The organism is Cysteiniphilum sp. 19S12-1, assembly GCF_052030685.1.
Taxonomy (GTDB): Bacteria; Pseudomonadota; Gammaproteobacteria; order Francisellales; family Francisellaceae; genus Caedibacter.
The window spans coordinates 1-57,671 of record NZ_JBQAJM010000008.1 but is presented as its reverse complement, the minus strand read 5'-3'; the positions used below and the strand labels follow the sequence as shown (position 1 = coordinate 57,671).

The following is a 57,671-nucleotide window of genomic DNA, read 5'->3' as shown; positions in this document are numbered from 1 at the left end:
AAGCAACTTCTTCAAGACTCGAAAAACCTTCCTCGATCAATACTTCAGCAATATCTTGATCGATATCCAAAGCTTCCATAAACAGCTGAATGTTTTTCTCTTCTTCTTCTTGCTGCGCTTTTTCAGCAACAGAGCTTGAGATAACATTGATATGCCAGCCGGTTAAAGCAGTTGCCAAACGCACGTTTTGACCACTTTTACCTATCGCTTGTGATAATTGATCTTCTTGCACAGCAACCTGCATTGCTTGCCTGTCTTCATCTTGGACAATAGAAGTCACTTCAGCCGGAGCTAGCGCATTCATTACAAACTGTGCTGGATTATCATCCCACAATACGATATCAACACGCTCACCTTGTAACTCATTAGTGATCGCTTGAATTCGTGAACCTCGCATTCCAACGCATGCCCCAACAGGATCAATACGCTTGTCATTTGATTTTACAGCCACTTTAGCACGTGAACCTGGATCACGCGCAATGCTGACGATATCCATTAACTCCTCAGCCACTTCAGGTACTTCAAGAATCAATAAGGCATGTAACATTTTTTTATTAGCGCGTGACAAAATAATTTGCGGCCCCTTACCATCATCATCAATACGCAAAACGCACGCACGCAGCTTATCATTTAAACGATAATTCTCTTTAGGCAACAGCTCTTTTCTAGGCAGGACACCTTCAGCATTTTCACCCAGATCAATAATTAAAAAATCACGCGTGGTACGCTTAACTTCACCATAAACAATCTTGCCAACTTTATCACGAAACTTTGCCACCATTAAGCGGCGTTCTTCATCACGGACTTTTTGCATAATGATTTGCTTAGCAGTCATCGCCGCAATGCGTCCAAACTCAACCGAGTCAACAGGCTCCATCAGCACATCACCAACGACTACGTTATGCCCTTTCTCTTGAGCAACATCAACATATAGCTCTGCTGCATAATTCTCAATCTCATGATCTTCATCAACGATTTGCCATTGACGATATGTCTCATAGTCACCGGTTTTACGATCAATCTTAACGATAATTTCAGCATCCTCTTCAAAACGCTTTTTAGTTGCCATCGCCAAGGCTTCTTCCATGGCTGAAAAAAGTAAATCTCTTGAGACTTCCTTCTCATTAGCAACGGTTTCAATAACCAGTAGTAACTCTTTACTCATAACTTTCACCTATATCCACATTATTAAAGGTTAAAACTTTGGCACAACGCGCATTTTATCAACATTGTGAAAATCAAAACGAATTTCTTCGTCTTCTTCTGTTTTAACTAGCACCTCATCATTAGCTACTGAGATAATCACACCTTTAAAGCGGCGGCGATTGTTCTCCGTTGCTTGACGCAACTGTACTTTAACTTCAAACCCCTCCAGTGCCTTTGCCTGCAATGCATTAAACACGCGACGATTCACCCCTGGAGAAGAGACTTCCAACGAATAAGCACCACTGATTGGGTCTTCAACGTCTAAAATTGCACCCACAGCACGACTGACTTCTTGACAGTCATCAATTGAAATACCTTCTTCATGATCGATAAAAATACGCAAGGTCATACTGCCAGTATCTGCAGAATATGCATCCATTTCAATCCCCCATAAAATAAATCCAAGGCTCTCTACTTCTGGCGCAATAAGCGCTTTTAACTGATCAATCAACATTCCAACACACTCCTTGGGATATAAAAAAAGGACTACTATGAGTCCTTTTTATCTACAAAACAAAAAGGCCCATAAGGGCCCGAAATTTTTCAAAATCTTTTTAGGTTGGTAGCGGGGGCTGGATTCGAACCAACGACCTTCGGGTTATGAGCCCGACGAGCTACCAGGCTGCTCCACCCCGCGTCAACTGTGGGACATATTAGCAAATTTTTTTTAAATTGCAAGACTTAAGTTTGAAATTTTCTTAATCACTGAGATAACATTGAAAATGTTCAGCGACATGGGCAACCGTCGAGGATGATTTGCTTAATGACAGCGCTTGTACTCTCTAAGGACAGAGTTAATTTTTGTTTGGTAGCCTTTACCCATTGATTTAAAATAATCAATAACATCGCTATCTAGACGAATTGTTATAGATTTTTTCTTATGGGCTAAAGGCTCAAATTGAGCCCAATCAGCATCACCCATATCAACGCTATCAGAATAATCAATCTCGCTATCTTTCATCTGCTTAATAGCGCTTAATTGCTGCTTGATATTTGGTTTTTTCTCTTTCATTTGCTTTCCTCATTGATATGATTCTAATATTACCACTTCGCTTCGCGTATACAATATTAAACAAAGAGCCATCATACATTGAATAAGCTATATACCTGGTTTCGCCGTAGTCAACTCTGTTATCAATTGCAACAAGCATCAAGTCATTAAAAAGATATTCAGCAAGCTCAAATGACACTTTGTGCTTTTCCAAATTTAATAGACTTTTTGCTTCATCCCATTCAAATTTCATATTTATCGCAACTGATATCACCTAAATAAAGCGTACATACAAAAGTAATTACTGTCAATATGTGTTAATGATTCTGGGATAGAAATAGAGAATGACTTGTTTAATAGCCCAACCACACCACATAACTTTGTGTAAAAAAAAATGATAATTACACAAACCATTCGATTGAACTAGAATATAATTGATATTTTTGCGACCTTGTGAAAATAACTACTGTTTTTACTTTGATTTTCAAACAGATTGAAACCCTTGCAGTAAAAGGCTTTGAAGATGGTGGTCGCTACTGGACTCGAACCAGTGACCCCTACCATGTCAAGGTAGTACTCTAACCAGACTGAGCTAAGCGACCAATGAGCGGAGATTATAATTCGTTTATAGAAAATCACAAGCCCATTTCGTGATTTTCTGCCAACTTTAACAATTAAGCGTTAACAGGCTCTTTTGCTAGGTTATTAATAACCTGATTAAGTGTCGCACTTGGGCGCATTATTTTTTCAATTTTTTGCGCATTCGGATGATAATAACCATCAATATCGACGGCAACACCTTGAGCGTCATTAAGTTCAGCGACAATTTTAGCTTCATTATCTTTAAGCACTTGTGCTACTGGCTTAAATACATGAGCTAATTGCGCATCTTGCGTCTGCTTAGCTAAACTTTCCGCCCAGTACATTGCCAAATAAAAATGACTACCACGATTATCAAGCTCACCTACTTTGCGTGATGGTGATTTATTATTATCTAAGAACTTAGCATTTGCCTGATCTAATGCATCGGCTAATACGCGCACTTTGCTATCATTTGTTTTATTGGCTAAATCATCTAAAGAAGCGGCTAATGCTAAAAACTCCCCTAATGAATCCCAACGCAAATGATTCTCGGCGACTAGTTGCTGTACGTGCTTAGGGGCCGAACCACCTGCTCCTGTTTCATACAATCCACCACCGGCTAGTAGTGGCACGATCGATAGCATCTTAGCACTTGTGCCTAGTTCCAATATCGGGAATAGATCTGTTAGATAATCACGCAATACATTACCTGTTGCTGAGATCACGTCTTTACCGGCTTTGATCGCTTTAAGTGAAAAGCGCGTTGCTTCAACCGGTGACATAATATGTATCTCAAGACCACTGGTGTCATGAGTTTTAAGATAGGTTTTTACCTTAGCAATCAAATTCGCATCATGCGCGCGCTTGTCATCTAACCAGAACACAACAGGTGTATTGGTAATACGCGCACGTGACACAGCTAACTTCACCCAATCTTCAATCGCAACATCTTTGGTTTGACACATACGCCAGATATCACCCTTTTCGACATCATGTGATAACAGTGTATTACCATCAGCATCAATAACACTGATTTTACCGTCAGCCGTGATTTCAAACGTCTTATCATGTGAGCCATATTCTTCTGCTTTTTTTGCCATTAAGCCGACATTAGCCACACTACCCATCGTCGTTGGATCAAACGCCCCATGCACTTTACAAAAATCAATTGTTTCTTGGTAAACACCAGCATATGAGCGATCAGGAATCATCGCCTTTGTATCCTGTAACTGACCATCACGCCCCCACATCTTACCAGAAGAGCGGATCATCGCAGGCATAGATGCATCAACAATAACATCATTTGGCACGTGCAAGTTGGTAATTCCTTTATCAGAATCAACCATCGCAAGTTCAACGCGCGTCTTATAAACATTCTCAAGGTCTTGTTTAATTGCCGCTTGCTCAGCTTCTGGCAAGCTCTTAATCTTGGTATATACATCACCAATACCATTATTGGGATTAACACCAAGCTTGGCAAAAACATCTGCATATTTGTTAAAGACATCCTGATAATAAATACTCACTGCATGTCCAAAGATAATTGGATCAGACACTTTCATCATTGTTGCTTTCATATGTAGTGATAGCAACACATCATCTTTTTGCGCTAGATCAATTTGCTCAGCAAAGAATGCTCTTAACGCCTTAACCGACATTTTAGAGGCATCAATAACTTCACCCTTTAATAATGGAAATTCTGACTTAAGTGTCTCACTTAAGCCCGCCTTATCGGTAAATACTATTTTCACCTTGGTATCATTAGCGATAACCGTTGATACTTCACTACCATAAAAGTCATCACCTGACATGTGAGCCACATGTGATTTAGAGCCTTTATCCCATGCGCCCATTGAGTGCGGATGTTTTTTTGCATACTCTTTTACCGCTTTAGCCACACGACGATCTGAATTCCCTTCACGCAACACTGGGTTAACAGCACTGCCAAGCACCTTCGCGTAACGCGCTTTTGTTTCTTTTTCTTCAGCCGTTTTCGCATCAACTGGGTAATCAGGAATCGGATATCCTTGTGATTGCAACTCAGCAATTGCCGCTTGCAATTGTGGGATTGATGCGCTGATATTTGGCAGCTTGATGATATTTGCATTTGGTGTTTTAGCGAGTTCACCTAAAATAGCTAACTCATCTTCGTGACGTTGTTCCTTGGTTAATGACTCCGGAAAATGAGCAAGTATTCTTGCTGCAAGTGAGATATCTTTTGTTTCAACATCTATACCACAAGGCTTAGTAAACGCCTCAATAATCGGCAGTAATGAATAAGTTGCCAACATTGGCGCTTCATCTGTATGGGTATAAATTAGCTTTGTTGAGCTCATGCTTATGTCCTCTTATCTTTTGAATATATATACCGCTCATAAACCATTTCACAATATTTCTGCCATTGAATTTTCCACCCTTTTGACTGACTGAATTTTGGCAACAGTCCTAGCTATTACCTGCAACCCAATCTCCCAAAAACATCAAAAATTTCTTCGGCACTGAACACCGCAAAATGATCTACAAGCGGCATCAATCAGTGATTGCTACATTAAATTCGCGCCTTATCATAACAAAATATATGCTTGACGCCTATCTTATGTTTGACGCAATTGAATATCTTGCTATAATCGCCATGGATTGTAGATATAAACTTATAGATATAAAATCTCTTTAAACTTTCGTTAAATCAATTACTCGATTAAGGATATAACAAACCATGGCTCGTCCAGGCATTTCTTACGAAGATATACTCGAAGCGATTACTAAGCTAGAAGCACAAGGCGTTACTCCTAGCATAAATAATGTTCGTGATACAGTTGGTCGCGGCAGTCCAACGACTATCAGCAAGTTTTTAAAACAGTGGCGTGAAGAACGTGCAACTGATCAAACAGCCGCACAACCAACGACGACTAATAAAAACACAGAAGATACTATGCAACCTGCTACAGAACACACCGCTACTGCAAAAATAAAAGCAGCAAAAACTTATGACGAAAATCCTCAAGCAAGAGTGGCAGTTAGCGACAAATCGTCAACAGCAACTAGCACAATGAAAGCACAAGACCCAATGATTCAAGCACTTCTTACGAGTTCTCAGGCATTAAGTAGTGATATTCTTAGCAGCATGTCTGATGAGTGGAGCATGATTTTAAACGAAAGCAATCCTGAGCTTAAAGTACGCAAGCTATATGCCGCTTTAGTCAAAGAGCAGACACGTCGCGAATCTGCCGAGCAAGTTGCTAAAGAAGCGCGTATTTATGCAGAAACACTAAAAGAGCAAACAACACAACGCATTTCAGACTTGCGTGATGCTTTAGAAGGTCAAATTGCTTTTTTAAATGGTCAAATTCGTCAACTGAAGCGTGAATCCGAGCAAACACTTGAGTACTATCGCAAACAGCTTGAAAAATCAAATAACGCACTCGCTGAGAAAAAGCGTTCATAAACTAACTTACGATCTCAATAAGCGTTTATCAAATCTAAAATCCGTTACCTTAATTTCTCTAACCTTGGCAAAGTCTTGATGCAAGGGATTGATAAGATAATTATATTCATCAAACGGCGTAATAATTGACGGAATCTTCAGCACACAACTTGTTTTTTGTCTAAGCCAGTTATCACCAAGAGCGCGTAGATCATATACATGCATGCCGCGAATGTCGTTATTATCTAAACCAATGTCTGCTGCGGTTAATAAAGACGCCTCAGCAATATCAGCTGAGATAATCACCTGATCAATCGGCACATTGGTCGGATCATAATGCACTAACGACTCTAAAATGGCCAAGGATTGTGACTCAGCCATATAGATAATCTGCTGACCACGGCTATGCCAACGACCTGAAGCAAAGAGCCCACCTAAACCATTCAAAGGCGGATCTGCAAGTCGCTTCTGCGTAATACGCCAAGCAAGCATCAGCTGTATATCCCATAGGAAATACGATAGAGCAAATTATCAATAATCTGACAACCCAAAGAGTTTTTTAGAAGCTCAAGCGGCGTTCTTTCGCCTAACGCAAGGTTTTTTGTTGCAAGCCAATTATTAACCTTTTCCTTAGTACCAAATACTTCAAGCGCATGTGCATATACTTTTGCGATCAATATCAAACGATCAGACTCTTTTGCATCAAGCATACCCATTTCTTTTCTACGCAAATAGGTTTTACGATTAATCGGAATAAGTGATGACACGATTTCTTCTGTTAAACCACTTGATTTGGCAAATCGCAAAATAGCTGCAGACTTAATACCTTGATTGATTTCTTCATATAAATCAGACTCTACGTGTATATGTTTATTTTTAAAATTAGCGCGACCCAATAAATTATCTACTAGCTGCATAATTCAACTCCACAATGGAAACTTGTCCAAAATTTTAGGACAATTTACCGAAAAAATCCAATCAAATATTCAAGGACATTGGGTATATATCATAGTAGAATGCGACTTTTATAAAAATCAACTTCTTATACTTATGTTATTACAACGCGTTAATCGCTTTTTAATGCCCAATCAAGATGGCAAACACATGACCGACTTTTTATCCGGTGTCACTGTCGCTCTAGCGCTTATTCCTGAAGCTGTGGCCTTTGCCTTAGTGGCGGGGGTCAACCCCACCGTTGGCTTATATGCAGCCTTTATTATGTGCTTTATGACAGCTGTCTTTGGCGGCAGACCTGGCATGATTTCAGGTGCCACCGGCTCAATGGCAGTGGTTATGGTTTCAATTATGCTGCTGTTTCCAAATGACCCGATTACAGGCATGAATTACTTATTTGCTACGATCATTCTCACGGGAATCATCCAAATCGTTATTGGACTATTGGGATTTGGTAAATTTATTCGCATGCTACCTAAGTCGGTCATGGTTGGCTTTGTTAATGGTCTTGCTATTGTGATTTTCTTATCACAATTACAGCAGTTCAAATACACGCCAACTGGATTAGATCATAAAGTTTGGTTACAAGGCATTGATTTATATGTCATGATTGGACTTGTCGTACTCGCCATGCTCATCACACATTTCTTACCCAAATTCACCAAAGCGATCCCTTCCGCATTAACGGCTATTATTGTTGTCACCGTCATTGCCCTATTTATCCCATTACCAGGTAACCATATTTTAAATGTTGGTGATATGATTGGCACCGGTAAAGATATTGTGAGCCACGCCTTTAGCATTCCACATATTCCATTTACTTGGCATGCACTGACGATTATTGTGCCTTATGCATTGATTTTGGCTATTATTGGACTGTCTGAATCTTTAATGACATTAACCTTGATTGATGAAATCACTAAAACGCGCGGTCGCGGCAACAAAGAATGTATTGCTCAGGGCGCTGGCAATATTATCTCTGGCTTTTTCAAATCCATGGGCGGGTGCGCGATGATCGGTCAAAGCATGATCAATATCAGTTCTGGCGGGCGCGGACGCTTATCTGGCATTACTGCTGCTGTATTTTTATTGTTTTTTATCGTCGTCGCCATGCCATTGATTAAAATCATTCCACTAGCTGCCCTTGTCGGGGTGATGTTTATGGTCGTGATTGAAACCTTTGAATGGGCAAGCTTCAAATTCATTCGCAAGATTCCTTTACACGATGCATTTATCATTATCGTCGTAACCGTTGTTACTGTAATGACCGATCTTGCGATTGCTGTTATTGTTGGCGTGATCTTAGCATCACTGGTCTTTGCGTGGCAAACTGCAAAAAATATCTATGCAGAAACCAAAACCAACACTGATGGCAGTAAAGAGTATATTCTGCATGGTCCTTTATTTTTCAGCTCAAGCACGCGCTTTAAAAGTCTGTTCGCCCCAGCGGATGACCCTGATGAGGTAATTATCGATTTCAAATACTCACGTGTCAGTGATCATTCAGCAATTGACGCCATTGCTTATGTTGCCGAATGTTATAGCAACCTTGGCAAAAATTTACATTTAAGACACTTAAGTTTGGAGTGTAAGGCGCTATTAGGCAAAGCTGGGAATCTTGTTGAAATCAATGTACTTGAAGATCCGGATTATCACGTTGCCACCGATAAACTCAGTTAGTTGCAGTTAATCATTATTCACCGTCATTTTCTTTGCTTTATTCTGATATAATTAGTAACAATTATTGCGTTAAACTACCGAGCCCATGCAAGCTACCGAAAAAAAACGTATTGTTATTGTCGACGACGATCTGATTATTCGCCAAGAATTAAAATACATTCTTGAGCGTGAACAATACGACGTACAGCACGCTGCCAACCCACCTGAAGCTGATGAAATACTCAAGTATTTTGCTGCTGATTTGATGATTCTTGATTTAAATATGCCTGGATTTGAAAATGGCAAATACTATTGTCGCAGAATTTGCGAGTCGCTTAATATTCCGATCATTATCATTACCGCTTCTGATGATGAGATTGATGAGATTCTATCTTATGAACTTGGGGCTTTGCACTTTATGCATAAACCGTTTAATACCCGATTATTGATTGCCAAGATTCGTAACATCCTCTCGATTGCCTATAAACCTAAGACGCATACTGAGAAAAGTATCTGGCGCATTGACAGTAAGACATTCACACTCTCTCGCCTCGATACTGAGGAAAGTATTAGTATTAATAAAAATGAATATCTCTTATTAAGTTATCTCAATGACAATCATAGTGAAGCAAAATCTCAACACGATATCGCACAAGTGATTTATAACCGCCCAATTGCTGCCGATGATCGAATTATCTCAACCTTAATTTCTCGCTTGCGCCAAAAGCTTGAAAGCATTGCCAGTGATGATCTGATCGTTTCCATTCGTGGGATCGGTTATAGTTTAAAAAGCAACATCACGATCGATTAACAAATGATGAAACTTCAAAGAAACTCACCAAATTTAAAGTCTAGATTACGCTTTAATTTACTTTTATTCATTGCTTTTATTATCAACATCGTACTAATCAGTTATTTCTACACCAACACGTATATTGATCACAATGCAGATCAGCGTATTGAAGCAATTAATTTAATAAATTTAATTACTGAAATTGATCACTTAAAACTATCCACTAAAGAAGAGAGATATCTAAAAAGCATTATTCCACGCTTTAGTAATAATCGTGTTATGGTTACCATTGCGGATAAGCCACAAATCAGCTCTGAGTATATCTATAGTCATGATTTACAAATTAGCTCACAACAAGTGCGTCATGCATTAAACAATATTCGTTTCTGGCGCAATAATATCATCTCGATCTACTCAAATGAACTTAAAGAGTGGATTGTTATCTATTTACCAGCCATTAATTTTCCGTGGTTTGCCACTGCATTTGTATTGCTACAATTACTGGTAATGCTTTATTTACTTATTTATCTGATTAATGGGCGAAAGCTCCTTCTAGCAATGAATAGGCTGTTTGAACTTGAACAAAAACATCAACTGAACTTACCTGCCATTCGTGGTAATTTTTTCACACAATCAAGCTTACATCTCTTGCATAAATCCGCACAATATATCGATAGCTTAATTGCTAAGATCCAGACATTAAATGAAGTCAAAATGAAAACCATGGCAACTTTAGCGCATGATATCAGAACGCCACTGACACGCATTGATCTTATGTTATATCAAATCGAGGATGCCGGATTAAGAGAGCGAATTTTTGAGCAGATTGATGATATCGATCTTATCTTAAAAAATACGATTGATTATGCAAAACAAAAACATCTTGCGCACCCTAAAAGCACGATTGATTTATGCCAGATTGTCACTCAAATCGTTCAAGATTATCAATCACACAATCCTGAGCGCATTCAAATTTCTGCCATTTATGATCGTTACCTTATCCATGGCTCACAAGTGGAGATTGAGCGAGCTCTTACAAATATCATTAATAATGCACTAAAGTATGGCACCAAGGTGCGTGTACGACTCACGCAATATAAAGATACCCTCACTATTGAAATTACCGATGATGGACCTGGCGTGCCATCTGCGCAATTAGGTGATATTTTTCTGCCCTTTCAACAAGGTGATAATTCCTCCTCTAAAGGCAATGGTCTTGGGCTGTCTATCGCCAAAGATATTATTGAAAGCCACGGTGGACGAATTGAAGCTAAAAACAACCAACCTTCTGGATTATCAATTACAATTACTATTTAGCATTGCCTAAATTCAAGTCATAAGTGCATAAGTTGCGTCAGCTAGTACCTCTTCTCTTGTGGGAGAGGTCGTGCAGCTTAAGCTGCGCGGGTGAGGGGTGTAATGGAAGCTCAATTTGTTTTTGCATTATTACTTTAATTATAATACGTTGACTGAGTGTCAGTCGAAGTCATATGCTCCCTTCGACTTCGCTCAGGGGACGAGGGATATTGCTTTAATCATAATACGTTGGCTGAGCGTCAGTCGAAGCCACGCACCCCCCTTCGACTTCGCTCAGGGAACGGGTGGGCATATCATTTAACTGTCTTTTAACGTTTTAATCGCTATTTGATAGTGATAAACAAAGTTCTCAAGCTTTACATCTGCATATAAATCTTGCTGATTTTGATAGTTAATCTGCATAACTAACTGACCATTCAAATAAAACTGCCGCTGATTCTTGTGTGATTGCATCTTAATATCGGTCGTTTGTAGCACACTGTTAATTACCTTTGTTGGCGCATAGGTGAAAATAAAGTCAACTAAACTTTGCTTAACGCCCATATCAGCATGCGGCATTGGCAAGCTGCTACTATCAATGGAAGTCCCATCATAAACGAGTGAGAAGATCGAACCACCCCAACCCGCAGCGGCAACAATGACGATCTTTTGTTTTGATGCTTCCACTTCAACCTGTGCAACATACGATTCTTTTTTGCCCTTTATGCTATATTGTGAGCTTAAAATTTGGGTCACATCAAAGTCCAGGGCAAGCTCAGTAGGCGTTGGCAATCTTAGACTTTGAGTTTTAAAAACCTCAATTTCTGGCGTGTTTACTGCACGAGTTTGTAATAATGCACATGAAGATAACAACATAGCAAAGAATACCATGATGGCAAGATTCTTAATGTAGTGCAACTTCATCAATATACTGCCTTTTCGCCTTGTGGGCGCGACTTATAGCGTCGATGCTGCCATAGATATTGATCTGGGAAGTCAATAATCGCTTTCTCTAAAATATGGTGATATCTTAACGCATCTTGATAGTCATCGCCTGAAGGGAAATTATCAAGTGCTGGTAATACATAGATATCATACCCCGACAAGTCCGCCTTACGCGCATAATAGCACGGCACAACTTGCGCGCTTGTTTTCTCTGCCAACCATGAAGTTGCCACTAACGTCGCGCACTCTTTGCCAAAAAATGGCACAAAGATACTGCGCTCTGCACCGAAATCCTGATCTGGTGCGTACCAAACCGAACCACCTTTTTTAAGTGACTTAACAATGGATACGACATTTTTACGTTGCAAACATTGTGTTACATAGTTCTCACGTGAAGCAGTCATCACCTGTTCAAATAGCGGATTTTTATGTTTTTGATAAACCAAATAAAAGGGATTGTAATGCTCACCAATAAAACGCCCAATGACTTCCATGCAAGTGAAATGCGCCCCCAACATTAATGCGCCTTGTGATGAATTTCGATGCGCATCTTCAAAGTGCTGCATGCCATGTGTATCAAACTTGATTTTATTAAAGCGCTTTTTTGGCATAAACCAGGCAATCGCGGTTTCAACACCTGAGATAGCAATGGATTCAAAGCATTTTTTGCACAACTGCTCTAGTTCTTGTTCACTTTTATACGGAAAAGCAATCTTAAGATTCGTTAAGGCAATCTGTTTACGTCGTTTTAAAAAAGGATAACTCATGCGCCCAAGTATTACGCCTATTTTCATCTGCCAACGAAAGGGCAGATAGACAAACGCACGCAAAAAAAGAAAGGCAAGCTGCAATCCCCAGTATTTCGGGGTATAAAAACGTGATTTTTCTGTCATTGATTACCTATATAATGATTAGCTAAAAAAAGCATGATTAATCAAAAGATGCGTGGCAATACTAGCAAAGTATCCCAATAAAATCACTAAACTCCACTTCAAATGCCCTAAAAAAGTATACTGACCATGCGCTTTACCCATGACTGCAACGCCTGCGGCAGAACCAATTGATAATAAGCTACCACCAATACCTGTGGTCAAAGTCACCAATAGCCACTGACCTTCGGTTAATGGTGGATGCATTGTCAATACGCCAAACATTACGGGAATATTGTCAACAATTGCTGACAGAAGTCCGATTAAAATATTGGCTTGCGTGATATGGTCAAAAACGTGCGGCAAGGCACTAGGTACATCGTGATATAGGAAATTAGATAGCAATTCTAAGTAACCCAATGTCGCCAAACCTTGCACTGCAAGTAAGATGCCAAAGAAAAATAGTAAGGTATCCCATTCAATCATCTGAATCTTTTGAAATACATCAAAATGCTCACGTGCTTTTTTCTTTAGAAAGAAACCTAAAAACATCAAATAACCTAAGCCTGTCATCATCCCTAGTGCAGGTGGCAGATCTAACAAGTTCTGAAAAAGTACGGCTGTAATAACCGTTAGTACGAACATCACAATAACAACAATCGCACCGGACTTAAGCTTAATCTCTAGCAAATCATGGCTATGATCATCGCCTTTGGGCAGGAAAAAACTCATAATAATTGCCGGAATCAAGAAACTGACCAATGCCGGAATAAATAAGGCAAAGAAATGCGTGAATGGCACCACCCCATCCTGCCATACCATCAAGGTGGTAATATCACCAAATGGGCTAAACGCACCACCGGCATTGGCTGCCACTACGATATTAATACAGGACATACATACAAATTTTATCTCGCCTTTACCAACGGATAATATGACGGCACTTAGGATTAAGGCAGTTGTTAAGTTATCAGCAAACGGCGAGATAAAGAATGCCAACAATCCCGTTAACCAAAAGATACCTTTAAAGCGCAAGCCCATTTTAAGAAGGAGTGCCTTGAGCTTCTCAAAGACATTGCGCTCTTCCAGCACATGAATATAAGTCATTGCTACTAATAAGAACAACAGCAGCTCGCCATATTCCAATAAGCCTTTATTTAAGCTTTGCTCAACAATCGCGCTTTGACCATTGATCTTACCAATGATTGCCGTGAGCACCCAGATAATGCCAGCTGCTAAAATCACTGGTTTTGATTTCGCCAAATGAATTACATCCTCAAGCATCACCAAGATATAAGCAATAACAAAAACAGCTAATGCAATCAGTGCATAGGGGCTTAGTATTGCCTGCATTACTGTTGTTGATACTTCATTTGCATATAAAGCGCATGGCAGCATCAATATAAATAAATATAAACTTCTAATCATCTCTCCCCCACCCTTAAAACAAAAAAGGCCGCAATTGCGACCTTTAAAGTATAACTAATCAATCAGATTAGAAGTAAACTGTAGCATCCAACATCAATGTGTTGTATTTACCAATGCTAGTACCTGAGGATTTGCCAGACATGTAGTTGTAAGAACCACCGATCCAAACAGTATCAACCACATTGTAGCGTGTACCCACTTCAAACTGATATAAGTTGTTATCAGAGTTTTGCGCTACTTGGCTGTATGATACATAAGGCACCATATCTTTGCCTGCCACTGGCATAGTGTAAGAAGAGTCTAAGCTCCATGCTTTAACTGTTGAGCCAGAACCTTTACCCGTTACAGGATCGTAACCAAAGGCAACTAGATTAGGTAACCCATTAAAGCCAAAAGCAGTTAGTCCTGCAGTATCAGGATGCGAAGCATTTCCAAGATACGACCCTGAGGTCTTCGCATTAGCTGCATTTGCAAGAACAGAAGTTTGATTCATGCCTTTAACACCAGAGGTTGTTACCAAGAACTCACCATTAACCGCAAGACCTTGAATAGTGATACCAGCATTAAAGTCAAGTGCACCAACCATTTTATTAACATTTTTCACTGAAGTAGCACCTGCAATGGTAGTATTATTAGCCGAAAAACCAGTTGCATTAACATAACCCGCACCTGCATAGTAACCTAGGTTACCCGCTTTGCCATTATAAGATGCATTTAAGGCAAAGTTATTAATCTGCTGTGCATTAGATGCTTGTGAATTCATCAACGCCTCACCCTTGCCGTTCATTAGCGTTGCAGTAACATCCAAACCATTCATGCTAAACCCAGCACCAACTTGACCACCATAAGGCATAAAGTATGCACGTGTTAACGTTGGCATAAAGTTAGTCACTGAATCAAATTTACCAAACTCAACCACTTTCTTACCACCAAACGCATAGAAAGGTGATTTAGCCAAATTACCAACAATAAAATAAGCACTTGGCAATGTTACATTGCTAGAAGCTGCATTGTTAACTTGGACATCAGCAAAACCAGTAACCCAATCACCAATCGTTGAAGTAAATGCTAAATCAGCATAAGGCATCTTAACTTCGCTAGAGCTGTTATTGTTTGATGCAGGAACACTTGAAGTGTTTCTGTATTGAGCATAAATCTCACCTTTACCACCAATATAGATAGCATTAGGTGCTAGATCGCCAGACTTACGCGCATTGAGGATATCTAAAACAGAGCCAGTCACTTGCTGGTTGTTTAGCATCTGTTGTGAATAATTTGCATCTGTACGCACGTTAACGATACCGCCACCGTTTTGTACTTGATCATTCATTGAACCTGCTGCGAAAGCTGAAGCGCTTGCAGTTGCAGCAACCGCTGCTACGATCATCTTAAGTTTCATAGTTTCTCCTCAACTGTTTTAAAACTTACATTTTTATTAAAAAATGATTCCTTTTTTGTCGGCTTCTTTGCCGTCGAAAGACTACACACCGACAAAGGTATCACTTTATTTTAAATTTTCAAGCAAATCATAGATTTTTTTATAAAAAATTACAAAGATTCAGCATTTTCTGCTAAATATGCAGCAACACCTTGCGGTGACGCTTTCATACCTTTGTCGCCTTCTTGCCAACCCGCTGGGCATACTTCACCATGTTGCTCGAAGAATTGTAATGCTTGAACCATACGCACCAATTCGTCCATATTGCGACCTAATGGCAGATCATTAACCACCTGATGTCTCACAACACCGTCTTTGTCGATTAAGAATGTACCACGGAAAGCGACACCCGCCTCAGGATGCTCAACACCATAGGCTTTAACAATACTGTGATTGATATCAGCAACCATTGTGTATTTCACAGCACCAATACCGCCATCATTGACTGGCGTATTGCGCCATGCGTTATGCGTGAAGTGTGAATCAATTGATACGGCAAAGACTTCAACACCTAGCTTTTTAAGCTCATCAACACGCTTATCAAGTGCGATTAGCTCAGATGGGCAAACAAAAGTAAAATCAAGCGGGTAGAAAACAACCGCTGCATACTTACCATCGCGTGCTTTTTCAAAGCTTAATGCATCTACAATTTCACCATTTGCTAGCACCGCGGGCGCTGTGAATTCAGGCGCTTTGCGTCCTACTAATACCGTCATGATTATCTCCTTAGGGTTTGTAATTTCATAAATTGACAACAATTTAGTGCGCAAAAGTTTGCTAAAGCCTGCTAATTATGTCAATAATGACACAGCAGAATTTAACAAATTTTGGAAATAATTTTATGATCTACATTCACCCGAAAACCCAAGCCTTAATTTTTGATTGTGATGGCACCATCGCTGATACGATGATTATTCACAATGAAGCATGGCATACCATCGCCAAACGCTATCGTTTCAATTTAAGTCCTGACGAGCTTGCGCATTACAATGGCATCCCCACTTTACAAATATTACAAATGTTAACCACGAGTGAAGATAAGAAGCGTTTTGATCTACACAAAATGGTACATGAGAAAGAACATCTTGCTGAGGAAAAGATAGATCGCGTTATTGCCATTCAACCAGTGCTTGATCTTATTAACCGTTATCACCGGAAACTGCCGATGGTTGTGATCTCTGGCGGCATGCGCCGAAATGTGGTCAAAACACTTGAAGCACTTGATGTTGCCAATCACTTTGAATTTATCATCACCGCTGATGATAACCACCCCACCAAGGACACTCCCGAGGCGTTCACTTTAATCGCTGATAAACTCGGTGTTGATCATGATAAATGTCATGTCTTTGAAGATGGCAAACCTGGGCTTATCAATGCCGTTAAAGCCAATATGATGGTGACTGATATTAGAACAATTTACCCTTAACAATAAAAGATAAGTTTCGCTATTTTCACCTCGCCCCTTTCGGGATTGCTCGTGCGGCTTATGTTGCACGGGTGAGGGGAAAAACTAAGACTTTAACTTAATTATTATTGACGACTTAGCCACACTAATAAATGCAGCTAAAGCAATAATGCACACATAAATGACAACATAAGCAATATTTGCCAAATCGATCGCTAAGAATTGCGCAACCAACGGTGCCGTACCACCAAATATGGCAACAGATACACTCCACGCTACACCCATGCCGGTATAGCGAATATTAACAGGGAAAATATCGACCAAATAACGAAACATGCTACCAGTAACTAAGATATTGCTTAGCGCGTATAACGCTTGTGCGCACAGCGCCAAATAAACACTTGAAAACCCTGATAAATAAAATAAAACAGGTACGCTGATCACGCTACTTAGGAGTCCTGTTTTTAGCATTTTCAGTGTGCCTAATCTATCTGCCAATAATGCTGCGATCGGTGTCAGCAATGTCACAGTTGCCACACCGAATGTCGCAACCCAGTGCGCATTTTCACTGGTTAAAAATCCGCGCTGAATGACAAAAGACACCCACCATAGATTACAAATATAGATATACACACCAACAAATGCAGCAATAAAAAAACATTGTATTAGCTGATTGATATACCCTTTAAATGCTTTTATACCATTAAAGAATGCTTTATTGACTCTAACGCTTTCAAACTCTGGACTCTCAGTCGTACTCACCCGAAAGTACAACCCAATCAAACAGCCGACAAACCCCAAATAAAAAGGCACACGCCAAAACCACTCTGGCATCATCGGTAATGAAACAATCGATGCCATTGCTGCCCCCAACATCATGCCCAAAGCCGCAGCAAAGCTCACCCAACTCACCGCAAGGTTTTTAAAGCTGCCACGATAGTGCTCTGTGACAAAAATCGCCGCCCCTGTAAACTCCCCTGAAACGGAAATGCCTTGAATAATCCGCAAGAGAAGTAATATCAAAGGTGCCGCAATACCAATATTTTGATAACTTGGTAAAAGCCCAATACATAAAGTCGCCACTCCCATCAAAATAAGACTTAAAGACAAAGCTTTTTTGCGCCCAAATTTATCACCAATAATGCCAAAGACAATCGAACCAAATGGCCGCGCTAAGTAGCTTGCTGCGAAGATACACAAACTTAATAGCATCGCATAAGGAACATCTTCTGGGAAAAATAAATGTGCAAACTTAAACGCCAGATAGCCATAAAAGCTAAATTCTGCCCATTCGACAAATGTGCCAATCGCCGATGCGATAATGACTTTATTTTTTGATTGCATCACGATAATCCTCGCCCTTTAAACGCAAGGATTATGCCGTGAGTTAAGAATAAAAGAAAGGTACGAAGATGATTTTACAATTTTTTTTTCAATTTAATTAGAGGATGTCGTAGGCGATCTTACGGTGATAAGATGTGGATTTACTGATTGATATGACATAATAATTTCCTGGGGATCACTCATAACTTCCCATGATATATCGCCAGTTTCTGATGTTTTTAAGTTTAGTTGCGCTGTTGCTGTCGCTGCTGTTGGAATTTGACCAGCAGGATAGGCACCATGATAAGTTGATGTTGTGTATAGTTTAATAGTTGCTGTCACTGACGCTCCATTTTTAGGCGCAAAAAACGCTAGAGGCGTGGAAGCTCCTGAAATCCCAAAAGAAGAATCCGTAGATTTTAACTCCTGCCCATTTCCGGATGCTAGCGTCACCGTAACAAACATAAATGGATTGGTCACACTGATCGCAACATCTGTATTCATCGTCGTTGCTACTCTAAAAAAATTACGTTTTGGATTAGCGGTTGACGGCGTGACACTTAATTGCATTAAAGGTAATTTATCAGATGAGTAACTACCATCTTTATTTGCAATAAAGCTAATTGCTAAAGGACTTTTTGAGTCCCTAAGATCTGAAGCTGCTATTCCTTTTTTTGTGAAGTCCTGAGCATACAAAATACCAAAATATTCCATAAGCTTAGCTGCAAAGTTATCTTTGTTCCAAGAGCCATCACCTAAATCAAATTTCCACACTTTCGTAGTCATATCAAAGTCACTTGTATTTGACCCATCAAGATATTGACCACTATCTTTCTTAAGAGGATAGTACGTTACACTTCTAAAATAAGCATCAACACCTTGCCAGCCATTATCTGGCGGATTCCCAGACCATCCAACACCGGCTTCTTGGCTAGGCGTTAATTTACTATTCTCAAGATCTTTGGCAGCTTTGAATGCAACATAATTAGCAAGGTTAATAGATACTTCGCCGAGCTTATTATCAAATCCTGTATCTACCCAAGGAAGGCTTCCTTCTGGCGCTTGCACACCTGACGCTTTGAGCGACGGATAATCATCTACCGTATATAGTGCAATTGGGGTTGCATGAGAAATATCAGTACCATTGTCCGGCGCATTGATATAGTAGGCAACGCGTGTTGGTGACCAGACAATAGTATAAGTATTAAATTGCGCGTATGGATTAAAACTAGTATTACCTGCATCTGGCAAAATATAAGTTTCATTATTCATTGCTGCTGCCGTATATGATTTAGCAAGTGTAGAACCATCCAACACAGGTAATTTTTCAATAAACTTATAATTCTGCTTATTAAATCCAGGTAAAGTAACATCAATATTTTGATTACCCTGCGGCATACGCCACCAATTAATCGCCGCCATTTTACGCATATCTAAAGTGGATGGCACGGGTTTAACTGCTGTTAGTGGATATTTCCAAACCGAGGCATTTTGCCAACCCGGTTGTTTACTGCTTCCAGTTGTACCACCCACCTCATAACCATCCCCAGTTGTTGCTATTGCACCAAGATAATTATAATTTTCTGAATTAATTTGCGTGTCCTTTTTACCATTTGTCATCCATTTATTATAATAACGCTGCATCATACCAAGAGCTGTATCATCAGTAATGTAATAATTCTGAGTCCAATTAACAACATCTGCAGTAATCTGTCCTGATGTCATCTTGCTCATATCAAGCTTTGCACCATAATACGTTGGATTTCCCTCTGCATCTAATGCAATATACGAATTCTGCGTTGCTTGCGTATACGGCACGAACTCCCAATCAAACTCATTCCAACGCCACATTTGCGCCACCTCAGGCATAGCGCCTGGCGCTGGGGCATCTGAATAAAGCCAAAAGGCTGTACAAACAGGGCCATCAGCCGCTTTTAATTTAGCAACAAACATTCCATAATCGAACTTTTTCAACGACTTCATCTGTGCACTTAGATAATCTCCATAACGCGCATAGGGGCTCCATTGACTTTGCTTTTCTTGTAATATTCCCCCAGAACCCACACCCGCAGAGGTTTGAACATAACTTAAAAAAGGCAATAAAAATATACTACTAATAATTTTTTTCACACACGTTTTATTTTCCATAACGTAACCTCTCTTTGAACTCTACATCTTTAATCCATCACAGACCACTTTGCAATCACGCATTGCAAAATGAGTTAACAATGAGTTAAGCAGATCAATACAAAAACACCTATAGCGAATGGATGATTTTTGATGCGCCAATATCTTAACTTTCATAAAAAGATCGCTTTACATCAGCTGTGAAAAAGATTAATTTAACCGCTTCACATGTATGGTTGCTATACATGTTTTATCCTTATGGCGAAACTAAATAATTAAATAATGGGGCAAATACCATGAGTAAAGATTTGGGTTTTATTTTTATGACGCAGGTTTGGAATCTGTAGATTCACTGGTATATTACACACAAAGGAATTAATAATGTTTAAGCATGAAACAAACATCAATACACAATCAAAGACACCCTTTTTTCTTCACCAAAAATATCACAGTTTGCGTATCTGAACACATTTTGCAACGCGATAAAACCAATAGATAATTATTTTGAACATTTGAGAAGAAAAGATAGAAGTATGTCACATAGATTACAACGAAACTTAAAAGCTCGCCACTTAATCATGATCGCCTTAGGTGGTTCGATTGGCACAGGTCTATTTTTAGCCAGCGGTAGCGCCATTTACGAAGCAGGTCCAGGAGGTGCGATGCTCGCCTATGCCATCATCTCACTGATGGTTTATTTTCTCATGTGTAGCCTTGGTGAGATGGCAGCACATTCTCCCACCACAGGCACATTTTGTGAATATTCTAGCCGTTATGTCAGTGCTGATTTTGGCTTTGCCATGGGTTGGAACTATTGGTTTAACTGGGCAATCACCATTGCCGCTGAGATTATTGCTGCGGCTTTAATTATGCAATACTGGTTTCCTTATGTGCCAACGATCTATTGGAGTGTTTTATTTTTTGTACTTATTTTTGGTTTAAATCTATTAGCCGTTAAAGTCTATGGTGAAACCGAGTATTGGCTGTCTTTTATCAAAGTTGCTTTTGTCATTATTTTCATTGTTGTCGGCATGCTAACGATTATTGGTGTCACCGGCGTTGGTGGACCTGTTGGTTTTGAGAATTGGCATATTGGTGATGCACCTTTTCATAATGGTCTCATTGGCTTTATGGCGGTGTTTTTGATCGCCGGATTCTCTTTTCAAGGTACGGAACTCGTTGGCGTTGCCGCAGGAGAAGCTGATAACCCGAGAAAATCTATCCCTCAAGCCATTAAACGAACCTTTTGGCGTTTGGTTATTTTTTATATTCTCGCCATTGGTATTATTAGCTTCTTGATTCCTTATACTAGCGACATCCTTATTAACACAAACTCTGATATTGCCATTAGCCCCTTTACCATTGTTTTTAAAAATGCGGGACTCACGTATGCAGCAACAATCATGAATGCGGTGATCTTGATTGCGATCTTATCTGCTTGCAATGCTAGCATGTTTTCGGCAACACGCATTATGTGGCATCTAGCCAATACCAAACAAGCGCCTAAGGTATTTGGTAAAATCAATCGTCAGGGCATTCCTATTAATGCACTTTTAATCACAGCTCTTGTTGGCTGCTTATTTTTCCTGACTTCGTTCTTAGATAATGGCAGCGTGTTTATCTGGCTTGTTAACATCTCATCATTAGCAGGATTTGTCGCTTGGTTTGGTATTGCTTTAAGTCATTATCGATTTCGTCGCGCTTACCAAAAACAAGGCATGAATCTGCAAGGTTTACCCTATCGCGCCAAGTGGTTCCCAGTCGCACCCATTTTTGCGATGCTGTTAATTGCAGTTATCATTCTAGGACAAGAATTTAGTGATATTATTTCAGGCAATATTACCTGGCAGAAATTCTTAGCAACCTATATCGGATTTATTCTATTTTTAGCATTACTTATCGGTTATAAATTGATTAAACGCAGCAAACTGATTGCCTTGGAAAAATGTGATATCTCTGCTAAGCATTCAGACGATTAACAATTTGTTGTAAATAATTGGACATCTTACGCCAATCTGCAATTTCCCAGTTTTTACTATTCTCTGGATCGGGTAAATAGGTGTAATGAATCGCGTAATAATTAAGTTTACCTTTTAATTCATCTTTAACCCTCTTAAGTTTCCCGCGAGGATATTAGCATAAATTGTCATGTTATGTATTTTTTTGTAGCAAAGCTTGTGCTTCTATCAATACCTTATTTTGTTTAGAATACCTCTGTGATATTAACTGGAAAAATTGTAGGAAACCATGCAAAAGATAGCTATTATTGGCGGATCAATCGCAGGCAATGCCATGGGATTGGTGTTGTCACGCTTAGGTTTTGACGTCACCATTTATGAACGCTCAAGTGCACAACTTGATGATCGCGGCGTTGGGATATGTATTCCAAAAGATCTACGCAATCTACTAGTGCAAAATGACATGTTTGATACTGATGCCAAATATATTGAAATCATTGATCGACAGTTTATCGTCAGCGACGCAAAGCGTAATGCCGATGTCTTCTGGCAACAACCTGTGAATGTCATGGCGCACAATTGGTCAGAAATTTATACGCAATTATATAAGCGCCTACCAAAAGCTATTTATCAAAAAGATGCAAGTGTGGCGCATATTAAGCAAGATCAAAACAAAGTCATGCTGTCACTCACTGATGGGCAAACTGTAGAGGCAGATTGGCTATTTTGTTGTGATGGCGTTAACTCTCTTGGTCGCACGACACTTTTCCCTCAATCAAAGCTTAACGAGGCACCTTATATTGCTTGGCGTGGCGTGATTGCAAAAGAACACGTTAGCGAGCCATTACTATTTGATCGACTCAATTATTTTTGCTACGAATATGGACATGTCGTGACTTACTACATCCCCAAACAAGATGGTCGTGTTGATTTGAACTGGGTGCTATATCAGAGGCTAGACCAAACACATAAAAATAAACTGTTAAACACGAATAACCCCAATGAAGTCACAAGCTTAGCCGCACGCGAGCTTCAGGCAATTCACTTTGAAGAGCTAAAGAAATTAGCCAACATGATGCCTGAAGTTTTTGCCAATGTGATACTTGATACGCCAAAACCTTTTATTCAAAATATCTTTGACACACAAGTGCCTTCACTTAAAAAGGAGCGTATTTGCCTCTCTGGAGATGCCGCATTTATCTCACGACCACATACTGCAAGTGGTGCGACCAAAGCCTTGCAAAGTGCACTTATTTTATTTAAACAATTACAAGAAAATCAGCATGATTTAGATCGCGCCACACAACAGTGGGCAAAAATACAATATGATAATGAGCGTAAACTATATGAGCTTGGCAAGATTTTCGGTCATGCGCTTGTCACCGACACCCCCGACTGGCATTTAATGAATCAAGAGAAAATGGATCAATGGTGGATTGATATTATGCAAAACCAAATATGGTATGCTTATGAGGCGCAGAAATAATCAAAGGTTAGCTCTATGGCTTATCAACAACCACATTCAGCAAGTGGCTACCTTTTTGCAATGCCCCTTTGCTGTGGACACTTATCACAAGCCCGGCAAATGGGTAACTAATCTCAACCTCCTTGGCATGCACCATTTGCAAACATCGACCTATTACTTGATCTTTACTAAAGGTATCGCCTGGTGCGACAAACCATTCATATAAGCCACCAGATTGCGCATAGACTGCTTGAAAAGAACCCTCATCGTAAAAGGCGATATCTTTAGCGCAAGCTTCTTTGTATGCTTTATCTGCAGTTATTATTTGATGTGCTGCAAGATAGTTTAATATCCGCCCACATTGAATCTGCGCTTTTTTATGATTAATCAACTCTTCTGAACCCAATTCAAGGGTGAAACTATCTACTAATACAGGCTCATTTCTACCTAATTGAGTAAATGCCTTTTGCACACTCCACCAAGGATAAAACCCTGCTTCATCTAATGAACCATTACATTTGTTCTCAATCAATAACACATGCTCAAACCCCAAAGACTCAGCACTATTTTTGGCATACTGCGGGCTATATAGGTAATCAACAGCCAATGAATCCGTATGCAAATCCAAAATAATATCCGCCTGTAATGCCTCTAGTTGCATGGTGTAGTTTAAACGTCGCGCACGTGACAACCCAAAATCATTATTAAGTGCTACTGTTATTTGCGCACCAATCTCACTTCGCAGTGCTTGTGCATATTCTGCTTGAGCGCTTTTAAGGTGTTCTTTGGCAAATGATTTATAATCTATCTCAGGCTTAAAATAATAGCGATTCCAGTTGTCACCATTGATTGAATCAAAACGCCCCTGATGTCCAGCGCCAATAAGCATGTCACGCCCAAAAGGATTGCACTGCGGAATAATCGTAATATCACCTTGTGGTTGCTCTTCATTAAAATGCTTAAGTAAATTCAATATCACGGCATTACCTTGAATTTCCGAGGCATGCATACTCGCCTGAATATAGACTTTCTTAGCATTTTGATCTTGACCTTTAATCCTATATTTCGTGACGGTAATTGCTTCTCCTGACGCATTTTGCCCCACTTCAATCAACGATTTTGTGATATAACTTTTCATTTCTTTTATTTCTTTTACCTCTTTCATCTCTTTCATTTGAGCCAAACGCCTGCAGATTCAGCTTTTCTTAATATCTTAATTTGCTTTTTTTTCCCTTTTTCCCCTTTTTGATATGTCACCTCCGCTGGCAGCGTATGACACAAAAAAAATGGCATACTCTCAGTAAAGCCATAAGCACCGGTAGAGTGAAAGATAATATGATCTTGTGCCTTGGTATCATTTGGTAATTGCACTTCCCCTAAATAATCCAAACTAGTACATAACGCACCATGCAAATGTATCTTAGATAGATGAGTATAACTTTCTCTTAAAAGACTCACAGGAAATGCTTGTGATGTCAATGTCGGACGCATCAAATGCTGGCTGCCACCTGCTAATATCAACATGTCACGCTCATAAACTGTTTTGCGATCCACTACTTCAGTAACATAAACACCACACTTAGCAACGGCATAGCGCCCAAGCTCAAGCCAAATCTCTGTTTGTGGGTAATGGCTTTTAACTTTGAGAATCAATGTGTTAATTTCAGATAAGCTTAGCTCTTGTCCTTCATGTTGATAATCAATACCTAAACCACCACCTAAATCTAATACACGCAAACCAATGCCCATGGTCTCTGCTAATTCATGTAATGTATCAGCAATCGTAAACCAGATCCTCTCAAGTTTGTCTATACAAAGGATATTACCCCATTGAAAACAATGAAAACCTAAGATATTAAGATAAGGGCAATCAAAATCATTACTCTTCGAATAAGCGATCCAATCATTGAGGGATAAACCAAATGGCGTCACGCACTCACCACCTAAGACATTTTTTTCACCCTCTTGCCATTGCAACTGCACACGCAAGAGCACTTCAACATGAATTTGTTTTTCATAAGCAATGCTTTGCACATCCTGCAATTGCTGCGTACTTTCAATGACAAATTTATTAACACCCTGATCAACAAAATAACACAACTGCTCATATGACTTAGCGGGTCCAGTATGCAAGATACGCGCAGAGTCAACACCTTGCTTGAGCACCTGATCTAACTCACCAATACTGGCAACATCAAAGCGCATACCCCCATCATCTAAAGTGCTAATAATCGCAGATAAAGGATTGGCTTTAAGCGCATACCAAAGGGTTACTGGTAATGTTTGTAAAGTTTTTATATGGGCTTGCAAATAATCCAGATCATAGAAAAAAAAGGGGGCATTAATTTCTTTGGTTAAATCAACTAATGCTTGATGGTGGTATGAAGTATCAACCATTAACGCAAGGCCTCCTCCAAACTAAGTGCATGATCACTTTTATCATCACGATATTTAACAATAATGGGGCATGCTGCTTGCAAACCTTGCGCTTTTGCCCAACCTTGTGTCAATGGTCTTGTGCCCGGTATGACAACAGCGCCCTCTGGAATGGCTTCACCTTTATCCAAAATACGTTCATTAACGCAATCATAAACACTAACCCCTCGTGACAGCACTACCGATGGCGCAATCACCGCGCGTCTTTTAACAACAATTCCTTCAACAATAACAGCGCCCGCGCCAACAAACACATGATCTTCAACAACCACTGGATTCATGCCAATAGGTTCAAGGACCCCTCCAATCTGCACACCTGCTGACAAATGCACATGTTTACCAATCTGCGCACAAGAACCTACTAATGCATGGCTATCGATCATCGTACCCTCATCAACATATGCACCGGTATTTACATATGCCGGAGGCATAATGATCACCGATGGCGCGATATAAGCACCGGTTCTTACAGCTGATCCGCCTGGCACCATGCGTACACCATCGGCAACGGTAAAACGTCTTGGCACTAAGTTATGCTTATCGACAAAGCCTTGGTAGCTTTCAGTAAAATCCGTATTTTGACCCGCTTTAAATGCTGCTAGAATAGCCTCTTTAACTGCAATATTCGCTTGCCATTGACCATCTTGTTGGCGCTGTGCTGAACGCAGTTTACCTGTTTGTAAATCTTGTAGGGTTTTCTCCCAGCTCATCATTTATATTCCTTATTTTAATTTATTCAATTTAACTGACACAGATAGGCTCATAATAACTTTGAATCTCGGCATCGACTTGTTGCAAACGCTCAATACTTGTTAGCTCTTGAGCAATCAACGGCAAGCGTAAAGCATCACTATCAATGACACCAATATGCGCAAGCCATGCTTTTGCTGGGATTGGATTTGCCACACTAAAGCATGCAGCAGTAGCATCTTGCCATAAACGGCTTAAGACTTCATCCGCTTCAAAACGCAAAGCAGTTTCAACATAGTCTTTGGCTTCTTTTGGCCATAAATTGGAAACCACTGACACCAAGCCCTTACAACCGACTTTGGCAAGTTCTGGCATCATCGCATCTTCGCCACTGTATACATTAACGTGAGGCGCTATTTGCACATAACACTTAAAGCGCGAGATATCACCTGAAGCTTCTTTCAATGCCCATAAATTCGGATGGTCTTTAAGTGTTGTAAACGCATCAAAACAAAGATTCACGCCCGTTCTTGACGGCACGTTATATAACATACATGGCTTTTTTGCTTTGTCTAATAATGCACTAAACCAAGCAATTTGCCCCTGAGTGCCAGGCTTGGCATAAATCGGTGTCACCATCAAAAAACCATCAATAGCTTGAGCATTACAAAACTCAATCCATTTTAGCTGCTCGGCTAATTGATAACCGCCCACGCCGACAAGTAAAGGAACTTTAAGCCCTAAGCCTGAGGCAAATTTCACTACTTGGCACTGCTCTTCATAACTTAATGCTAAAGCCTCACCCGTGCTACCTAAGATCAACACACCACAATCAGCTTGTTCTTGTTTGCGTAGCAGTCGCTCAAAACTAACCAAATCAATCTCACCATTTTCAAACATGGGTGTGACGACTGCTGTATATGTATTATTATTGATATTTATTGCCATGACACACCTCTTACTAATTCATCAAACTGATAGAAACCCGCATTTAACTTATTCTCACATATGAAGCGCGCGCTCCACACAGCACCCTCAGCAAAAAGCTTACGATCATTCGCCACATGCTTTAATTCAATGGTTTCATAAGGATTTTCCACCCTTAATACATGCTCACCCTTTACGTCTTCTTTGCGAATAGATTCAATAGGACATGCTTTCACATTAAGCCATGATTGCCATGACACAGCAGTACCACTGGGAGCATCAAGCTTTTGTGTGTGATGTGTCTCAGTTAAGTGAAAGTGACTATTTGTCACTAGGTTTTGCAAATTACCCAAGGTATTTAGCATCTCTTTTATCAACACCATCGACAAACTAAAGTTATTCGCTACAACCCAAGTTTGCCCTGATTGTCTGATGCGCTGTATCAATATTTCATCATAACGAAAACCTGTGGTGCCGCAAATGACAGACACCTTGCTTTGCAAAAGCACTGGCAATATTTGCCTTAAGATATCAGCACTAACGAAAACGATTGCCACTGTTGCCTTATTGAGTTTCTCCACGGTGACTAAGTTCTGTGAGTCAAATACATCACTAATCTCATCCTCTTTTAAAAGATCAACTACTGCTTTGCCTGTTTTACCTCGACCGATTATTGCTACTTTCATCGCACGCACTCCTTAGTTGATTCACTAAAGAGATGTCTATAGATATCCATCATCACACCCTTTGCATCTTCTGCTGCTACTAACAGGCAGATATTATGCCCACTTGCGCCGTGGCTGAAAAGGCGAACATTATAACTTTCAAGGGCAGCAAAAAGCTTAGCACTTATCCCTTTGTGCTGATGCAGTCGATTACCCACCACTGCAATGAGGGACAAATTATGCTCAACACTAATCTCAAGATTACCAATGGATTGTAGCTCATCCAATAGCGCTTCGGTTAATAGACTCTCACCTGTAGACTGGCTAGCTATATGATCCAGTGTTAAAGCAATGCTTACTTCACTTGTCGTCACCAAATCCACCGATATATTGTGTTTAGCTAAAACACTGAATACTTTAGCTAAAAAGCCTTGCGCATGAAACATATCAAAGCTTTTTAGCGTCATTAAAAGCTGGTTCTTACGCTCAGCAATCGCGCGAATTTGCGGTGGCTCCTTTAAGCTATTGGTCTTGGCAGTAATCCAAGTGCCTCCCACCTTAGGCGAAAAAGTAGAGCCCACAAATACATCAATATTGCTACTGACTGCCGGCCATAAGGTTGCCGGATGCAACACTTTAGCACCAAAGGTAGCAAGCTCAGCTGCTTCATTAAAGCTTAAACTCTCAATCGCTCGCGCCTCTGGGACAGTGCGTGGGTCAGCTTCATAAATACCCGCAACATCCGTCCAAATTTTCACAGACTTTGCTTGCAAAGCTTGTGCTAAAAGAGCCGCACTGTAGTCACTCCCACCTCGACCTAAGGTCGTTGTTTTACCTTTTTGATCCATACCAATAAAGCCTTCGCATACAAGCACTTGATCAGCAAATAGCAATGGCAACATATGTGCTGTCACTTGCGCTTTAATGTCATCAAGGTTGGGCTTTGCTTGAGAGAAATTACTATCGGTTTTCATCACCACTTGTACATTAAAATACTGTGCATTAATCTTATTCTGCTTAAAGATTGCAGCGACAAGTTGCGCTGAGATCCGCTCACCAAATGATAATATCTCATCCCTTAGCTCTTTGGTATTCAGGCGCACACTCATTTGTGCCAAAAACATAAGATCATCTATTCGCTGCTGTATATCGCTGTGCAAATGAGCACAATCAATCGCTTCAACAATTGGCGATAGTATGTTCTTAATCTCATCAACAATACCTGAAATCTCATGCACAGACTTTATATGATGCGCCAACTTTACCAAGAGATTAGTAACTCCTGATTGTGCACTAACGACAACAACACGCACACTTGGCGAAGATTTGATAATTTCTGCACATTGGCAGATCGCGTTTAGATTAGCGACACTTGTGCCTCCAAACTTCGCGACGACAAAAGGGTTTTGCATAAAGCTTCTCCATTTATCGACACGGGGTTACGGCTTTTGCAAAATTTGACTCATGTGTTTGACAAAAATACAAATACAACCGAAGCGCCCCACGTCTTTGTTGACGTGACAGTCCTGCTGCCTTTCAGCAGCAGACCCAAGTAATTCAGCCATAACACATCATTACTTTCGGCGCCTGCTCTATTGCTATTGATCACTAGGTGTTATGACCTTCACAAAAGCGCTATAGCTTGCGCACCTCTTCTTTTATTTTTAAAACTTTTTAAATTTAATTTTTGCCACGGTAACGCGACTTTTTTACTATAACGTTTGCCTTTTGTAGCTGTCAAAACTTTTATGCTAGATTTTTTTGAAATACTTCCGACTCAAGTCCAGACCAAATAATTTCTCCAGTTTCATTTTAAAACGTTGTCGCTTTTCTTTTTTGGTTAGAACATGATTTGGATTGGCTTTAAAAAGTCCTTCTTCTTTAGCAAAAAAACCATCGATAATATTCGGATGTGTGCCCTTAAACTCCGTTAAGATCTGATGATCGATATCACTGTACTTTGAGTCAAAGCCTTCAGACTTGCCCCAGTGCTTATTCACTTGGCTAATTTTCTTACTCATTGCCGCCTCAGGACGCACCCAACCATAATGATAAATATAGTTATCCAGTAATTTCGCCTTTGGATAACGTGCGATCCGATTGGACTTCTTAGGGTCGAGAACCAGCCAATACAAACCATCTGGCGCATAACTTCTGACACTTGCCTTAATGATTCTTGGTGCGTAACGATACCAAGTCGGTGATGAAAGGTAAGTATTAGTATTGCCATAAAAATGGTAATAATGAAACGCTAACGCTTCGACTTCTTGATCATCTTTATAGCGATGCAACGCCTCTTTAATTGCTTCAAGATCATTCTCATGCACGATCTCATCACCCTCTAGATAAAAAAGCCAATCCCCAGTACAGGCGAATTGGGCAATCATTTTTTGTTGGGCATAGGTATAACCTTTGACCTGCATATGTTCATTCCATACCGTTTCGATAATTTTAATCTTTGGGTGCTCTTTTGCCAGTTGATGCAAGACCTCAGGACTATTGTCTTGCGACTGTCCCAAAGCAATCACAAACTCATCACAAATCGGCAAAATAGACTGAATCGATTGAATATACGGAAAGCATAGCTCTTCGGCATTGCGTAAAAAGGTAAATCCTGATAGATTCATAATACATTTCAATATTTTCATTTTTTAATAGTGTACACATAAAGTAATAAGGACATAACGTGATTTTACAAAAAATTATCGAATCCAAACATCAAGAGCTAAAGCAGTTACCTGATCTAATCCCTCAAGCATTGCTTCCTGCAAAATATGACTTTCTACAAGCCATTAAAACACATCAGCCTGCAATAATTGCTGAGCTTAAATCCAAATCACCCTCTGAAGGCGTGATTGACCCAAACTATAATCCAGTCACTATTGCCAAAGCTTACCAAGCAGGTGGCGCTTGCGCATTATCCATTTTGACTGACAAGCCTTTTTTTGGTGGTGATTTTGAAGATATTCGCAAAGTCCGCGATGTGGTGACTATCCCAATATTATGCAAAGATTTTATTATCGATGAAAAACAAATATATCAAGCACGCCTTAAAGGTGCTGACGCCTGTCTTTTGATCGTGCGCTGCTTAGATAAAGCACGTTTACAAACACTAATTCAATGCATTGAATCACTTAACATGACCGCATTGGTTGAAGTATTTGATGAAAAAGAAACAGAAACGGCCTTAGCCTGTAACGCTAAACTAATCGGTGTTAACAATCGCAATTTAGATACCCTTGAGATGGATACTGATAACATTGTACGCCTACAAAAAATAGTGCCTCAAGATATTACGCTATTGAGCTTATCAGGTGCTAAAACACCTCAAGACCTCCATCATTTTGGCTGTACTTATGATGGCGTTTTAGCAGGGACTGCTTTAATGCGTGCTAATGATAAGGTGGCGTTTTTGCAGGAAGCGATAAATGCAACTACACCATAGATTAATGGCACTACCTTTAGGAAGATCACTAACCATCCATGGCAGCTCCGCATTGGATCCTCACGCCATTCTGGCTCAGGATGACAAGTCAGAGGTTGTCATTGCGAGCATGGATGCCTGGCAATCTATTTTGTCAGGGATGGTAGATTTAAGTTCGTTGCAAAGCCTATATTTACAGGCTACTTCTTAAGGTAGTGCCATTACACCATAGATAGACTTTTTTTGACCAATAAATAAACAAAAAGCCTTGCTAGAATAATTCCAACAAGGCTTTAAATTATATTCGACTTTAGAAAATCAATGACTACTCGTCATAGTCCTCATCGTCATCTTGTCTGTTGTTTTCATCAAGATCTTCGTCACCGCTAACAAATAGATCTTCAAGGTCAACACTATTCTCTTCAGCATCCGCATTCAATGCCGCACTTAGCGCCATTTCAAGCTCATCCATTGATGGGCCTGTTTCTAATGCTTCTTGCTCTTGTAAGTGCTTACGCTTACGCTCTTGGTGATGTGCAAGCCCCGTACCTGATGGAATCAAGCGCCCAATCAATACGTTTTCTTTCAAGCCACGCAGTTGATCTTCTTGTCCACCAACCGATGCTTCCGTTAGAACGCGAGTTGTTTCTTGGAAAGAAGCAGCTGACAGGAACGACTCTGTAGACAATGACGCTTTAGTGATACCCAATAAAATGTGTTCATAGATTGCCTCTAGCTTGCCTTCAGCACGTAGTTTTTCATTCTCTTCCAAGACTTGAACCAACTCAACTGGCTCGCCATCAACAAATTTACTATCGCCTGCCGCTAAGATATTGACCTTGCGTAACATCTGACGAATAACCGTCTCGATATGCTTATCGTTAATACCTACACCTTGTAAGCGATAAACCTCTTGGATTTCATTAATAATATAATCTGCAAGCTCATGCACGCCTTTCAAACGTAAAATTTCATGTGGGTCTAATGGTCCATCAGAAATGATTTCACCCTTAGAAACATGCTCACCTTCAAATACGTTGATATGACGCCATTTAGGAATCATAATTTCAATCGGATCCATATCTTCTGGCGAGATAATCAAGCGACGCTTGCCTTTTGTCTCTTTACCGAAGCTAACAATACCTGAAGCCTCCGCCATAATTGCAGCATCCTTAGGACGGCGCGCCTCAAACAAGTCTGCCACGCGTGGTAGACCCCCAGTAATATCCTTGTTTTTAGAGCCTTCTTGTGGAATACGCGCGATGACATCACCAACTTCGATCTTCGTGCCATTTTCGATATTCAAGATCGCACCCACTGGCATAAAGTAGCTTGCTGGAATATTGGTATTCGGGAAGCATAACTCTTCACCGACTTCATCAATCAAACGCACCAATGGTTTGATGTCTCTATTACCACTTTTTTGCGAGTCAGAGGTAATAACAATACTTGAAAGTCCTGTCATTTCATCTGCTTGGTGCTTCATCGTCACACCATCAATAAAGTCAATGAAGTTTATGTGTCCAGCAACCTCAGCAACTACTGGATGTGTATGCGGGTCCCAGGTCGCGACAACGGCACCAGCTTTGACTTGTGCATTATCATTTACTGGTAATTCAGCACCGTATGGTACTTTGTACTTCTCGCGCTCACGTCCAAACTTATCAATAATACTAATTTCACCTGAACGCGAAACGACTACGTGATTACCTTCGCGGTTTTTAACAGTTTTAATATTATTAAACTTAATACGTCCGCCATTTTTGATCTGAACGTTGTTTTCAGCAGTATCCTGCGATGCCGCACCACCAATATGGAAGGTACGCATCGTTAACTGTGTACCTGGTTCACCAATGGATTGTGCTGCGACAACACCAACTGATTCACCCATATTAACCAAATGTCCGCGTGCAAGATCTCGTCCGTAACATTTAGCACATAAACCACGACGCGTTTCACAGGTGATCGATGAACGAATGATAACTTGGTCAACACCATTTTTTTCAATCAATTCAACGACTTTCTCATCAAGCAATGTACCTGCTTCAACCAAGATCTCATCTTCACCTGGCTTATAGATATCTTCGGCATTGACACGACCCAGTAGACGCTCGCCCAAAGGTACAACAACGTCCCCACCTTCAATCAAGGCAGAAACCGTTACGCCTTTTTGTGTACCACAATCATCTTCAATAATGACCAAGTCTTGTGCCACATCAACAAGACGACGTGTTAAGTAGCCTGAGTTAGCTGTTTTTAATGCCGTATCAGCAAGACCCTTACGTGCACCATGCGTTGAGGTAAAGTATTGTAAAACCGATAGGCCTTCACGGAAGTTTGCCGTAATAGGTGTTTCAATAATCGAGCCATCCGGTTTTGCCATCAAACCACGCATACCTGCAAGCTGTCTGATCTGTGCTGCAGAACCCCGCGCACCTGAATCTGCCATCATGTATACTGAGTTAAATGACTCTTGTTCAATTTCAGTACCCGCTTTATCAGCAACTTTTTCTTTCGAAATCACTTCCATCATGGATTTGGCAACTTTCTCATTGGCGCGTGACCAAATATCAATCACCTTGTTATAACGCTCACCAGCAGTAACTAAACCACTTGCATACTGCTCAGAAATTTCCTTAACTTGACCTTCAGCTTCAGCCAAAATACCTACTTTAGCATCAGGAATAATCATATCGTTGATACCAATTGAAATACCCGATTTTGTTGAATATTTATAACCGGCATACATTAATTGGTCAGCAAAAATCACCGTAGCTTTTGTGCCTAAACGACGATAACATTGGTCAATAATCTTACCCACTGCCTTTTTAGTCAATGGTTGGTTAATCAATGAAAACGGTAATCCTTCCGGTAGAATGCTTGATAATAAAGCACGTCCAACCGTTGTTTCAACAATACCCTTCTCATCAATATATTCGCCAGATTCAAGCAGAACCTTGTGATCCAAACGTACTTTAATCTTTGCATGAATATCAACAACACCGGCATCATAAGCACGCTGAACGTGCAATAGGTCAGCAAATAATTTGCCTTCCCCTTTAGAATTAATCTTTTCACGCGTCACATAATAAAGACCTAAAACAATATCCTGCGTTGGCGCAATTACAGGGGATCCACTTGCTGGAGATAAGATGTTATTGGTTGACATCATCAACACGCGCGCTTCAAGCTGTGCTTCAATCGTCAATGGCACGTGAACTGCCATCTGATCCCCGTCAAAGTCAGCGTTAAATGCCGTACATACCAATGGGTGCAACTGTATCGCTTTACCTTCAATCAAGGTAGGTTCAAATGCTTGAATACCCAATCTATGCAACGTTGGTGCACGGTTAAGAAGCACAGGATGCTCGCGGATCACCTCTTCTAAGATATCCCAAACAACCGCTTCTTCACGCTCAACCATCTTCTTGGCTGCTTTAATCGTTGTCGCATGCTCATAATGTTCAAGCTTTGAGTAAATAAATGGCTTAAATAGCTCTAACGCCATCTTCTTTGGCAAACCGCATTGATGTAAGCGCAATGTAGGACCAACGGTAATGACTGAACGACCAGAATAGTCAACACGCTTACCTAAAAGGTTTTGGCGGAAACGACCTTGCTTACCTTTAATCATATCTGCTAATGATTTTAAGGCACGTTTATTTGAGCCAGTTACCGCACGTCCGCGACGACCGTTGTCTAATAATGCATCAACTGATTCTTGCAACATACGCTTTTCATTACGCACGATAATATCAGGCGCATTAAGCTCTAAAAGACGCTTTAAACGATTGTTACGGTTAATAACACGGCGATATAAATCATTCAAATCAGAGGTTGCAAAACGCCCACCATCCAGAGGTACTAACGGACGCAAATCCGGTGGCAACACCGGCAAAACTGTCATAATCATCCATTCAGGTTTATTACCTGATTCACGGAATGATTCTAATAACTTCAAACGCTTTGTTAATTTCTTAAGCTTCGTTTCTGAATTGGTTGTTGGGATTTCTTCACGAATCGTTTCAATCTCATGATCAAGATCGGTGTCAATCAACAACTTTTGAATTGCTTCAGCACCCATTTGTGCTTCAAATTCATCACCATACTCTTCTAATGCGTCAAGATAGGTTTCTTCATTGAGTAACTGTCCTTTTTCAAAAGGTGTCATCCCAGGATCAGTCACTGCATATGCTTCAAAATATAAAATGCGCTCGATATCGCGTAATGTCATATCTAATAGCAGACCAATACGCGATGGCAGTGATTTCAAATACCAAATATGTGCTACAGGACAAGCCAAATCAATATGTCCCATACGCTCACGACGAACACGCGCTTGTGTGACTTCAACACCACACTTCTCACAAATAATTCCACGATGCTTTAAACGCTTGTATTTACCACACAAACATTCATAGTCCTTAATCGGACCAAAGATTTTGGCACAGAATAAACCATCTCTTTCAGGTTTAAATGTACGATAGTTAATGGTTTCTGGCTTTTTCACTTCACCATATGACCATGAGTGAATCATTTCAGGTGACGCAAGACCGACACGAATACGGTCAAACTCTAAATCTTTACCTTGCTGTTTCATACCGCCTAGTAAGTTTTTCAAGGCTCTACTCCTATTTTTGCAAAGTTTAAAATCAAAATGCTACAGGCTATGCCCATAGCTGTTTCATTACGACAACTAAAGTGTGTTTAGTTTTCTAAATCAGACTCAAGGTCAATATCAATACCTAATGCACGTACTTCTTTCATTAATACGTTGAAAGATTCAGGCAGACTTGCGTCCATCTTGAAATTGCCATCAACAATATTTTTGTACATTCTGGTACGACCGTTTACATCATCCGATTTAACCGTCAACATTTCACGAAGTGTATAAGCAGCACCATAAGCTTGTAGTGCCCACACCTCCATCTCACCAAAACGCTGACCACCAAACTGTGCTTTACCACCCAGTGGCTGTTGCGTAACCAAACTATAAGAACCTGTTGAACGCGCATGCATCTTGTCATCAACCAAATGGTCTAGCTTCAACATGTACATATAACCAACGGTTACATGGCGATCAAATGGTAAGCCAGTACGCCCATCATAAAGCTGCGCTTGGCCGCTTTCATTTAAGCCACAAAGTTTTAGAAGGTCTTTGATGTCTTTTTCTTTCGCGCCATCAAATACTGGTGTTGCAATTGGCACACCTGATCTTAGGTTATAAGCCATTTCAATCACTTGATCATCATCAAGCTGACTTAAATCAACTTTCTTATTACCAATCGTGTTATAGACTTCTTCTAAAGTCTTACGAATATCTTGTGCTTTTTGACTTGCTTCAAGCGCATCTGAGACTTTATGTCCTAATGCTCTTGCTGCCATACCCATATGTGTCTCAAGTACCTGACCGATGTTCATACGTGACGGAACCCCTAGTGGGTTCAGGACAATGTCCATAGGTGTGCCATCTTCAAGATAAGGCATATCTTCAATTGGTAGAATGCGTGACACAACACCCTTATTACCATGACGACCTGCCATTTTATCACCTGGCTGAATACGACGTTTAACGGCAACAAATACCTTAACGATCTTAAGAACGCCTGGGGACAAATCATCACCTTGGATAAGTTTTTTGCGTTTTGCTTCAAACTTTGTCTCAAAGTCTTTACGCGCTTGTTCAATCTGTGCTTTACAACGTGTAATTGTTTCCATCGTTGTTTCATCTTCGGCACGAATATCAAGCCACTGAACAAATTCAAGATTCTTTAAATACTCTTTAGTTATCTCTTGTCCACGTTTTAAGCCACCAGGCCCCGCTAGCGCTTTCTTGCCAGTTAGCTCTTGCAATAAATAAGAACGCACAGCACCTTCAACAATACGATACTCATCACGTAAGTCTTTACGAATACGTGCCAATTCTGCTTTTTCAATTTCAACAGAACGTTGATCTTTTTCTAAACCATCACGCGTAAACACTTGAACATTAATGACTGTACCATACATACCAGTTGGCATTCTTAATGAACTGTCTTTAACATCTGAAGCTTTCTCACCGAAGATAGCACGTAGTAGCTTTTCTTCAGGTGTTAACTGCTGCTCGGCCTTAGGTGTGATCTTAGCAACCAATACATCACCAGGTGCAACATTGGCACCAATATGAATAATACCGGCTTCATCTAATTTATTTAGTGCATGTTCACTGACATTAGGAATATCTGAAGTAATCTCTTCAGCGCCTAATTTAGTATCACGTGCAATACAGGTGAGCTCTTCAATATGGATCGAAGTATAGCGATCATCTTCAACAATACGCTCAGATAATAAAATTGAATCCTCAAAGTTAAACCCATTCCACGGCATAAATGCCACAAGAAGGTTTTGACCTAAAGCCAGCTCCGCCATATCAGTCGATGAACCATCTGCTAACACATCACCTTTTTTAACAACATCTCCAGGACGCACAATTGGACGTTGGTTAATACAGGTGTTTTTGTTTGAACGACGGAACTTTGTTAAGTTATAAATATCAACAACAGAGTCACCTTCATTGATTTCGTCATTACTAGCGCAAACGACGATACGACCACCATCAACTGCGTCAACAACACCTGAGCGCTTAGCAACAATACACGTACCTGAGTCACGCGCGACAATACGCTCCATCCCAGTACCCACTAATGGCTTCTCAGCTCTAAGTGTTGGCACCGCCTGACGTTGCATGTTTGAACCCATCAATGCACGGTTCGCGTCATCATGCTCCAAAAATGGAATAAGGGCTGCCGCAACTGAAACCATTTGTTTCGCTGAAACATCCATATATTGGACCTGATCAGCCGTTGTGAAAATTGCCTCACCTTTTGAACGACACTGAATTAACTCATCGGTTAGACGACCTTTTTTATCCATGGCAGCAGATGCTTGAGCGATCACATAATTGCTCTCATCAATTGCTGATAAATAATCGATCTTATCAGTGGCAACGCCATCAATCACCTTGCGATATGGTGCTTCTAAGAAACCATAGTGATTCGTGCGCGCATAACATGCCAAAGAGTTGATCAAACCAATGTTTGGACCTTCTGGTGTTTCAATCGGACATAAACGACCATAGTGTGTCGTATGAACGTCACGCACTTCAAAGCCGGCACGATCTCTTGATAAACCGCCTGGTCCTAACGCTGAAATACGGCGCTTATGGGTTACCTCTGATAATGGGTTATCTTGATCCATAAACTGTGACAATGCACCTGAACCAAAGAACTCTTTAATCGAAGCGGTAATTGGTTTAGCGTTAACAAGATCTTGCGGCATCGCACTTTCACGATCAACCATTGATAAGCGCTCACGCACTGATCTCTCCACTCGCACCAAACCGATTCTAAATTGGTTTTCAGTCATCTCACCAACCGCACGGATGCGGCGATTTCCTAAGTGATCAATATCATCAACATCACCGCGCCCATCACGAATATCAATCAATGTTTTGACAACATCAATAATATCTTCTTTAGTTAGAACACCTGACCCTTTGTCTGATTTACGTCCCAAGCGGTTGTTAAACTTCATGCGACCGACTGCCGATAGATCATAACGATCTTCTGAAAAGAATAGACCTTGGAAAAGATTCTCTGCTGAATCTTTTGTTGGTGGCTCGCCTGGACGCATCATGCGATAAATTTCAACTAATGCTTCATCACGATCACGACATACATCATTTCGCAACGTATCAGCAATATAGGAGCCACGATCTAAGTCATTAGTATCAAGCGTTTGGAATGTTGTAATACCGCGATCAGATAATTTTTCCAATAATGCAGGTGTAATCTCTTCATTAGCCTGCGCCAATACCTCACCTGACGTTTCATCAACGATACGTGAATATAACACTTTACCAACGACATAAGAAACAGGAACATCAATTTGATTTAAGCCTTGCTCTTTCATAAGCTTTGTATGTCTGGCAGTAATACGCTTGCCTTCAGCAACTAGCACTTTACCATCTGTATCAACCACATCAAAAGAGGCTGTTGTTCCCTTTAATGAATCCGGATCAAAAGTCATCATTAATGCGCCATCTTCGACAGCGAATTCAACCGGTTCATAAAAAATCTTTAATAGCTCATCCTCAGTGTAACCAAGTGCTTTTAGCAACACAGTAGATGGTAATTTACGACGTCTATCTATACGCACATAAAGTAAGTCTTTTGGGTCAAATTCAAAATCTAGCCATGATCCACGATATGGGATCACGCGCGCTGAGTGTAATATTTTACCTGAGGAATGGGTTTTGCCTTTGTCATGATCAAAGAACACACCTGGCGAGCGGTGCAACTGCGATACAACCACACGTTCTGTACCATTGATTACAAAGGTTCCGTTATCAGTCATTAATGGGATTTCACCCATATAAACTTCCTGCTCACGGACATCTTTAATCACTTTATCTTCTACTGGTGCTTCTTTGTCATATATCACCAATCTCAGCTTAACACGTAAAGGTGCGGCATAGGTTACACCTCTAATACCACATTCGTTTTCATCAAAAACAGGCTCACCTAAACGGTAGCTTACATAGTGAAGCTCGGAATACCCTGAAACGCTTGCTATGGGGAAAACCGATTTAAAAGCTGCTTCTAAACCGTTATTTTTACGGCTTTGTGCTTTCACATCTTGTTGTAAAAACTCTTTATATGAATTTACTTGAACAGCAAGCAAATATGGAACATCTAGAATATTAGGAAGGTTCCCAAATTCTTTACGGATTCTTTTTTTCTCAGCGTATGAGTACGACATCAGGCACTTCCTCTGACTACATTCGTTTTAACCACTAAATCATGCCAAAAGTTTGGAAAACTTTATTTATCTGCAATTACAGACACATCTACAAATGCTATTTGTTAGATAGCAGAAAAGGCCAACAGATAAAACACCTGTTAGCCTTTACTTTTTAACTTAAAATAATCGTTTGATTACTTAAGCTCAACCTTAGCACCAGCTTCTTCAAGCTGCTTTTTAAGTGCTTCAGCATCATCTTTAGAAGCAGCTTCTTTGATTGTGAAAGGCACGCCTTCAACAGCATCTTTTGCTTCTTTAAGACCTAAACCAGTTGCTGCACGAACTGCTTTGATCGCGCCAACTTTATTAGAACCCGCTTCAACTAAAACAACGTCAAATTCAGTTTTTTCTTCTGCAGCGGCAGCATCACCTGCAGCAGGAGCTGCAACTGCAACAGCAGCTTGTGCAGAAACACCGAATTTTTCTTCCATCATCTTAACCAATTCACAAACATCCATAACGCTCATTTCAGCAACTGCATTTAGGATATCTTCTTTAGTAATAGCCATTATATACTCCTATTAAATAATTTAATTTCAAAAACGAAAAGTGGTTTTATTTTGCATCACCAACAGCAGCGAATACACGAACAGCTTGCGCTGGAATCTCGTTAGCAGTACGCACAAACTTGGTAACAGGTGCAAGTAATACATTGCACAATAACGCAAGTGCGTCGTTTCTGCTTGGAAGCTTAGACATTTCTTCTAGCTTATCCGCGCCAAACAACTCACCGCCCATTGCTAAGTTCTTCACTTCAAAAGCTTTATGATCTTTCATAAAACCTTTAAATAACTTAGCTGCCGCACCTGGCTCTTCTTTCGAGAAAGCCAACACTAAAGGACCGACAAGCGCATCATTCATGCACTCAAACTCAGTTCCTTTAAATGCGATTCTTGCTAAGTTATTGCGAACAACTTTCAAGTATACACCTGATTCACGAGCCTGTTTACGTAAATCACTCATTTGATTCACAGTCAAGCCGCGGTAATCAGCTACCGCTGCAGACAATGCCAAGGATGCCTGTTCGGCAACTTCTGCCACAATCGCTTTTTTATCTTCAAGCTTTAGCGCCATTAGCTAATCCTCTTGTTTTTGTCTACGTTATTATTTAATACGATGTTGAAACCAAATAAAAAATTTTATTCTCTTCAAAGGTCACACGCACCGTCTGCGTAGGAAATTAAGCAATCTTGCGACCACACCTACGGTCTTTGACATCACTGACTTAACATGACATTAAGTAGCGACCCAAAGAAACTTGTTTAAGTCCTTAGCACAAAACCGCACCAAGGCACACAAAAAAGGCTCGTTATCTTAAACCTCGATTGTACTCATGTCAAGCATAATCCCAGGACCCATTGTACTAGATACCGTGACCTTCTTAATATAAACACCTTTTGCTGTTGCAGGCTTAAGTTTTTTAAGATCTGCCAAAAGCGTTTCTAAATTTTGCTGTAAAGCCGTTGGCTCAAAATCAGCTTTACCGATTGTTGTATGCACGATACCTGCTTTGTCAACACGGAAACGTACCTGACCTGCCTTTGCATTAGTAACTGCTTGAGCAACATCAGTTGTTACCGTACCTACTTTAGGGTTTGGCATTAAGCCTTTTGGACCAAGGATTTGACCTAACTGACCAACGACACGCATTGCATCAGGTGTTGCAATCACAACATCAAAATCCATGTTACCTTTCTTTACTTCAGCAGCTAAATCATCCATACCAACGATATCAGCACCAGCTTCAGTTGCCTTGGTTGCATTCTCACCTTGAGTGAATACAGCAACGCGAACCGTTTTACCTGTACCGTTTGGCAATACAGAGGCACCACGCACAACTTGATCAGATTTACGCGGATCAACGCCTAAGTTTACGGCAACATCGATAGACTCTTTGAATTTAACTTTTGAAAGTTCTTTTAAAAGGTTGAATGCATCAGTTGCTGAATAAGCATCTAGTTTATTTACTTTTTCAGACAAAGCTTTCATTCTTTTTGATAACTTAGCCATTACTCAACCCCCTCAACTTTAAGACCCATGCTACGCGCACTACCTGCGATTGTTCTAACTGCCGCATCCATATCTGCCGCTGTTAAATCAGGCTCTTTCGTCTTAGCGATTTCTTCTAACTGCTCACGGTTAACCGTGCCGGCAACATCTTTAGAAGGGTTTGAACTACCAGATTTGATCTTGGCAGCTTTCTTCAACAAGAACGAAGCTGGTGGTGTTTTCATTGTAAATGTGAAACTTCTGTCGCTATACACAGTAATCACAACAGGAACCGGCGCACCTTGTTCCATTTTTTGCGTCTGCGCATTAAATGCTTTACAGAATTCCATGATATTCACACCATGCTGACCCAATGCTGGACCAATTGGAGGACTAGGGTTTGCTTGCCCTGCTTTTACCTGAAGCTTAATATAAGCTTGTACTTTCTTTGCCATTATTTACTCCTACTTTGGGTATAACGCTATTTTACAAATAGCTTCCCTATTGTTTTTTACTTAACACCTAGCTAAGCACCTTATATCACTGACTTTAGTGCAGCGATAAACTCCTAAGCATCTTTCTCAACCTGTGAGAACTCAAGCTCAACAGGTGTAGAACGCCCAAAAATTGAAACCGCGACATGCACACGCGATTTTTCATAGTTAATTTCTTCAACCACACCAGTGAAATCAGCAAACGGACCATCCAATACACGAACCACTTGCCCAACCTGAAACGTAGTGCGTGGTTTTGGCGCTGTTTTATCTGCACCTGTTTTTAATGTACCTAAAATTCTTTCAGCCTCAACATTACTAATCGGCATTGGACGCTCACTCGTTCCACCAACAAAACCACTAACGCGCGGCGTGCGACGCACAAGCTGCCAAGCGGCTTCATCCATTTCCATCTGAATCAAAACATAACCCGGAAAGAATTTACGCTCACTTTTACGCTTTTGTCCTGCTTTCATCTCAACGACTTCTTCAGTTGGCACTAAAATCTTGCCAAAGAAATGCTCCAAGCCTTCTAACTTTATTTTTTCTTCAATCTGAGATTTAACCCGCTTCTCATAACCTGAATAAGCCTGAATAACATACCATCTCTTTTTGCCACCATTCTCTACTTCCATATCTGGCTGAGTAGCCTCTGTTTCGACCTGCTCATTTGGCAAATCTTTCTCATCCGCAGACATAAACAACCTCTTAACTTAATATCGCTTGAATAAGGTACATAAACAGCATACCCACAAAATAAATAATAACCGACGCCACAGCAACAATTGCCAAGACAATCAGTGTTGAGTTAATCGTCTCTTGACGTGTTGGCCATACAACTTTGCGCATCTCCAACCTAGCCTCTAAAACAAATTGCCAGCCTTTTGCACCTTGATTTGTTTGTCTACCAATTGCCAATAAAACAACAACACCAACGATAATAAGTACCGCCATCAATGCAGATGATTCGGTAAAAAGCGAGAAATACATACTCGAAAAAACAATGACTGCAGCGATGATCACCATCAATAACCACAACATCTTATTATTAGCGCTAGTTATCTGACGCATATCAGCTTTTTTAGTGGTGGTTGTCCACACTTTTTTAGTTACTGAATCTTTCATCTAGAAGCCTCATTTCCCACTACAAACAAAAACGGCGTGCAATCTTAACACAGATTAACACGCCGTTCAAGTCAATTTATTTGGCAGGCCAGGAGGGACTCGAACCCCCAACTTGCGGTTTTGGAGACCGCTGCTCTACCAATTGAACTACTGGCCTACAAAACTTATCGAGTTACCACTAATATTAAGCAAGGATCTTAGCTACAACACCAGCACCAACCGTACGACCACCTTCACGAATTGCGAAGCGTAAACCGTCTTCCATCGCGATCGAGTTGATCAATGTAACAACCATTTTAATGTTGTCACCAGGCATGACCATTTCAACACCTTCTGGCAATTCAACTGAACCAGTTACATCCGTTGTACGGAAGTAGAATTGAGGTCTATAGCCTTTAAAGAACGGCGTATGACGACCGCCTTCTTCTTTAGATAACACATAAACTTCTGCTTCGAACTTAGTGTGCGGCGTAATTGAACCCGGCTTACAAAGAACCTGACCGCGCTCAACATCATCACGCTTCAAACCACGAATCAGAATACCAACGTTTTCACCCGCTTTACCTTCATCTAGAAGCTTACGGAACATTTCAACACCAGTAACTGTAGTCTTTTGAGTATCTCTAATACCAACAACTTCAACTTCTTCACCAACTTTGATAACACCACGCTCAACACGCCCAGTAACAACCGTACCACGACCAGAAATTGAGAACACATCTTCAATTGGCAACAAGAAAGGCTTGTCAGTTTCACGTTGTGGCTCAGGGATGTATTCATCAAGCGTTTTACCTAATTCAAGAATAGCATCAACCCATTTTTGCTCACCAGCTAAAGCACCAGTCGCTGAACCTTTAATGATTGGCGTATCATCACCAGGGAACTCGTACTGATCAAGAAGTTCACGAACTTCCATTTCAACCAATTCCAACAACTCTTCATCGTCAACCATGTCACACTTGTTCAAGAAAACAACAATATATGGAACGCCCACCTGACGAGATAAAAGGATATGTTCACGTGTTTGCGGCATAGGACCATCAGCAGCTGAACATACAAGAATCGCACCATCCATTTGAGCTGCACCAGTAATCATGTTTTTAACATAATCGGCATGCCCCGGACAGTCTACGTGTGCATAGTGACGATTTGGTGTTTCATATTCAACGTGTGAAGTTGAAATAGTAATACCACGCGCCTTCTCTTCTGGCGCATTATCAATCTCATCGAACGCACGAGCAGCACCACCATATGCTTCTGAAAGCACCTTAGTGATCGCAGCTGTTAAAGTTGTTTTACCATGATCAACGTGACCAATTGTACCAACGTTAACGTGCGGCTTATTACGTTCAAATTTTTCTTTAGCCATTATTTGCTCCAAAGTTTTATTAACAAACCCAAATGGTGCTCACAACCAGATTTGAACTGGTGACCTCTCCCTTACCAAGGGAGTGCTCTACCTACTGAGCTATGCGAGCTTCAATCTTTAAAATTTTAAATTCTTTAAATACACTTTTTAAATCCCTTTATATGGAGCGGGCGATGGGAATCGAACCCACACTATCGGCTTGGAAGGCCGAAGTTCTACCATTGAACTACGCCCGCATTGGGAAATCGTGGTGGAGGGGGCAGGATTCGAACCTGCGAAGGCTGAGCCGTCAGATTTACAGTCTGATCCCTTTGGCCGCTCGGGAACCCCTCCAGCGTGCTGGCGACAATCATAGGGCTTTAGTTTTTAAAAATCAACTTTTTTTCATCGATTTTTTTGCCTATAATTTCATGCACCAGATTTTGAAAACTTAAGCAGTTAAGACGCGTGGAAGTATATACGAAAGCAAAATCATTTTGCCAGCATTTTTTGCTATTAATTTTAGTTTTTTTCATCTTCACAGCAAATGCTGAGATATATCACTGGCAGGATAAAAATGGCAACACTGTCTTTTCCAATACACCACCAAGTAAAAACACCAAAACAACAACAGTTAACACTCAAACAGTAAACGTTATTACCAAAACAAACACCAAAACTGACCATGAGGAGGATGACGAAGATGAGATTAATCTGCCACAAGTAATGACAGATAAACTCAAAGAAAAACTTTCCGAACATATCGACAATCAAAAAAGCACGCTTAATATCAAAATCACATCCCCTGCCAACAACACACATATTCATAATTTTTACCCGCTAATCCCCATTCAAACCTTGCCATCACTATCTGCCAAAGCCAAAGTGATGGTTATTGCGAATGAACATGAGGGCAGCGCAGTCTATCAAAACAATACATGGAATATACCAAGACCCTTTCCTGGCAAAAACGACATAAGCCTCTATGGCAAAACTGAAACAGGAGACCCTTTCTTCTCTGACTCAATCACCATGTATATTCATAACAGCCGTGTCAATCAGAATGCTAAATAGATGCTCTTAACTAACTCCCACCGCTTTACTCTCTGGAAAGCGTATCATTATTGTCAAACCTTGGCCTCCGTCCGAGGTACGCGCTGCTATCTGCCCATCGTGCAACCTAACAATCTCCTTAACAATGGAAAGCCCAAGCCCACTGCCTGCCTGCCCTGTTCCTGCTTCACGATAAAAACGATCAAAAATTCGCTTTTGCTTATCCTCAGCAATCCCAATTCCATTATCAACCACTTCAAATAACACTTCTGATTTTGCCACATAGCTATATAAGACAACTTTACCGCCATCTGGGGTGTAGCGAATGGCATTATCAATAAGATTTCTAAATAATATATTTATCAGCGTTTCACTAACATAAACAACTGCCGCGGATTTGCTTGGCAAAAACTCCAACTCAATATTTTTTTGCAGCGCCAATAGCGCTAACTCTGCAAGCTGATTCTCAGCAATGTTATTTAAGTTTACATTCTTTCTATCCGGCAAATCCTGCTGCGGCTCTAAGCGACTTAGTGTAAGCAGTTGATCAATAATATAAAAATAACGATCCGCCCCACTGATAATATTAGCAATGCGCTTTTTAATCTCAACCATATCATCCAAGTTAAGCGCAACCTCGGCTTGTGTTTTTAACGCAGCCAATGGGGTTTTTAACTCATGTGCCGCATCTCCGGCAAAACGCTTTTCACGCTCTAATACCTTACTAAATTTTTGAAATAGAATATTTAATTGATTTAATAGCGGAATCACTTCAGGTGGTGCTGTTTTGACAGCAATTGGCTCAAGCTTACGCGGGTCTTTTACCGCGATTGCACGGCGAATATCAGACAAAGGTCGCAATGCCAATTGCACCACAATAAATATAGACAGCAATAGAAATATATATAATGTGATCAAATCCCATAAAGCACTGCGAAATAAATTTAAAAACATTTGGTGCTTAAAATCAGAACTAACCAACACCACAATGCGATAGGGTTGATAGCGACTATTAATGCTAAACATATTCCACAGCTGTGATCCTTGCGCTGTTTTCAACTTCACGGTTTGAAAACTATCAAGCTCCGTCTTTTGAAAAGTAGAAACATCCGGCGAGCCGGTTGAATGTAAGATCAAACTGCCACTGCGACGGTCATAAACTTGGAAAGCAAACGAATCCTTATATACATTGTCAAACTGCGCGATTTTAGGTTTTAAGTTTCCTGCAATATTTTCCAGTGTTGTTAACGAGTTAGACTCTAGTAGGTCACTTAACTGGCGTTTTGAACTATCAGTAATCGCAGCGGACAATAAGGCATCAATCGCATTGGCACTATTAACCATTTGCATTTTAAATAGGTCTTCATTTTGTTGACGCATTTGATAGTAATTAAAAACACCCAAAATAAATATTGAACAACTAATAAGCAATATTAAGCAGATGCTTAAAAACTTTTGAATAGATAATCTATTATTAAGAAAAGTAAAGTAATTCGCGCGTTCCATAATGCTCAAAACATTCAAAGTAACTAGGCATATAAGATCTTACCCTAGCATATAAGTGGTTGCCCAATCATATCGAACTTATGAGTGATAATCTAGCATAACTCACTAAGACCTCTTGACTGGTGACACATCAAAGAGCAAATAAAGACACAAGAGAGACTACTTATAAATCAATTCATGGCAGCAAAATACAATACTTTTGCAGAGATCAACTATCAGACTTGCCATCTTGCTTATATTAAGGTTACGATAATCGCCGACAGGGACATAAAAATATCTGATAACATTTAATCATATAGCCTACAGCAGATTCATCATTTTGCTCTTTCGCATATGAGATGTTATTGCGATAATGTTAAAGGAGTATAAATTGGGTTGTTATGCAGCGAAACTACAATAAACAAATGTATAGTATGCCGCCCTTTTGATCACAACAATTCTAACCATTCTATGGTAGGGTAATAAGGAGATAGACGTGTTACAGCCAGATAACCAAAATAAGTTTGATGACAAAGCAAATAACGTCATTAACACGCTCACAAATGACTATGCTGAAGATAACGACAATGACGATGTCGAGAACAATAGTTATGCACCAGACAATTCTATTGATCATGATGACGATGACAGTGCGTTTAATAATACGGGGGTTGATACCCATGACTTTTCACACGTAGACAATGACGCCACGCGAATGTACCTTGTTGATATTGGTTTTAGACCATTACTAACAAAAGATGAGGAATTCTATTATGCTCAAAAAGTGCAAAAAGGTGACTTAAAAGCAAAGAATATCATGATCGAAAGCAATTTACGCCTTGTTGTAAAAATCGCTAAACGTTATAAACCACGCGGCAACAGCTTAAGCTTTCTTGATTTGATTGCTGAAGGTAATCTTGGTTTAATTCGCGCTGTTGAAAAATTTGACCCTGAGTTAGGTTGGCGCTTCTCAACCTATGCCACTTGGTGGATACGTCAAAACATTGAACGCGCACTCTTAAACCATCAACGCACAATCCGTGTTCCTGTGCATATACTAAAGGAGCTCAATGTATACCTGCGCGCAGCAACGGAACTGACTAAACTGCTTGATCACGAACCTTCCCCTGAGGAGATTGCTGAATTTATTGATCGTCCTGTTGAGGACATTCGCAAAATTCTCACGTCAACCGTACCGATGGATTCACTGGATGACGCTTATGATGACTCTAATCGCAGCATGCTCGATACAATTGCAGATGAACAAACCAGTGATCCTGAGGACATTCATTTACATCAAAAGGCAGCACAGTTTATTGATCAGTGGCTTGATGAATTAAGTGACAATCAACGTGCTGTGTTATCAATGCGCTTTGGTCTGCGTGGCTATGACATCCAAACCCTTGAGGAAACAGGCACACAAATTGGACTGACGCGTGAACGCGTGCGCCAAATTCAAGTTGATGCACTACGCCGCTTAAAAGTAATTGCTGCGGCCAATAATATTGATGCGAATCTATTCACTAAACAATAAGCATATAAATCAACATTATAGCTCTGATAAAATTTCGTCATTTCTAGCAAGCACTGATAAAGAATAAACCTCCCAACGCCAACTCTTTGGGTGTCTTTATTTGACAACTGTGGGGATATAAGCTTAAATGTGCCTCAAGATTTTTTACTTACCTGCACAAACCAAAACAACACTAAACCTCTGTTGTTGACCTATGTCACAGCTGAGTTTTTTGCTGTTTAAATGTGCCAAATCATGGAGATCAACATGTCTGAAACTGCTGTTTTAAACATCCAACACAAAAATTTATCATTAACGCTACCAATTCACACCCCCGTCTTAGGTCAACAAACTGTTGATGTATCTTCTTTAGTTAAAGAAGGTTTATTCACTTATGACCCAGGCTTTCTTTCAACCGCAGCGTGCTGGTCAAAAATCACTTATATTAACGGCGGTCAAGGTGTACTTCTGCATCGCGGTTATCCTATTGAGCAATGGGTTGAAAAATCGCACTACTTGAATCTTTGCTATGCCTTATTAAATGACAAATTACCAAGCTCTACTGAGGTTAATGCATTTAGTCAACGCATTTTAGATCACATGCCTGCATGCGAACATATTGCGCATACAATCAAGGCATTTCCACAAGACACGCACCCGATGGCAGCCTTAATGGCAGCAGTGAGCGTTATGTCTGCAGAAAATCAAAAAACAATGAATAAGAAAGATCCTGAGCAACAAATAGCAATGGCAGAAAAAATTATTGCACGTATTCCAACATTAGTTGCAATGACTTATCGCCATCGTAATGGCTTGCCTTTTATGGCGCCTAAGAAATCTTTTTCATATGCTGAAAATTTCTTATATATGATGTTTGCCGACAATGAAAATTATCAGCCAGATCCATTAGCCGCACGTGCCATGGATACGATTTTCATATTGCACGCGGATCACGAGCAAAACGCTTCTACTTCAACTGTACGTCTTGCTGGCTCCACGGGCACTGATCCATATGCAGCTATTGTTGCTGGCATTGCCGCTCTTTGGGGACCCGCGCATGGTGGTGCTAATGAAGCCGTCGTTAAAATGCTTGAGCAAATTGGTGATGTAAGCAATATCGATAAGTTTATTGAGCGCGCTAAAGATAAAGAAGATCCATTTAGATTAATGGGATTTGGTCATCGCGTATACAAAAACACTGACCCACGTGCAACAGCTATGAAAAAAGCATGTGAAAGTATTCTTAATCAAATGGGTGATAGTAATAACCCATTACTGCACATTGCCAAGAAACTTGAAGCTATTGCTTTAAATGACACATACTTTATTGAACGAAAACTCTTCCCAAATGTTGATTTCTACTCAGGAATCATCTTGAAAGCATTGGACATCCCAACCTATATGTACACACCCATTTTTGCCTTGGCTCGCACTTCTGGCTGGATCTCTCAATACCTAGAAATGTACAATGACCCTGCGATGAAAATCGGTCGTCCACGTCAGCTTTACATTGGCGAAAACAAAAGAGATTTACCATAATTATTGATTTATCATTTTTACCTTAACCAAACTTTGCAGTATTCTCTGAGTTAAGGATAACTTATGACACTTCAAAAAATTTTTCGTGATCACTGTGAGGTAAACTGTAATTACTATCCACATAACAATAGTCAAATAACACTGACCTTTATTCATGGCACGGGTGGGTGACAAACTCAATGGCATCATTTTAGATTGGATACTTAATCATGCTACATCTTAAAGAAACAACTTTTGTTAGCACAAAGTGGCTCTATGCCAACTTAAATCTACCGCAACTCGTCATACTCGATGCGACACTCAACGATAAAAAGTATAGTGCCTCATTTATTCCACAGAGTCGCTATTTTGATTTGAAGCAACACTTTAGCGACTTAAATAATTCTTTGCCACACACATTGCCCCAAGCTCAATACTTTGCCCTTGCTGCAGCAAAACTTGGCATCCATAACGATAGTATTATCGTGGTCTATGACCAGAATGGCATTTACTCGAGTGCGCGCTGCTGGTTGATGTTTAAAGCAATGGGACATCATAATATTTATATCCTAGATGGTGGTCTGCCGCAATGGCTCAATAATAATCTACCAACGACAACTAGCTATATTACAGCCACTACAGCATATTTTGCAGCTACGCTAACCAATGAGTACTTTTGTAGCAAAGAACACATATTGAATAATTTAAGTAACAACTACGCCATTGTCTTTGATGCACGATCACCAGAACGCTTTAGCGCACGAGAACCAGAGACACGTGATAACCTAAATTCAGGTCATATCCCACGCTCTATTAATATGCACTACGTCAGCGTCCTTGATCAAGGTTGCTTTAAATCAAAAAAAGCACTCACAACTATATTTGCTACTCATGCACCTGATTTACAACAACCACTTATTTTTACGTGTGGCTCAGGTGTCACTGCTTGTATATTAGCAGCAGCTGCAACGATTGTTGGTTATCACAACATCAGCGTTTATGATGGCTCATGGAGTGAGTGGGGAAAAAAGGAACTACAATTACCTTTTTGCCAAAAGGATCACATATTCTGCGATACGTCGCCCAAATAATTCAGCTGTTATTTTATCGCCAATAGGGGGGGTTACTTCAGGAGAATCGTTTTCTGATTGTGTCATGAGCCCCAAAGATCCACCCATCCGATTTAATGCTTCCAAATGTCCTCCATGATGCTCATTTTGCCCTGAGGTATTATCAATACCCAATGACAGCCACAACATACCATGCTGACAAGCAAAGGTGCATAGCTGCATTAACACGTTAAACTTATCACCACTTAGAGAGCCTGAGTTGGTGAAGCCTGCAGCGAGCTTATCTTTCCAGCCTTTTTTTAACCAGACTTTTGATGCATCATCCATAAACTTTTTAAATTGATATGGCACCGAGCCCATATACGTTGGCGCGCCAAATATAATCGCTTCGTAATCATTAAGCGCATCGACATCTTGCAATTCATCAACACTAATAAGCACCGCATGCACTTCTTTTGATGCATTGACACCCATTCTAATATGATCTGCTACCTTCTTAGTATGCCCATAACCACTGTAATAAACGATTGCTACATTTTTCATGTTAAAAATGATATTCATTCTTAAATAAAGTATTGGCATTGTAGCACGCCTAATGTGAGATTCAATAAAGCCTCTCATACAAAAGTATGCAATGAATCAAGAATAAGTTGCATCAGCCCCTTGTGGGATTGCTCGTGCTGCTTAAGCTGCACGGGTGAGGGGGATAATTGAAGCTCAACTTATTCTTCATTATTACTATGATCAATTTATCCTCACCAATTTAGGGTGCATTTCAAATTCAATATCTGCTAGACTTACGCACACTAAAAATTCATGCAACAAGTGTTTTCTTATGACTACTGATCAACGCCCACAAAAGGTTACTTTTTTTGGGTGTTTTTTATTTCTACTTGGCAGCCTTTTCTTTATCTATGAATATTTTGCACGCACATCACTAGACTCACTCAACGCCATGCCGCATAACGCATTTGCCCATAGCCTACATATCACTCCAGAGCAGCTTAGCCTTATTGGTGCGGCTTATGCCATTGCTTACTCTGTCATGCAAATCCCTGTAGGGATTATCCTAGATCGTTTTGGCGTACGCAAAGTGGGGACATTTGCTATTTTGTGGTGTGCTATTGGTGTTTTAATATTTAGCTTCGCCTCAAGCTTTTATTCCGCATTTATTGGTCGACTTTTCATTGGCTTTGGCTCAGCTTTTGCTTTTATCTTGCTCCTTAAAATCGTGCTTGATTGGTTTCCACATCGCATTCTAGGTCTTGTGGTTGGCATGACACAAATTCTTGGCGTGATCGGGCCCATTCTTTCCAACGTCCCCTTGGCTTATGCACTTGAATCTGTTGATTATCAGTGGCGTATTGTTTTTTATTTCATCACCATTGCAGGCATTATATTATCAGTCATTTTCTTGATATTTGCACGTGATCGTCAATCAGCAAAAAACATTCTCTCAATTAAAGCAGTCACCCTACAAACATTGTCACTTTTTAAATATCGTCAAATTCTTATCATCGCTATTTTTGCATTCTTTATCTATCCAGCAGCGGAGCTATTTGGTTCATTGTATGGCTCTAGCTATTTGGTCAGCATGGGCTACTCACAAATTTCTGCTAGCTCTGCCATTCAGTTTATTTGGCTTGGTATGGGGCTTGGCAGCCCCATACTAGGCTTATGCTCTGATTTGATGGGTAAACGCAAACCTGCGCTATATGTAGCTGCACTGATAGGTGTTATTGCCTCATCTATTATTGTTTGGGTACCAAGCCTTCATTTACACTTATATTATTTACTGTTTTTCTTATTTGGATTTGCAACAGGTGCTCAGGCAATTTCATTTAGTGTCGTGGTTGAAAACGTGCCTAGAAAGCTTGAAGCAACGGCAATGGCATTTAACAATATGAGTGTTGTTTTAGGTGCGGCAGTTATTCAAATATTGGGAGGTGTGACCTTAAGTAAAATTGCATTAAGCTCATCACAATTTAACACTCAGAATTATGAAGTTATGCTGAGTATTAGTATTGTCTTTTTTGCAGTGGCTTTTATATTCAGTCTATTTTTTATTAAAGAAACACATTGTCAAAGGCAAGTTATCAACTAAGCTTTAATGACATGTAAACCGCCCATATATTTGCGCAATACTTCAGGTACGACAATAGAGCCATCTTTTTGCTGATAATTCTCTAATACGGCAACAAGCGTTCTACCAACGGCTAAACCTGAGCCATTTAGAGTGTGTAATAACTCTGGCTTATTCATATCTTTTGATTTAAACCGCGCCTGCATACGTCTGGCTTGAAAATCACCACACCAACTACAAGATGAAATCTCGCGATAGGTATTTTGTGATGGAATCCACACTTCCAAATCATATGTTTTACGTGCTGAAAAGCCCATATCTCCTGTGCATAGAGTTAATACACGGTAGGGTAATTCTAGTTTTTGCAAAACCGCCTCAGCGTGTGAGGTTAACTCCTCCAAGGCATTTAAGCCTTCATCAGGTGCAACGATATGCACCATTTCAACTTTCTCAAACTGATGTTGCCTAATAAGCCCACGGGTATCGCGCCCGTAAGATCCCGCCTCACTACGAAAACATGGTGTATGTCCTACGAATTTCAGTGGTAAATTCTCAGCTGCAACAATTTCATCACGCACAATATTAGTGATGGGCACTTCTGCTGTTGGAATCAAACTAAATGGAAACTGCTCTTGGATATTAAAAAGGTCCTCTGAAAACTTCGGTAATTGCCCCGTGCCAAATAATGATTCTTTATTAACAAGATAAGGCACATAAACCTCATTATAGCCATGATCATTCACATGTAAATCAATCATAAACTGCGTTAACGCACGTTGTAATTGCGCGATTTCTTTTTTCAATACAACAAAACGACTGCCTGTCAATTTGACCGCTGCTTGGAAGTCCATGCCACCAATCTTCTCACCCAAATCAACATGATCCTTCACTTCAAAATCAAACTGTTTAGGCTCACCCCAACGTCTAATTTCAAGGTTATCATTCTCATCTTTGCCTATAGGAATATCATCAGATGGCAAGTTAGGCATTCTCGCAATAATCGCCATGATTTTATCTTGAATAGCTTTTAGCTCATCTTCTAGCGCTTTCAGCTCATCACCTAAGTTAGCAACTTCTGCCAAAATGCTTGATACATCTTTCTTTTGTGCTTTCAACATACCAATTTGCTTTGAGGCGGCATTGCGTTTAGCTTGCAAATCTTGTGTTTTCTGCTGAGCGATACGGCGCTCTTCTTCTAGTGCATTAAAGGCATTAATATCAAGCGCATAACCGCGCGTTAATAACCCTTTTGCTACTGCATCAATATCACTTCTTAATAGTTTTGGATCAATCATTTATTTTCTACTCACACTCATTTTTATTCAAATTCCAAAATAGACTTACCTGTCATTTCTCGAGGCTTATTCACACCAATAACTTCTAATATTGTTGGGGCAATATCTGATAATTTACCATCATTTAAAGCAACTGAAGCTTTCTTGCTACCCTGATAGATAAAAGGCACGGGGTTCGTCGTATGTGCAGTATGAATCTTACCGGTTTCAGGATCAACCATCTGGTCGGCATTACCGTGATCGGCAGTAATAAACAAATTACCATTAATAGTATGAACAGCATCAGCAACACGTCCAAGACATTTATCTAAAGCCTCAATTGCTTTTACTGCTGAATTATAATTACCCGTATGCCCAACCATATCAGAGTTAGCATAATTGCAGATAATCACATCGTATTTCTGCGCATCAATTGCTTCAACTAGCTTATCTGTTACTTCATAAGCACTCATCTCAGGTTGCAAATCATAGGTAGCCACTTTAGGCGAGGGTACCAAAACACGATCCTCACCGACAAATGGCGCTTCCTGACCGCCATTAAAGAAAAAAGTTACATGCGCATATTTCTCAGTTTCTGCAATTCTTAATTGTGTCATATTGTTATTTGCTAGCACTTCACCCAAAATATTTGTCAATTGCTCCGGTAAATACGCGACAGATGCATCAATATCGTCAGCATATTTTGTTAAAGTCACAAAATGCACTTTAGGAAAAACTTGGCGCTTAAAGCCAGAGAACTCACTATCGGTAAACACATGTGATAATTGACGCGCACGATCAGAACGGAAATTCATAAAAATAACACCATCACCATCCGCTATTGTCACTGAATGATTATGCTTTTGAATGATCGTTGGCTTAACAAATTCATCATTTTCATTGCGTGCATATGCCATATTTAATGCTTCTTCAGCACTGTTAGCAATGTACTCTGCTTTCCCGCTTGTCATTGCATCATAGGCTTTCTCAACACGATCCCAACGATTATCACGATCCATTGCATAATAGCGTCCACTAACACTTGCAATATAGCCAACGCCAAGTGCTGACAATAACGCGTCGACTTTTTGCAATGAAGCTTGAGCGGAACGTGGCGGCATATCACGACCATCTAAAAAAGCGTGAACGAATACTTTTTTCGCTCCTCGCTCAGCTGCTAGCTTAATCATTGCAATAATATGCTCTTCATGCGAATGCACACCACCTGGCGATAAGAGCCCCATAATATGTACAGCTTTGTCATCTGTCACAGCTTGATCAACCGTTTTGGTTAGCACCTGATTGTTAAAGAAACTTTTATCTTTAATTGCTTCATCAACCCGAGTTAGCTCTTGATAAACAATACGCCCTGAACCAATATTAATGTGCCCCACTTCCGAGTTGCCCATCTGCCCTTGCGGTAAACCTACCATTAAACCTGAGGCATTAATTAAGGTATGCGTTGAATGCTGCCAGATATTATCCCAATTGGGTTTATTGGCATTATTAATGGCGTTATCTTTATTTTCTTCACGATAACCCCAACCATCGAGTATCAATAGAACAGTTGTTTGCTTTTTCATAAAATCTCCATAAAAACAGATCATTCTATTGTATGCGCTCGATAGCCAAAAGGCTAGATAGTTGTAATCAAACTAGTAGAAACAAATCCGAGATAATCACCATGGAAGGTTTTACTATAAATCCTATGCCACAAAGCAAAAAGGCACCGTTAGGTGCCTTTTGATATTATGCTATTAGTTTATTTTGCGATGTCCCATCGTCTTTCAATGTCGAATAATTTGGCGGTGTCCTACTTTCACATGGCGAATGCCACACTATCATCGGCGTTATTCAGTTTCACTTCTGAGTT

Annotated in this window: 49 protein-coding genes, 6 tRNA genes and 1 riboswitch (1 of these 56 running past the window's edge); of the genes, 14 read left to right on the top strand and 41 right to left on the bottom strand. The window is 40.2% G+C overall.

Going from position 1 to position 57,671, the window contains the following annotated elements; all coding sequences use genetic code 11:
• The 7 genes from nusA to ACTS4L_RS04085 form a co-directional block, all read right to left on the bottom strand.
• Window positions 1–1,165 carry the 5' portion of a transcription termination factor NusA gene (gene nusA, locus ACTS4L_RS04115; protein WP_440617157.1) on the bottom strand. 317 nt of this gene lie to the left of the window's left edge, so 1,165 of the gene's 1,482 nt are visible here — the first part of the coding sequence; the start codon lies at window positions 1,163–1,165; the stop codon falls past the left edge of the window.
• Between the two features lie 30 nt (window positions 1,166–1,195).
• Entirely contained in the window at window positions 1,196–1,660 is a 465-nt protein-coding gene (rimP, locus tag ACTS4L_RS04110; RefSeq protein ID WP_440617156.1) for a ribosome maturation factor RimP, read from the bottom strand.
• Window positions 1,661–1,766: 106 nt separating this feature from the next.
• A tRNA-Met gene (locus tag ACTS4L_RS04105) sits at window positions 1,767–1,843 on the bottom strand.
• 123 nt (window positions 1,844–1,966) lie between these two features.
• On the bottom strand, window positions 1,967–2,218 hold the full coding sequence (locus ACTS4L_RS04100; protein ID WP_440617155.1) for a BrnA antitoxin family protein: 252 nt from the start codon (window positions 2,216–2,218) through the stop codon (window positions 1,967–1,969).
• Window positions 2,172–2,450, bottom strand: coding sequence for a BrnT family toxin (locus ACTS4L_RS04095; RefSeq protein WP_440617153.1), 279 nt, complete (start codon window positions 2,448–2,450; stop codon window positions 2,172–2,174). The genes ACTS4L_RS04100 and ACTS4L_RS04095 overlap by 47 nt, the downstream gene beginning before the upstream one ends.
• 271 nt (window positions 2,451–2,721) lie before the next feature.
• A tRNA-Val gene (locus ACTS4L_RS04090) sits at window positions 2,722–2,799 on the bottom strand.
• A 72-nt stretch (window positions 2,800–2,871) separates the two neighbouring features.
• The gene (locus ACTS4L_RS04085) at window positions 2,872–5,115 is read right to left on the bottom strand and encodes an NADP-dependent isocitrate dehydrogenase (protein WP_440617152.1); all 2,244 of its coding nucleotides are present in this window, start codon (window positions 5,113–5,115) and stop codon (window positions 2,872–2,874) included.
• Between the two features lie 380 nt (window positions 5,116–5,495).
• On the opposite strand from ACTS4L_RS04085, the gene ACTS4L_RS04080 reads away from it, so the two are divergent.
• The gene (locus ACTS4L_RS04080; RefSeq protein ID WP_440617151.1) at window positions 5,496–6,224 is read left to right on the top strand and encodes a DNA-binding protein; all 729 of its coding nucleotides are present in this window, start codon (window positions 5,496–5,498) and stop codon (window positions 6,222–6,224) included.
• Window positions 6,225–6,230: 6 nt separating this feature from the next.
• On the opposite strand, the gene ACTS4L_RS04075 is transcribed toward ACTS4L_RS04080, so the two are convergent.
• A complete protein-coding gene (locus tag ACTS4L_RS04075; protein ID WP_440617149.1) occupies window positions 6,231–6,695 on the bottom strand; it encodes an RES family NAD+ phosphorylase in 465 nt (154 codons plus the stop codon).
• Window positions 6,695–7,120, bottom strand: a complete 426-nt coding sequence (gene parS, locus ACTS4L_RS04070; RefSeq protein ID WP_440617148.1) for a type II RES/Xre toxin-antitoxin system antitoxin — start codon at window positions 7,118–7,120, stop codon at window positions 6,695–6,697. Before parS ends, ACTS4L_RS04075 begins: the two co-directional genes overlap by 1 nt.
• A 133-nt stretch (window positions 7,121–7,253) precedes the next feature.
• On the opposite strand from parS, the gene ACTS4L_RS04065 reads away from it, so the two are divergent.
• From ACTS4L_RS04065 to ACTS4L_RS04055, 3 genes are all read left to right on the top strand, one after another.
• A complete protein-coding gene (locus ACTS4L_RS04065) occupies window positions 7,254–8,837 on the top strand; it encodes a SulP family inorganic anion transporter (protein WP_440617146.1) in 1,584 nt (527 codons plus the stop codon).
• A gap of 85 nt (window positions 8,838–8,922) precedes the next feature.
• On the top strand, window positions 8,923–9,627 hold the full coding sequence (locus tag ACTS4L_RS04060) for a response regulator transcription factor (RefSeq protein ID WP_440651732.1): 705 nt from the start codon (window positions 8,923–8,925) through the stop codon (window positions 9,625–9,627).
• Window positions 9,628–9,633: 6 nt separating this feature from the next.
• Window positions 9,634–10,926 carry a sensor histidine kinase gene (locus tag ACTS4L_RS04055; protein WP_440651730.1) on the top strand — a complete coding sequence of 431 codons (1,293 nt, stop codon included), beginning with the start codon at window positions 9,634–9,636 and terminating at the stop codon, window positions 10,924–10,926.
• A 297-nt stretch (window positions 10,927–11,223) separates the two neighbouring features.
• Here the strand turns inward: ACTS4L_RS04055 and ACTS4L_RS04050 are convergent, their stop codons facing one another.
• The 5 genes from ACTS4L_RS04050 to ACTS4L_RS04030 all read right to left on the bottom strand — a co-directional run bounded on the left by ACTS4L_RS04050 (window position 11,224) and on the right by ACTS4L_RS04030 (window position 16,301).
• Complete coding sequence (locus ACTS4L_RS04050) at window positions 11,224–11,829, bottom strand: DUF3261 domain-containing protein (protein WP_440616648.1); 606 nt, start codon at window positions 11,827–11,829, stop codon at window positions 11,224–11,226.
• The gene (locus ACTS4L_RS04045; protein WP_440616649.1) at window positions 11,829–12,743 is read right to left on the bottom strand and encodes an LpxL/LpxP family acyltransferase; all 915 of its coding nucleotides are present in this window, start codon (window positions 12,741–12,743) and stop codon (window positions 11,829–11,831) included. The genes ACTS4L_RS04050 and ACTS4L_RS04045 overlap by 1 nt, the downstream gene beginning before the upstream one ends.
• 18 nt (window positions 12,744–12,761) lie before the next feature.
• On the bottom strand, window positions 12,762–14,147 hold the full coding sequence (gene nhaD / locus ACTS4L_RS04040; RefSeq protein WP_440616650.1) for a sodium:proton antiporter NhaD: 1,386 nt from the start codon (window positions 14,145–14,147) through the stop codon (window positions 12,762–12,764).
• Window positions 14,148–14,214: 67 nt separating this feature from the next.
• Window positions 14,215–15,546, bottom strand: a complete 1,332-nt coding sequence (locus tag ACTS4L_RS04035; protein ID WP_440616651.1) for an LbtU family siderophore porin — start codon at window positions 15,544–15,546, stop codon at window positions 14,215–14,217.
• Window positions 15,547–15,695: 149 nt separating this feature from the next.
• Window positions 15,696–16,301: a peroxiredoxin gene (locus ACTS4L_RS04030; protein WP_440616653.1), complete on the bottom strand. Its 606-nt coding sequence runs from the start codon at window positions 16,299–16,301 to the stop codon at window positions 15,696–15,698.
• A 77-nt stretch (window positions 16,302–16,378) separates the two neighbouring features.
• Between ACTS4L_RS04030 and ACTS4L_RS04025 the strand changes: the two genes are divergently transcribed.
• Window positions 16,379–17,011 (top strand): HAD family hydrolase, encoded by a 633-nt coding sequence (locus tag ACTS4L_RS04025; RefSeq protein ID WP_440651728.1) that lies wholly within the window; start codon window positions 16,379–16,381, stop codon window positions 17,009–17,011.
• A gap of 84 nt (window positions 17,012–17,095) precedes the next feature.
• Here the strand turns inward: ACTS4L_RS04025 and ACTS4L_RS04020 are convergent, their stop codons facing one another.
• From ACTS4L_RS04020 to ACTS4L_RS04010, 3 genes are all read right to left on the bottom strand, one after another.
• Window positions 17,096–18,334: an MFS transporter gene (locus tag ACTS4L_RS04020; RefSeq protein ID WP_440616656.1), complete on the bottom strand. Its 1,239-nt coding sequence runs from the start codon at window positions 18,332–18,334 to the stop codon at window positions 17,096–17,098.
• Between the two features lie 93 nt (window positions 18,335–18,427).
• Entirely contained in the window at window positions 18,428–20,461 is a 2,034-nt protein-coding gene (locus tag ACTS4L_RS04015) for a hypothetical protein (RefSeq protein ID WP_440616658.1), read from the bottom strand.
• A 21-nt stretch (window positions 20,462–20,482) separates the two neighbouring features.
• Window positions 20,483–20,617 carry a hypothetical protein gene (locus ACTS4L_RS04010; RefSeq protein ID WP_440651726.1) on the bottom strand — a complete coding sequence of 45 codons (135 nt, stop codon included), beginning with the start codon at window positions 20,615–20,617 and terminating at the stop codon, window positions 20,483–20,485.
• A gap of 356 nt (window positions 20,618–20,973) precedes the next feature.
• Between ACTS4L_RS04010 and ACTS4L_RS04005 the strand changes: the two genes are divergently transcribed.
• Window positions 20,974–22,419, top strand: a complete 1,446-nt coding sequence (locus ACTS4L_RS04005) for an amino acid permease (RefSeq protein WP_440616659.1) — start codon at window positions 20,974–20,976, stop codon at window positions 22,417–22,419.
• 268 nt (window positions 22,420–22,687) lie between these two features.
• Window positions 22,688–23,884, top strand: a complete 1,197-nt coding sequence (locus tag ACTS4L_RS04000; RefSeq protein ID WP_440616661.1) for an FAD binding domain-containing protein — start codon at window positions 22,688–22,690, stop codon at window positions 23,882–23,884.
• A 13-nt stretch (window positions 23,885–23,897) separates the two neighbouring features.
• Here ACTS4L_RS04000 and ACTS4L_RS03995 read toward each other — a convergent pair whose 3' ends face one another.
• The 7 genes from ACTS4L_RS03995 to ACTS4L_RS03965 form a co-directional block, all read right to left on the bottom strand.
• Window positions 23,898–25,037 carry a M14 family zinc carboxypeptidase gene (locus ACTS4L_RS03995; protein WP_440616662.1) on the bottom strand — a complete coding sequence of 380 codons (1,140 nt, stop codon included), beginning with the start codon at window positions 25,035–25,037 and terminating at the stop codon, window positions 23,898–23,900.
• Window positions 25,034–26,260 (bottom strand): PLP-dependent decarboxylase, encoded by a 1,227-nt coding sequence (locus tag ACTS4L_RS03990; protein WP_440616663.1) that lies wholly within the window; start codon window positions 26,258–26,260, stop codon window positions 25,034–25,036. Before ACTS4L_RS03990 ends, ACTS4L_RS03995 begins: the two co-directional genes overlap by 4 nt.
• A complete protein-coding gene (locus ACTS4L_RS03985) occupies window positions 26,260–27,009 on the bottom strand; it encodes a 2,3,4,5-tetrahydropyridine-2,6-dicarboxylate N-succinyltransferase (protein ID WP_440616698.1) in 750 nt (249 codons plus the stop codon). Before ACTS4L_RS03985 ends, ACTS4L_RS03990 begins: the two co-directional genes overlap by 1 nt.
• Before the next feature lie 31 nt (window positions 27,010–27,040).
• Window positions 27,041–27,937 (bottom strand): 4-hydroxy-tetrahydrodipicolinate synthase, encoded by an 897-nt coding sequence (gene dapA, locus ACTS4L_RS03980; RefSeq protein ID WP_440616664.1) that lies wholly within the window; start codon window positions 27,935–27,937, stop codon window positions 27,041–27,043.
• Window positions 27,928–28,602 (bottom strand): dihydrodipicolinate reductase C-terminal domain-containing protein, encoded by a 675-nt coding sequence (locus tag ACTS4L_RS03975; RefSeq protein WP_440616666.1) that lies wholly within the window; start codon window positions 28,600–28,602, stop codon window positions 27,928–27,930. The genes dapA and ACTS4L_RS03975 overlap by 10 nt, the downstream gene beginning before the upstream one ends.
• Window positions 28,599–29,993, bottom strand: coding sequence for a lysine-sensitive aspartokinase 3 (lysC, locus tag ACTS4L_RS03970; protein WP_440616667.1), 1,395 nt, complete (start codon window positions 29,991–29,993; stop codon window positions 28,599–28,601). Before lysC ends, ACTS4L_RS03975 begins: the two co-directional genes overlap by 4 nt.
• A 74-nt stretch (window positions 29,994–30,067) precedes the next feature.
• A riboswitch (Lysine riboswitch) is annotated at window positions 30,068–30,244 on the bottom strand.
• Window positions 30,245–30,332: 88 nt separating this feature from the next.
• A complete protein-coding gene (locus ACTS4L_RS03965; protein WP_440616669.1) occupies window positions 30,333–31,208 on the bottom strand; it encodes a glycosyltransferase family 2 protein in 876 nt (291 codons plus the stop codon).
• A gap of 59 nt (window positions 31,209–31,267) precedes the next feature.
• Here ACTS4L_RS03965 and trpC point away from each other — a divergent pair, with 59 nt between their 5' ends.
• Window positions 31,268–32,026: an indole-3-glycerol phosphate synthase TrpC gene (gene trpC, locus ACTS4L_RS03960; protein ID WP_440616671.1), complete on the top strand. Its 759-nt coding sequence runs from the start codon at window positions 31,268–31,270 to the stop codon at window positions 32,024–32,026.
• The gene (locus ACTS4L_RS03955) at window positions 32,010–32,216 is read left to right on the top strand and encodes a hypothetical protein (protein ID WP_440616673.1); all 207 of its coding nucleotides are present in this window, start codon (window positions 32,010–32,012) and stop codon (window positions 32,214–32,216) included. Before trpC ends, ACTS4L_RS03955 begins: the two co-directional genes overlap by 17 nt.
• A gap of 114 nt (window positions 32,217–32,330) precedes the next feature.
• Here the strand turns inward: ACTS4L_RS03955 and rpoC are convergent, their stop codons facing one another.
• The 13 genes from rpoC to ACTS4L_RS03890 form a co-directional block, all read right to left on the bottom strand.
• Window positions 32,331–36,605 carry a DNA-directed RNA polymerase subunit beta' gene (rpoC, locus tag ACTS4L_RS03950; protein WP_440616700.1) on the bottom strand — a complete coding sequence of 1,425 codons (4,275 nt, stop codon included), beginning with the start codon at window positions 36,603–36,605 and terminating at the stop codon, window positions 32,331–32,333.
• Window positions 36,606–36,712: 107 nt separating this feature from the next.
• Window positions 36,713–40,804 (bottom strand): DNA-directed RNA polymerase subunit beta, encoded by a 4,092-nt coding sequence (rpoB, locus tag ACTS4L_RS03945; protein WP_440616675.1) that lies wholly within the window; start codon window positions 40,802–40,804, stop codon window positions 36,713–36,715.
• A 176-nt stretch (window positions 40,805–40,980) separates the two neighbouring features.
• Window positions 40,981–41,355, bottom strand: a complete 375-nt coding sequence (gene rplL, locus ACTS4L_RS03940; RefSeq protein WP_440616676.1) for a 50S ribosomal protein L7/L12 — start codon at window positions 41,353–41,355, stop codon at window positions 40,981–40,983.
• A gap of 46 nt (window positions 41,356–41,401) precedes the next feature.
• On the bottom strand, window positions 41,402–41,920 hold the full coding sequence (gene rplJ / locus ACTS4L_RS03935) for a 50S ribosomal protein L10 (RefSeq protein WP_192484788.1): 519 nt from the start codon (window positions 41,918–41,920) through the stop codon (window positions 41,402–41,404).
• Window positions 41,921–42,160: 240 nt separating this feature from the next.
• Window positions 42,161–42,856, bottom strand: a complete 696-nt coding sequence (gene rplA / locus ACTS4L_RS03930) for a 50S ribosomal protein L1 (RefSeq protein ID WP_440616678.1) — start codon at window positions 42,854–42,856, stop codon at window positions 42,161–42,163.
• Window positions 42,856–43,290, bottom strand: coding sequence for a 50S ribosomal protein L11 (gene rplK, locus ACTS4L_RS03925; RefSeq protein WP_192484786.1), 435 nt, complete (start codon window positions 43,288–43,290; stop codon window positions 42,856–42,858). The genes rplA and rplK overlap by 1 nt, the downstream gene beginning before the upstream one ends.
• A gap of 113 nt (window positions 43,291–43,403) precedes the next feature.
• A complete protein-coding gene (gene nusG / locus ACTS4L_RS03920) occupies window positions 43,404–43,964 on the bottom strand; it encodes a transcription termination/antitermination protein NusG (protein WP_440616701.1) in 561 nt (186 codons plus the stop codon).
• A 73-nt stretch (window positions 43,965–44,037) separates the two neighbouring features.
• Window positions 44,038–44,454, bottom strand: coding sequence for a preprotein translocase subunit SecE (gene secE, locus ACTS4L_RS03915; RefSeq protein ID WP_440616679.1), 417 nt, complete (start codon window positions 44,452–44,454; stop codon window positions 44,038–44,040).
• Between the two features lie 81 nt (window positions 44,455–44,535).
• A tRNA-Trp gene (locus tag ACTS4L_RS03910) sits at window positions 44,536–44,611 on the bottom strand.
• 27 nt (window positions 44,612–44,638) lie between these two features.
• Window positions 44,639–45,823 carry an elongation factor Tu gene (gene tuf, locus ACTS4L_RS03905; RefSeq protein WP_440616680.1) on the bottom strand — a complete coding sequence of 395 codons (1,185 nt, stop codon included), beginning with the start codon at window positions 45,821–45,823 and terminating at the stop codon, window positions 44,639–44,641.
• Window positions 45,824–45,856: 33 nt separating this feature from the next.
• A tRNA-Thr gene (locus ACTS4L_RS03900) sits at window positions 45,857–45,932 on the bottom strand.
• Window positions 45,933–45,985: 53 nt separating this feature from the next.
• A tRNA-Gly gene (locus tag ACTS4L_RS03895) sits at window positions 45,986–46,059 on the bottom strand.
• Between the two features lie 12 nt (window positions 46,060–46,071).
• Window positions 46,072–46,156 (bottom strand) — tRNA-Tyr (locus ACTS4L_RS03890).
• A 156-nt stretch (window positions 46,157–46,312) separates the two neighbouring features.
• Between ACTS4L_RS03890 and ACTS4L_RS03885 the strand changes: the two genes are divergently transcribed.
• Complete coding sequence (locus ACTS4L_RS03885; protein ID WP_440651724.1) at window positions 46,313–46,876, top strand: DUF4124 domain-containing protein; 564 nt, start codon at window positions 46,313–46,315, stop codon at window positions 46,874–46,876.
• Window positions 46,877–46,882: 6 nt separating this feature from the next.
• Here the strand turns inward: ACTS4L_RS03885 and ACTS4L_RS03880 are convergent, their stop codons facing one another.
• Window positions 46,883–48,361: an ATP-binding protein gene (locus ACTS4L_RS03880; RefSeq protein WP_440651722.1), complete on the bottom strand. Its 1,479-nt coding sequence runs from the start codon at window positions 48,359–48,361 to the stop codon at window positions 46,883–46,885.
• 475 nt (window positions 48,362–48,836) lie between these two features.
• Between ACTS4L_RS03880 and rpoS the strand changes: the two genes are divergently transcribed.
• The 3 genes from rpoS (at window position 48,837) to ACTS4L_RS03865 (ending at window position 52,462) form a co-directional block, all read left to right on the top strand.
• Window positions 48,837–49,874 carry an RNA polymerase sigma factor RpoS gene (gene rpoS, locus ACTS4L_RS03875; RefSeq protein WP_440616685.1) on the top strand — a complete coding sequence of 346 codons (1,038 nt, stop codon included), beginning with the start codon at window positions 48,837–48,839 and terminating at the stop codon, window positions 49,872–49,874.
• 246 nt (window positions 49,875–50,120) lie between these two features.
• Window positions 50,121–51,392: a citrate synthase gene (locus tag ACTS4L_RS03870; protein ID WP_440616687.1), complete on the top strand. Its 1,272-nt coding sequence runs from the start codon at window positions 50,121–50,123 to the stop codon at window positions 51,390–51,392.
• A 209-nt stretch (window positions 51,393–51,601) separates the two neighbouring features.
• On the top strand, window positions 51,602–52,462 hold the full coding sequence (locus ACTS4L_RS03865) for a sulfurtransferase (protein WP_440616689.1): 861 nt from the start codon (window positions 51,602–51,604) through the stop codon (window positions 52,460–52,462).
• Here the strand turns inward: ACTS4L_RS03865 and ACTS4L_RS03860 are convergent.
• Window positions 52,412–52,984, bottom strand: coding sequence for a flavodoxin family protein (locus ACTS4L_RS03860; RefSeq protein WP_440616691.1), 573 nt, complete (start codon window positions 52,982–52,984; stop codon window positions 52,412–52,414). The genes ACTS4L_RS03865 and ACTS4L_RS03860 overlap by 51 nt on opposite strands.
• A gap of 292 nt (window positions 52,985–53,276) precedes the next feature.
• Between ACTS4L_RS03860 and ACTS4L_RS03855 the strand changes: the two genes are divergently transcribed.
• Complete coding sequence (locus ACTS4L_RS03855) at window positions 53,277–54,545, top strand: MFS transporter (RefSeq protein ID WP_440616693.1); 1,269 nt, start codon at window positions 53,277–53,279, stop codon at window positions 54,543–54,545.
• On the opposite strand, the gene serS is transcribed toward ACTS4L_RS03855, so the two are convergent.
• Together serS and gpmI are read right to left on the bottom strand one after the other, a co-directional pair.
• On the bottom strand, window positions 54,542–55,819 hold the full coding sequence (gene serS, locus ACTS4L_RS03850) for a serine--tRNA ligase (protein ID WP_440616695.1): 1,278 nt from the start codon (window positions 55,817–55,819) through the stop codon (window positions 54,542–54,544). The two genes, ACTS4L_RS03855 and serS, sit on opposite strands and share 4 nt — an antisense overlap.
• A 23-nt stretch (window positions 55,820–55,842) precedes the next feature.
• Window positions 55,843–57,381, bottom strand: a complete 1,539-nt coding sequence (gene gpmI, locus ACTS4L_RS03845) for a 2,3-bisphosphoglycerate-independent phosphoglycerate mutase (RefSeq protein ID WP_440616697.1) — start codon at window positions 57,379–57,381, stop codon at window positions 55,843–55,845.
• Window positions 57,382–57,671 lie beyond the last annotated feature (290 nt).

Bases quoted from the DNA above. Each gene is read 5' to 3' on its own strand.
- ACTS4L_RS03985 (WP_440616698.1), bottom strand. From the start codon at position 27,009: ATGAGCTGGGAGAAAACCCTACAAGATTTACAAACAGGTAAACTGCGT.
- ACTS4L_RS04010 (WP_440651726.1), bottom strand. From the start codon at position 20,617: ATGAAAGTTAAGATATTGGCGCATCAAAAATCATCCATTCGCTATAGG.
- ACTS4L_RS04000 (WP_440616661.1), top strand. From the start codon at position 22,688: ATGCAAAAGATAGCTATTATTGGCGGATCAATCGCAGGCAATGCCATG.
- ACTS4L_RS04095 (WP_440617153.1), bottom strand. From the start codon at position 2,450: ATGAAATTTGAATGGGATGAAGCAAAAAGTCTATTAAATTTGGAAAAG.
- secE (WP_440616679.1), bottom strand. From the start codon at position 44,454: ATGAAAGATTCAGTAACTAAAAAAGTGTGGACAACCACCACTAAAAAA.
- ACTS4L_RS04100 (WP_440617155.1), bottom strand. From the start codon at position 2,218: ATGAAAGAGAAAAAACCAAATATCAAGCAGCAATTAAGCGCTATTAAG.
- dapA (WP_440616664.1), bottom strand. From the start codon at position 27,937: ATGGCAATAAATATCAATAATAATACATATACAGCAGTCGTCACACCC.
- rpoC (WP_440616700.1), bottom strand. From the start codon at position 36,605: ATGAAACAGCAAGGTAAAGATTTAGAGTTTGACCGTATTCGTGTCGGT.
- ACTS4L_RS04060 (WP_440651732.1), top strand. From the start codon at position 8,923: ATGCAAGCTACCGAAAAAAAACGTATTGTTATTGTCGACGACGATCTG.
- ACTS4L_RS04085 (WP_440617152.1), bottom strand. From the start codon at position 5,115: ATGAGCTCAACAAAGCTAATTTATACCCATACAGATGAAGCGCCAATG.
- ACTS4L_RS04080 (WP_440617151.1), top strand. From the start codon at position 5,496: ATGGCTCGTCCAGGCATTTCTTACGAAGATATACTCGAAGCGATTACT.
- nhaD (WP_440616650.1), bottom strand. From the start codon at position 14,147: ATGATTAGAAGTTTATATTTATTTATATTGATGCTGCCATGCGCTTTA.
- ACTS4L_RS03975 (WP_440616666.1), bottom strand. From the start codon at position 28,602: ATGAAAGTAGCAATAATCGGTCGAGGTAAAACAGGCAAAGCAGTAGTT.
- ACTS4L_RS04030 (WP_440616653.1), bottom strand. From the start codon at position 16,301: ATGACGGTATTAGTAGGACGCAAAGCGCCTGAATTCACAGCGCCCGCG.
- ACTS4L_RS03870 (WP_440616687.1), top strand. From the start codon at position 50,121: ATGTCTGAAACTGCTGTTTTAAACATCCAACACAAAAATTTATCATTA.
- rplK (WP_192484786.1), bottom strand. From the start codon at position 43,290: ATGGCAAAGAAAGTACAAGCTTATATTAAGCTTCAGGTAAAAGCAGGG.
- ACTS4L_RS04075 (WP_440617149.1), bottom strand. From the start codon at position 6,695: ATGCTTGCTTGGCGTATTACGCAGAAGCGACTTGCAGATCCGCCTTTG.
- rplA (WP_440616678.1), bottom strand. From the start codon at position 42,856: ATGGCTAAGTTATCAAAAAGAATGAAAGCTTTGTCTGAAAAAGTAAAT.
- ACTS4L_RS03880 (WP_440651722.1), bottom strand. From the start codon at position 48,361: ATGGAACGCGCGAATTACTTTACTTTTCTTAATAATAGATTATCTATT.
- lysC (WP_440616667.1), bottom strand. From the start codon at position 29,993: ATGCAAAACCCTTTTGTCGTCGCGAAGTTTGGAGGCACAAGTGTCGCT.
- ACTS4L_RS03965 (WP_440616669.1), bottom strand. From the start codon at position 31,208: ATGAATCTATCAGGATTTACCTTTTTACGCAATGCCGAAGAGCTATGC.
- ACTS4L_RS04015 (WP_440616658.1), bottom strand. From the start codon at position 20,461: ATGGAAAATAAAACGTGTGTGAAAAAAATTATTAGTAGTATATTTTTA.
- ACTS4L_RS04045 (WP_440616649.1), bottom strand. From the start codon at position 12,743: ATGACAGAAAAATCACGTTTTTATACCCCGAAATACTGGGGATTGCAG.
- ACTS4L_RS04065 (WP_440617146.1), top strand. From the start codon at position 7,254: ATGTTATTACAACGCGTTAATCGCTTTTTAATGCCCAATCAAGATGGC.
- parS (WP_440617148.1), bottom strand. From the start codon at position 7,120: ATGCAGCTAGTAGATAATTTATTGGGTCGCGCTAATTTTAAAAATAAA.
- nusG (WP_440616701.1), bottom strand. From the start codon at position 43,964: ATGGAAGTAGAGAATGGTGGCAAAAAGAGATGGTATGTTATTCAGGCT.
- rplJ (WP_192484788.1), bottom strand. From the start codon at position 41,920: ATGGCGCTAAAGCTTGAAGATAAAAAAGCGATTGTGGCAGAAGTTGCC.
- rplL (WP_440616676.1), bottom strand. From the start codon at position 41,355: ATGGCTATTACTAAAGAAGATATCCTAAATGCAGTTGCTGAAATGAGC.
- gpmI (WP_440616697.1), bottom strand. From the start codon at position 57,381: ATGAAAAAGCAAACAACTGTTCTATTGATACTCGATGGTTGGGGTTAT.
- ACTS4L_RS04050 (WP_440616648.1), bottom strand. From the start codon at position 11,829: ATGAAGTTGCACTACATTAAGAATCTTGCCATCATGGTATTCTTTGCT.
- ACTS4L_RS04025 (WP_440651728.1), top strand. From the start codon at position 16,379: ATGTCAATAATGACACAGCAGAATTTAACAAATTTTGGAAATAATTTT.
- ACTS4L_RS03865 (WP_440616689.1), top strand. From the start codon at position 51,602: ATGCTACATCTTAAAGAAACAACTTTTGTTAGCACAAAGTGGCTCTAT.
- ACTS4L_RS04005 (WP_440616659.1), top strand. From the start codon at position 20,974: ATGTCACATAGATTACAACGAAACTTAAAAGCTCGCCACTTAATCATG.
- ACTS4L_RS03995 (WP_440616662.1), bottom strand. From the start codon at position 25,037: ATGAAAGAGATGAAAGAGGTAAAAGAAATAAAAGAAATGAAAAGTTAT.
- rpoB (WP_440616675.1), bottom strand. From the start codon at position 40,804: ATGTCGTACTCATACGCTGAGAAAAAAAGAATCCGTAAAGAATTTGGG.
- ACTS4L_RS04055 (WP_440651730.1), top strand. From the start codon at position 9,634: ATGAAACTTCAAAGAAACTCACCAAATTTAAAGTCTAGATTACGCTTT.
- ACTS4L_RS03855 (WP_440616693.1), top strand. From the start codon at position 53,277: ATGACTACTGATCAACGCCCACAAAAGGTTACTTTTTTTGGGTGTTTT.
- ACTS4L_RS03990 (WP_440616663.1), bottom strand. From the start codon at position 26,260: ATGGTTGATACTTCATACCACCATCAAGCATTAGTTGATTTAACCAAA.
- ACTS4L_RS04020 (WP_440616656.1), bottom strand. From the start codon at position 18,334: ATGCAATCAAAAAATAAAGTCATTATCGCATCGGCGATTGGCACATTT.
- ACTS4L_RS03860 (WP_440616691.1), bottom strand. From the start codon at position 52,984: ATGAAAAATGTAGCAATCGTTTATTACAGTGGTTATGGGCATACTAAG.
- tuf (WP_440616680.1), bottom strand. From the start codon at position 45,823: ATGGCTAAAGAAAAATTTGAACGTAATAAGCCGCACGTTAACGTTGGT.
- ACTS4L_RS03955 (WP_440616673.1), top strand. From the start codon at position 32,010: ATGCAACTACACCATAGATTAATGGCACTACCTTTAGGAAGATCACTA.
- ACTS4L_RS04035 (WP_440616651.1), bottom strand. From the start codon at position 15,546: ATGAAACTTAAGATGATCGTAGCAGCGGTTGCTGCAACTGCAAGCGCT.
- rimP (WP_440617156.1), bottom strand. From the start codon at position 1,660: ATGTTGATTGATCAGTTAAAAGCGCTTATTGCGCCAGAAGTAGAGAGC.
- serS (WP_440616695.1), bottom strand. From the start codon at position 55,819: ATGATTGATCCAAAACTATTAAGAAGTGATATTGATGCAGTAGCAAAA.